The 47742-nt window shown below is 74.6% G+C and carries 58 protein-coding genes; 28 read left to right on the top strand and 30 right to left on the bottom strand.

Features of this window, described 5'->3' with window-relative positions; translation table 11 throughout:
• The coding region (locus C5507_RS18180; protein WP_158657642.1) for an aldehyde dehydrogenase family protein at positions 1-191 on the top strand (191 nt) is incomplete at its 5' end.
• Between the two features lie 46 nt (positions 192-237).
• Positions 238-1065, top strand: coding sequence for a hypothetical protein (locus tag C5507_RS18175; protein WP_104529917.1), 828 nt, complete (start codon positions 238-240; stop codon positions 1063-1065).
• 39 nt (positions 1066-1104) lie between these two features.
• Here the strand turns inward: C5507_RS18175 and pdxY are convergent, their stop codons facing one another.
• The 3 genes from pdxY to C5507_RS18160 all read right to left on the bottom strand — a co-directional run bounded on the left by pdxY (position 1105) and on the right by C5507_RS18160 (position 4482).
• Entirely contained in the window at positions 1105-1956 is an 852-nt protein-coding gene (gene pdxY, locus C5507_RS18170) for a pyridoxal kinase PdxY (protein WP_104529916.1), read from the bottom strand.
• 64 nt (positions 1957-2020) lie between these two features.
• Positions 2021-2848, bottom strand: a complete 828-nt coding sequence (locus tag C5507_RS18165) for an IclR family transcriptional regulator domain-containing protein (RefSeq protein ID WP_104529915.1) — start codon at positions 2846-2848, stop codon at positions 2021-2023.
• A gap of 143 nt (positions 2849-2991) precedes the next feature.
• Positions 2992-4482, bottom strand: coding sequence for an amidohydrolase family protein (locus tag C5507_RS18160; RefSeq protein WP_104529914.1), 1491 nt, complete (start codon positions 4480-4482; stop codon positions 2992-2994).
• 230 nt (positions 4483-4712) lie between these two features.
• Here C5507_RS18160 and C5507_RS18155 point away from each other — a divergent pair, with 230 nt between their 5' ends.
• From C5507_RS18155 to C5507_RS18130, 6 genes are all read left to right on the top strand, one after another.
• The gene (locus tag C5507_RS18155) at positions 4713-5915 is read left to right on the top strand and encodes a CaiB/BaiF CoA transferase family protein (RefSeq protein ID WP_104529913.1); all 1203 of its coding nucleotides are present in this window, start codon (positions 4713-4715) and stop codon (positions 5913-5915) included.
• Complete coding sequence (locus C5507_RS18150) at positions 5912-6772, top strand: citryl-CoA lyase (RefSeq protein ID WP_104529912.1); 861 nt, start codon at positions 5912-5914, stop codon at positions 6770-6772. Before C5507_RS18155 ends, C5507_RS18150 begins: the two co-directional genes overlap by 4 nt.
• On the top strand, positions 6765-7628 hold the full coding sequence (locus C5507_RS18145; RefSeq protein WP_104529911.1) for a DODA-type extradiol aromatic ring-opening family dioxygenase: 864 nt from the start codon (positions 6765-6767) through the stop codon (positions 7626-7628). Before C5507_RS18150 ends, C5507_RS18145 begins: the two co-directional genes overlap by 8 nt.
• On the top strand, positions 7625-7990 hold the full coding sequence (locus C5507_RS18140) for a hypothetical protein (RefSeq protein ID WP_104529910.1): 366 nt from the start codon (positions 7625-7627) through the stop codon (positions 7988-7990). Before C5507_RS18145 ends, C5507_RS18140 begins: the two co-directional genes overlap by 4 nt.
• 1 nt (position 7991) lies before the next feature.
• Positions 7992-8963: a quinone oxidoreductase family protein gene (locus C5507_RS18135; protein ID WP_104529909.1), complete on the top strand. Its 972-nt coding sequence runs from the start codon at positions 7992-7994 to the stop codon at positions 8961-8963.
• A 149-nt stretch (positions 8964-9112) separates the two neighbouring features.
• Positions 9113-9964: a formate/nitrite transporter family protein gene (locus tag C5507_RS18130; protein WP_104529908.1), complete on the top strand. Its 852-nt coding sequence runs from the start codon at positions 9113-9115 to the stop codon at positions 9962-9964.
• A 135-nt stretch (positions 9965-10099) separates the two neighbouring features.
• On the opposite strand, the gene C5507_RS22465 is transcribed toward C5507_RS18130, so the two are convergent.
• Positions 10100-10399 carry an STAS domain-containing protein gene (locus C5507_RS22465; protein ID WP_158657641.1) on the bottom strand — a complete coding sequence of 100 codons (300 nt, stop codon included), beginning with the start codon at positions 10397-10399 and terminating at the stop codon, positions 10100-10102.
• Positions 10400-10704: 305 nt separating this feature from the next.
• Between C5507_RS22465 and C5507_RS23205 the strand changes: the two genes are divergently transcribed.
• Genes C5507_RS23205 through C5507_RS18110 form a run of 3 tightly spaced genes read left to right on the top strand, consistent with a single transcriptional unit; the run spans position 10705 to position 14305 of the window.
• Positions 10705-13155, top strand: coding sequence for a molybdopterin oxidoreductase family protein (locus tag C5507_RS23205; RefSeq protein WP_104529906.1), 2451 nt, complete (start codon positions 10705-10707; stop codon positions 13153-13155).
• Positions 13152-13634, top strand: a complete 483-nt coding sequence (locus tag C5507_RS18115; protein WP_207225715.1) for a hypothetical protein — start codon at positions 13152-13154, stop codon at positions 13632-13634. Before C5507_RS23205 ends, C5507_RS18115 begins: the two co-directional genes overlap by 4 nt.
• Entirely contained in the window at positions 13634-14305 is a 672-nt protein-coding gene (locus C5507_RS18110) for an acetate uptake transporter family protein (RefSeq protein WP_104529905.1), read from the top strand. Before C5507_RS18115 ends, C5507_RS18110 begins: the two co-directional genes overlap by 1 nt.
• A 16-nt stretch (positions 14306-14321) precedes the next feature.
• Here the strand turns inward: C5507_RS18110 and C5507_RS18105 are convergent, their stop codons facing one another.
• From C5507_RS18105 to paaA, 9 genes are all read right to left on the bottom strand, one after another.
• Positions 14322-15449, bottom strand: coding sequence for an AI-2E family transporter (locus C5507_RS18105; protein ID WP_104529904.1), 1128 nt, complete (start codon positions 15447-15449; stop codon positions 14322-14324).
• 115 nt (positions 15450-15564) lie between these two features.
• Entirely contained in the window at positions 15565-17088 is a 1524-nt protein-coding gene (locus C5507_RS18100) for a phosphatase PAP2 family protein (RefSeq protein ID WP_104529903.1), read from the bottom strand.
• On the bottom strand, positions 17085-17591 hold the full coding sequence (locus tag C5507_RS18095; RefSeq protein WP_104529902.1) for a hypothetical protein: 507 nt from the start codon (positions 17589-17591) through the stop codon (positions 17085-17087). Before C5507_RS18095 ends, C5507_RS18100 begins: the two co-directional genes overlap by 4 nt.
• Positions 17588-18598: a YihY/virulence factor BrkB family protein gene (locus tag C5507_RS18090; protein WP_130504202.1), complete on the bottom strand. Its 1011-nt coding sequence runs from the start codon at positions 18596-18598 to the stop codon at positions 17588-17590. The genes C5507_RS18095 and C5507_RS18090 overlap by 4 nt, the downstream gene beginning before the upstream one ends.
• A 160-nt stretch (positions 18599-18758) precedes the next feature.
• A complete protein-coding gene (gene paaE, locus C5507_RS18085; RefSeq protein WP_104529900.1) occupies positions 18759-19838 on the bottom strand; it encodes a 1,2-phenylacetyl-CoA epoxidase subunit PaaE in 1080 nt (359 codons plus the stop codon).
• 7 nt (positions 19839-19845) lie between these two features.
• Positions 19846-20394: a 1,2-phenylacetyl-CoA epoxidase subunit PaaD gene (paaD, locus tag C5507_RS18080; protein ID WP_242611041.1), complete on the bottom strand. Its 549-nt coding sequence runs from the start codon at positions 20392-20394 to the stop codon at positions 19846-19848.
• A complete protein-coding gene (gene paaC, locus C5507_RS18075) occupies positions 20391-21302 on the bottom strand; it encodes a 1,2-phenylacetyl-CoA epoxidase subunit PaaC (RefSeq protein ID WP_104529899.1) in 912 nt (303 codons plus the stop codon). Before paaC ends, paaD begins: the two co-directional genes overlap by 4 nt.
• A gap of 42 nt (positions 21303-21344) precedes the next feature.
• Positions 21345-21713, bottom strand: a complete 369-nt coding sequence (paaB, locus tag C5507_RS18070) for a 1,2-phenylacetyl-CoA epoxidase subunit PaaB (protein ID WP_346193787.1) — start codon at positions 21711-21713, stop codon at positions 21345-21347.
• The gene (paaA, locus tag C5507_RS18065) at positions 21710-22678 is read right to left on the bottom strand and encodes a 1,2-phenylacetyl-CoA epoxidase subunit PaaA (RefSeq protein ID WP_104529898.1); all 969 of its coding nucleotides are present in this window, start codon (positions 22676-22678) and stop codon (positions 21710-21712) included. The genes paaB and paaA overlap by 4 nt, the downstream gene beginning before the upstream one ends.
• 104 nt (positions 22679-22782) lie before the next feature.
• Between paaA and C5507_RS18060 the strand changes: the two genes are divergently transcribed.
• Positions 22783-23412, top strand: a complete 630-nt coding sequence (locus tag C5507_RS18060; RefSeq protein WP_104529897.1) for a TetR/AcrR family transcriptional regulator — start codon at positions 22783-22785, stop codon at positions 23410-23412.
• Positions 23413-23431: 19 nt separating this feature from the next.
• On the opposite strand, the gene C5507_RS22460 is transcribed toward C5507_RS18060, so the two are convergent.
• Positions 23432-23575, bottom strand: coding sequence for a hypothetical protein (locus C5507_RS22460; RefSeq protein WP_158657640.1), 144 nt, complete (start codon positions 23573-23575; stop codon positions 23432-23434).
• 148 nt (positions 23576-23723) lie between these two features.
• Between C5507_RS22460 and C5507_RS18055 the strand changes: the two genes are divergently transcribed.
• From C5507_RS18055 to C5507_RS18040, 4 genes are all read left to right on the top strand, one after another.
• Positions 23724-24197 carry a winged helix-turn-helix transcriptional regulator gene (locus C5507_RS18055; protein ID WP_242611040.1) on the top strand — a complete coding sequence of 158 codons (474 nt, stop codon included), beginning with the start codon at positions 23724-23726 and terminating at the stop codon, positions 24195-24197.
• Between the two features lie 31 nt (positions 24198-24228).
• Positions 24229-24411: a VOC family protein gene (locus C5507_RS18050; RefSeq protein WP_207225714.1), complete on the top strand. Its 183-nt coding sequence runs from the start codon at positions 24229-24231 to the stop codon at positions 24409-24411.
• A gap of 92 nt (positions 24412-24503) precedes the next feature.
• Positions 24504-25820: a S8 family serine peptidase gene (locus tag C5507_RS18045; protein WP_242611039.1), complete on the top strand. Its 1317-nt coding sequence runs from the start codon at positions 24504-24506 to the stop codon at positions 25818-25820.
• Positions 25821-25845: 25 nt separating this feature from the next.
• On the top strand, positions 25846-26079 hold the full coding sequence (locus C5507_RS18040) for a hypothetical protein (protein WP_104529895.1): 234 nt from the start codon (positions 25846-25848) through the stop codon (positions 26077-26079).
• A gap of 18 nt (positions 26080-26097) precedes the next feature.
• On the opposite strand, the gene C5507_RS18035 is transcribed toward C5507_RS18040, so the two are convergent.
• Positions 26098-26556, bottom strand: coding sequence for an STAS domain-containing protein (locus C5507_RS18035; protein WP_104529894.1), 459 nt, complete (start codon positions 26554-26556; stop codon positions 26098-26100).
• Between the two features lie 152 nt (positions 26557-26708).
• Between C5507_RS18035 and C5507_RS18030 the strand changes: the two genes are divergently transcribed.
• From C5507_RS18030 to mug, 4 genes are all read left to right on the top strand, one after another.
• Positions 26709-27776: a phosphotransferase family protein gene (locus C5507_RS18030; RefSeq protein WP_104529893.1), complete on the top strand. Its 1068-nt coding sequence runs from the start codon at positions 26709-26711 to the stop codon at positions 27774-27776.
• Positions 27767-28426: a histidine phosphatase family protein gene (locus C5507_RS18025; RefSeq protein ID WP_104529892.1), complete on the top strand. Its 660-nt coding sequence runs from the start codon at positions 27767-27769 to the stop codon at positions 28424-28426. The genes C5507_RS18030 and C5507_RS18025 overlap by 10 nt, the downstream gene beginning before the upstream one ends.
• A gap of 67 nt (positions 28427-28493) precedes the next feature.
• Complete coding sequence (locus C5507_RS18020) at positions 28494-29213, top strand: GAF and ANTAR domain-containing protein (RefSeq protein ID WP_242611038.1); 720 nt, start codon at positions 28494-28496, stop codon at positions 29211-29213.
• Between the two features lie 29 nt (positions 29214-29242).
• Positions 29243-29818, top strand: a complete 576-nt coding sequence (gene mug, locus C5507_RS18015; RefSeq protein WP_104529890.1) for a G/U mismatch-specific DNA glycosylase — start codon at positions 29243-29245, stop codon at positions 29816-29818.
• Here the strand turns inward: mug and C5507_RS18010 are convergent.
• Positions 29755-30024: a YciI-like protein gene (locus tag C5507_RS18010; RefSeq protein ID WP_104529889.1), complete on the bottom strand. Its 270-nt coding sequence runs from the start codon at positions 30022-30024 to the stop codon at positions 29755-29757. The two genes, mug and C5507_RS18010, sit on opposite strands and share 64 nt — an antisense overlap.
• A gap of 33 nt (positions 30025-30057) precedes the next feature.
• Between C5507_RS18010 and C5507_RS18005 the strand changes: the two genes are divergently transcribed.
• The gene (locus tag C5507_RS18005; RefSeq protein ID WP_104529888.1) at positions 30058-30498 is read left to right on the top strand and encodes a flavodoxin family protein; all 441 of its coding nucleotides are present in this window, start codon (positions 30058-30060) and stop codon (positions 30496-30498) included.
• 179 nt (positions 30499-30677) lie between these two features.
• Here C5507_RS18005 and C5507_RS18000 read toward each other — a convergent pair whose 3' ends face one another.
• A complete protein-coding gene (locus C5507_RS18000) occupies positions 30678-30908 on the bottom strand; it encodes a hypothetical protein (protein ID WP_104529887.1) in 231 nt (76 codons plus the stop codon).
• A 106-nt stretch (positions 30909-31014) separates the two neighbouring features.
• Positions 31015-31218 (bottom strand): cold-shock protein, encoded by a 204-nt coding sequence (locus C5507_RS17995; RefSeq protein ID WP_104529886.1) that lies wholly within the window; start codon positions 31216-31218, stop codon positions 31015-31017.
• Between the two features lie 270 nt (positions 31219-31488).
• On the opposite strand from C5507_RS17995, the gene C5507_RS17990 reads away from it, so the two are divergent.
• The gene (locus C5507_RS17990; RefSeq protein ID WP_104529918.1) at positions 31489-32847 is read left to right on the top strand and encodes an alpha-amylase family glycosyl hydrolase; all 1359 of its coding nucleotides are present in this window, start codon (positions 31489-31491) and stop codon (positions 32845-32847) included.
• Between the two features lie 7 nt (positions 32848-32854).
• Here the strand turns inward: C5507_RS17990 and C5507_RS17985 are convergent, their stop codons facing one another.
• Positions 32855-33049, bottom strand: a complete 195-nt coding sequence (locus C5507_RS17985; protein ID WP_104529885.1) for a hypothetical protein — start codon at positions 33047-33049, stop codon at positions 32855-32857.
• A 53-nt stretch (positions 33050-33102) separates the two neighbouring features.
• Here C5507_RS17985 and C5507_RS17980 point away from each other — a divergent pair, with 53 nt between their 5' ends.
• The 3 genes from C5507_RS17980 (at position 33103) to C5507_RS17970 (ending at position 35838) form a co-directional block, all read left to right on the top strand.
• Positions 33103-33342: a PspC domain-containing protein gene (locus C5507_RS17980; protein ID WP_346193786.1), complete on the top strand. Its 240-nt coding sequence runs from the start codon at positions 33103-33105 to the stop codon at positions 33340-33342.
• Positions 33343-33406: 64 nt separating this feature from the next.
• Positions 33407-34183, top strand: coding sequence for a cyclase family protein (locus C5507_RS17975; RefSeq protein WP_104529883.1), 777 nt, complete (start codon positions 33407-33409; stop codon positions 34181-34183).
• Entirely contained in the window at positions 34180-35838 is a 1659-nt protein-coding gene (locus tag C5507_RS17970; protein WP_104529882.1) for a thiamine pyrophosphate-binding protein, read from the top strand. Before C5507_RS17975 ends, C5507_RS17970 begins: the two co-directional genes overlap by 4 nt.
• A 9-nt stretch (positions 35839-35847) precedes the next feature.
• On the opposite strand, the gene C5507_RS17965 is transcribed toward C5507_RS17970, so the two are convergent.
• The 3 genes from C5507_RS17965 to C5507_RS22455 form a co-directional block, all read right to left on the bottom strand.
• Positions 35848-36210: a DUF1330 domain-containing protein gene (locus tag C5507_RS17965; RefSeq protein ID WP_104529881.1), complete on the bottom strand. Its 363-nt coding sequence runs from the start codon at positions 36208-36210 to the stop codon at positions 35848-35850.
• A 77-nt stretch (positions 36211-36287) separates the two neighbouring features.
• Positions 36288-37052, bottom strand: a complete 765-nt coding sequence (locus tag C5507_RS17960) for an SDR family oxidoreductase (protein ID WP_104529880.1) — start codon at positions 37050-37052, stop codon at positions 36288-36290.
• 79 nt (positions 37053-37131) lie between these two features.
• Positions 37132-37281, bottom strand: a complete 150-nt coding sequence (locus C5507_RS22455; RefSeq protein WP_158657639.1) for a hypothetical protein — start codon at positions 37279-37281, stop codon at positions 37132-37134.
• Positions 37282-37416: 135 nt separating this feature from the next.
• Between C5507_RS22455 and C5507_RS17955 the strand changes: the two genes are divergently transcribed.
• Positions 37417-38289 carry an alpha/beta fold hydrolase gene (locus tag C5507_RS17955; RefSeq protein WP_104529879.1) on the top strand — a complete coding sequence of 291 codons (873 nt, stop codon included), beginning with the start codon at positions 37417-37419 and terminating at the stop codon, positions 38287-38289.
• A gap of 9 nt (positions 38290-38298) precedes the next feature.
• On the opposite strand, the gene C5507_RS17950 is transcribed toward C5507_RS17955, so the two are convergent.
• The 6 genes from C5507_RS17950 to C5507_RS17925 form a co-directional block, all read right to left on the bottom strand.
• Positions 38299-39906 (bottom strand): peptide chain release factor 3, encoded by a 1608-nt coding sequence (locus tag C5507_RS17950; protein WP_104529878.1) that lies wholly within the window; start codon positions 39904-39906, stop codon positions 38299-38301.
• A gap of 168 nt (positions 39907-40074) precedes the next feature.
• Positions 40075-41634, bottom strand: coding sequence for a polyamine aminopropyltransferase (locus C5507_RS17945; protein ID WP_104529877.1), 1560 nt, complete (start codon positions 41632-41634; stop codon positions 40075-40077).
• A gap of 4 nt (positions 41635-41638) precedes the next feature.
• Complete coding sequence (locus C5507_RS17940) at positions 41639-42103, bottom strand: DUF350 domain-containing protein (RefSeq protein ID WP_104529876.1); 465 nt, start codon at positions 42101-42103, stop codon at positions 41639-41641.
• A gap of 43 nt (positions 42104-42146) precedes the next feature.
• Entirely contained in the window at positions 42147-42554 is a 408-nt protein-coding gene (locus C5507_RS17935; protein WP_104529875.1) for a DUF4247 domain-containing protein, read from the bottom strand.
• On the bottom strand, positions 42551-43060 hold the full coding sequence (locus C5507_RS17930) for a DUF2617 family protein (RefSeq protein ID WP_104529874.1): 510 nt from the start codon (positions 43058-43060) through the stop codon (positions 42551-42553). The genes C5507_RS17935 and C5507_RS17930 overlap by 4 nt, the downstream gene beginning before the upstream one ends.
• Positions 43057-43674, bottom strand: coding sequence for a DUF4178 domain-containing protein (locus tag C5507_RS17925; RefSeq protein ID WP_104529873.1), 618 nt, complete (start codon positions 43672-43674; stop codon positions 43057-43059). Before C5507_RS17925 ends, C5507_RS17930 begins: the two co-directional genes overlap by 4 nt.
• Before the next feature lie 202 nt (positions 43675-43876).
• Here C5507_RS17925 and C5507_RS17920 point away from each other — a divergent pair, with 202 nt between their 5' ends.
• Positions 43877-44860, top strand: a complete 984-nt coding sequence (locus C5507_RS17920) for an ATP-binding cassette domain-containing protein (RefSeq protein ID WP_104529872.1) — start codon at positions 43877-43879, stop codon at positions 44858-44860.
• The gene (locus C5507_RS17915) at positions 44857-45693 is read left to right on the top strand and encodes an ABC transporter permease (protein ID WP_104529871.1); all 837 of its coding nucleotides are present in this window, start codon (positions 44857-44859) and stop codon (positions 45691-45693) included. Before C5507_RS17920 ends, C5507_RS17915 begins: the two co-directional genes overlap by 4 nt.
• A gap of 10 nt (positions 45694-45703) precedes the next feature.
• Here the strand turns inward: C5507_RS17915 and C5507_RS17910 are convergent, their stop codons facing one another.
• Complete coding sequence (locus C5507_RS17910) at positions 45704-46912, bottom strand: MFS transporter (protein ID WP_242611037.1); 1209 nt, start codon at positions 46910-46912, stop codon at positions 45704-45706.
• Between the two features lie 414 nt (positions 46913-47326).
• On the bottom strand, positions 47327-47742 hold a 416-nt coding region (locus C5507_RS17905; RefSeq protein WP_170107067.1), incomplete at its 5' end, for a C40 family peptidase.

The raw sequence follows: 47742 nt of genomic DNA, 5'->3' as shown, positions 1-47742 counted from the left end.
GCATGGCGTTCATCAACGGGATGACGGCCAGCTATCCGGACCTGCCCTTCGGCGGCGTCAAGCAGAGCGGCTACGGCCGGGAGCTGACCGAGGTGGGCATGTACGAGTTCATGAACGCCAAGACCGTGTGGATCGGTGGCCCCAGCAGCGACCAGGCCAAGGGCAGCACCGCCGGCGCCGCCGCCGAGTGACCTGCGTTCCTGCGCACGCGGGCGCCGGCGGGGCACAGTGGAAGGCGTGTTCGACGTCGACTGGATGGGGTTGCTGACCCGCGAGGTCCTGCGCGAGCGCGGCGGTGCGCTCGTCGCGGAGAGCTGCGCCTGGGCCGTGGGCATGTCCGACGCGCCGCACCACGAGCGGCGGGCCGGCCGGCTGGTGGCCACCGGTCTGACGGTGGGCGAGCGGGCGGCCCACGGGCGCCCGCTGGCCGGGGAGGAGGACGGCCGGCTGGAGCTGGGCGACGCCCGGCCCGGCAGCTTCCAGGACGCCCTCAACATGGTGGGCGGCGACGGACGGGTGCAGGCCGAGCGGTTCGACGACGAGGTGCTGGTCCCGTTCGTGCGCGAGACCTGCCGGCTGGCCGCCGAGCGCGCGCGGACGACGCGTGCCGCGGCCTGGGTCGAGCTGGCCGACGACCTGGGGGAGGACCCCGCCGATCCGGCCGGCGTCGTGCGGGCCGGGGGCTGGGAGGCCCCGCTGCGCATCGACGCCGAGCACCTCGTGCTGGCGGCGCTCGGCACGGTGCCGCTGATCGAGGTGGAGGCCGAGGGGCTGCCGCTGTCCCTCGTGCGGGCCGCGGAGGCGCTGGCCCGCCAGGCCGCGCCCGCCGAACCGCCGGCGGGTCCGGACCCCTCGCTGATCGGCGCCCGGTTCCTGGCCGAGCAGGCGCTGCGCTCCTCGGCGCTGCCGGTGCCGGTTCCCCCCGAGGCCTCCGACGAGCTGCTCGACGCGTTCGGCGCCGAGGGCCTGGAGGCCGACGAGATCCGCCGCATCCTCGCCGACCTGCCGCTGGCGCCGGGGACGGCGGAGCGGGTGGCCGCGCTCCTGGCCGACGCCGGCTGGTGAGCCTCCGCGGGGTGCGCCGGCGCGCGCCCCGCCGGGGGGTCAGACCTCCTCGACCTCGAACGCCCGCGTGGGGGAGACGAACTCCTGCTGCGCCTCGACCAGCAGGATCTCCCGCGAGCCGGCCGCCTCGGTCCTGGCCAGCAGCCCGAACACCGAGGCCGACGCCCGGGCCAGCGCCTCGGCGGCCGACCGGGTGTCCAGCCAGTGGGCGAGGAAGAGCGCGGCGATCGCGTCGCCGGCGCCGTTGACCGCCACGCCCAGCCGCGGCGTGCGGACCCGGAAGTGCCGGCCGCCCGCCGACGCCAGCAGGTCGACCGCGTCGTCCGGGGTGTCCTCGGCGACCAGCGACGTGGTGAGGACGACCGCCGGGCCCAGCGCCTGCACGGCGGCGACGGCGTCCTTCACCGACGACAGCGACCGGGTGGTGGTGCCGGAGAGCAGGTCGAGCTCGTAGTGGTTCGGGGTGACCAGGTCGGCGGCGGGTACCGCCACCTCGCGCATGAACTCCTCGATGCCCGGTCGCACGAACACCCCTCGGCCGACGTCACCGATCACCGGGTCGCAGCAGTACACGGCCTGCGGACTGACCGCGCGCACCCGCGTGACCGCGCCCACCACCGCGTGACCGATGTCGGCCGAGCCGAGGTAACCCGAGAGCACCGCGTCGCACCGGCCGAGCACCCCGCGGTCGGCGACGCCCTGCACCAGCTCGTCGATCGACTGGCCGTCGTAGACGCGACCGGTCCACTCGCCGTAGCCGGTGTGGTTGGAGAACTGGACGGTGTGCACGGGCCACACCTCGATGCCGAGGCGCTGCAGCGGGAACACCGCCGAGCTGTTGCCCACGTGGCCGTAGGTGACGTGCGACTGTATCGAGAGGACAGCTGTCACGCCGGAAACCCTGGCACACGGCCGGCGGCCGGCCCACCGCGAGCCCGGCAGGGTGCGGCCGCGGTCAGCCGGCGGCGGACCCCTCGGTGCGCACCGGCACCTCGAGGTAGGGGCGGGACTGCCACTGCGACCACTCGGCGCTGATGTCGCCGGCGGTGCGCAGCAGCTGCGGGAGGTGGTCGCGCAGCAGCTGCTCGGTGCTCGTCTCCGCGGCGTGCACGGTCACGTTCATGGCCGCACGGACGGCGCCGGCGCCGTCCCGGACGGGCACGGCCACCGACCGCACGCCGGGGGCCAGCTCCTCGTCCGCGAGCGCCCAGCCACGTGCCCGCACCTCGGTCAGCTCGTCGCAGAGCTGGGCCGGCGTGCGGCGGATCGGCTCGGGCAGCCCGGAACGGGTCCGCTCGGCCAGCGTCGCGGCCAGGTTCTCCGGATCGAGCGCGGCGAGCAGGACCTTGCCCTGCGAGGTCTGCACCGCCGGGAAGCGGGTGCCGACGTCCACCCGCAGGGCGATCAGCTTGGGCACGGCCACCCGCGCGACGTAGACGATGTCGGAGCCGTCCAGCTGCGCCATCGACGACGACTCACCGGTGCGCGCGACGAGCGCGGCCATGTGCGGCCGGGCGATGTCCCACAGGCCCAGGGAGCCGACGTAGGCCATGCCGAGCCCGAGCACCTTGGGGGTGAGCGAGAAGGCGCCGTCGGCGGACCGCACGTAGCCCAGCTCCTCGAGGGTCAGCAGGAGACGGCGGGCGGTGGGCCGGGCGAGGCCGGCCGCCGTCGCCACCTCGGTGAGCGACATGGCCCGGTGCCCGGCGTCGAAGCAGGCCAGCACGTCCAGGCCCCGGGCGAGGGCCTCGACGAAGTCGGGTCCGGTGCCGCGCCCCGCCATGTGGGTCCCTTCGGTCGGTGGTGAGGTCCGGACGCCGGCCGGCGATCCCGCACGCTCGGCGATGCCGGAAGTGTGCGAGACCGCCGGCTCCGTCGCCCGGGGTGGTGCCCCGGAGGAGGGAGGCCGGGCGGCCCCCCCGCAGGTCAGCGCTCGTTCCGCAGGTGCTCCTCGAAGACCTGCTCGCGGGCGGCGTGCGTGCCCTCCGACTTGTAGTCGGTGTACTGGTACGGGTTGTCCAGGACCTCGGCGTCGGGCAGGTCGGGGTACATCCCCGCGGCCCACGCCTCCTCGCCCAGCTCGCTGCGCAGGTGCTGCACGGTGTCCTCGATCTCGCGCCGCACGCCGGCGAGGTCGCTGCCGACCAGCGCATGGGCGTGCTTCACGACGCGGCCGTCGACGATCACGGTGTGCACGTCGCCCCGCTGGGCCTGGAAGGCCACGTGGCCGTAGGGGTTGAGCAGCGGGAAGGACACCGGGGAGGCGTCGTTCCTGATCAGCACGACGTCGGCCTTCTTGCCCGGCTCCAGGCTGCCCAGGTCGTCGCGGCCCAGCGCCGCCGCACCGCCTCGGGTGGCCCAGCGGACGACGTCCTCCGAGCGCAGCGCCAGGTGGGTGACGGTGTCGCCCTTGAGGTGGGCCTCGAAGTGCTCGCGGGAGCGGTCGGCGCCGAGGGTGGTGCGCATGGCGGAGAACAGGTCGCCGCTCCACCACACGCTGGTGTCCATCGACAGCGACACCGGGATGCCGTGCGAGCGGACCTGCCAGGTGGGTGGGTAGCCCTGGCCGGCGCTCTGCTCCGACTCCGTCGACACCGAGATGGAGCCGCCCGTGGCGGCGATGCGGTGGTAGGAGTCGGGGCTCAGGCTGGCCGCGTGCACGTACACCGTCTCCGGCGTCATGAAGCCGTGCTCGTGCATGAGCCGGATGCCGTCGTCGTTCGTCGCGCCCCAGACGCCGGCGTGCGTGGTCACCGGGAGCCCGAGCTCGCGGGCCACCTCGAAGGCCGCCTTCTCCGGGAAGGCGGGGTCGCCGGTGACGTCGAAGGCCAGCTGCAGGCCGAGGGAGCCGTCCGCGGCGTCGCGGTGGCGCTCGAGGAACGAGCGGACGGCCGGGTCGGCGGTCCACTCCCAGGGAGCGGCCTGGATGTTGCCGTACGCCAGGACGAATCGGCCGGGCACCGAGCGGAGTGCGGAGACGGCGGCCTCGGCATGGTCGACGGACTGCAGGCCGTGCGACCAGTCGACGGTGGTGGTGACGCCGGACTCGATCGCCTCCAGGGCGGAGAGCCGGTTGCCCGCGGCGACGTCCTGGGGACGGAACTTCCGGCCGTGCTCGAGGTAGTACCAGACGAAGTACTGGGTCAGGGTCCAGTCGGCGCCGTAGCCGCGCATCGCCGTCTGCCACATGTGCCGGTGGGTGTCGATCATGCCGGGCATGACGATGCCGCCGCGGGCGTCGATCTCCTGGGTGCCCTCGGGCACCTCCAGGGCCGGCCCGACGGCCGCGATCCGGTCGTCGACCACCAGCACGTCGGCGTCGGTCAGCACCGTCCCCGCGTCGTCCATGGTCAGCACCGTCCCGCCGCGCAGGACCACCGGGCGACCGGCCACCGGGGTGGGCTCGGAGTGGGTCATTCGTCTGCTCCTCGTCGTCGTCGTCACGTGCGCGGACCGTCGTCCGTAGAGCGGACGATGGAAGCGACGCAGGTCACCTTCCTTCGCCGGCCGCGTCGTGTCAACCGGACCGTGCGCGTCCGTGTCCACGCAGTGAGCAGCGGTTGACAGCCCCGCCGGCGCACAAGAGACTCGCTCGCAGATCGGCGGACGGCTGTCCGCGACGCGAGACGAGGAGTGGCCGACCACCCATGAGCGATCCCGGAGCACTGCCGCCGTCGTCGGGGAGCCCGCGCCCCGGTCCGCTGTCGGGGCTGCTGGTGGCCGACTTCTCCCGGATCCTGGCCGGTCCGTACGCCACGATGCTGCTGGCCGACCTCGGGGCCGAGGTGGTCAAGGTCGAGGGGCCCGGGGGGGACGACACCCGGACGTGGCAGCCGCCCGTGCGCGAGGGCGTCTCCACCTACTACCTGGGCGTGAACCGCAACAAGCGCTCGGTGGCCCTCGACCTCAAGGACGGCGACGACCTCGCCGCCGCGCAGGAGCTCGCCCGGCGGGCCGACGTGGTCGTGGAGAACTTCAAGCCCGGCGGGCTGGCCCGCTTCGGCCTCGACTACGACAGCGTGGCCGCCACGAACCCCGCCGTCGTCTACGCGTCGATCAGCGGTTTCGGCAGCGGCCCGGGGGGTCGCTCGCTGCCCGGGTACGACCTGATCGTCCAGGCGATCTCCGGGCTGATGAGCGTGACCGGCGATCCCGACGGCGAGCCCTACCGGGCCGGGGTGGCCGTCTTCGACGTCATGGCCGGGCTGCACGCCACGATCGGCGTCCTCTCCGCGCTGAACCTCCGGCACGAGACCGGCAGGGGGCAGCACGTCGAGGTCAACCTGCTCTCCTCCGCGCTCTCGGGCCTGGTCAACCAGACCAGCGCCTACGTGGCCGGCGGGGTGGTGCCCTTCCGCATGGGCAACAGCCACCCGAGCCTCTTCCCCTACGAGCCGCTGCCGTGCTCGGACGGCGACCTGATCGTCACCGCCGGCAACGACGGCCAGTTCCGCAAGCTCTGCGAGGTGCTGGGGCTGCCCGAGCTGGTCGAGGACCCGCGGTTCCGCCGCAACGAGGACCGCACCGCCAACCGGGACGCCCTGCGCCCGCTGCTCGTGGAGCGGTTGGCGACCCGCACCAAGATGGAGTGGTTCCGCGACATCATCGGCGCCGGCGTGCCCTGCGGACCGATCAACACCATCGACCAGGGCGTGGCCTTCGCCGAGGAGATCGGGCTGGACCCGGTGGTGACGGTGGGGGAGGGCGGCACCGCCGTCCCGTCGGTGCGCAACCCGATCCGGTTCTCCGACACCGCCGCCGCCTACCGCCTGCCGCCGCCGGCCCTCGACCAGCACGGCGAGGAGATCCGCCGGTGGCTGGCGAAGCCCGCGGGGGAGGAGCAGCTGTGACCGACGACCGGCCGGTCTACCCGACGGCGCTGGGCGCCTCCAGCCTGGAGAAGATCACGCTGCTGGGCTCGGACCTGGCGCAGGACGTCATGGGGTCGGTCGGCTTCGGCGAGCTGGCGTTCTGGCTGGCCACCCAGCGCCGTCCGAGCCCCGGGGAGACCCGGGTGTTCGAGGCGGTGCTGGCCGCGCTGGCCGACCACGGCTTCACGCCCACCGCCATCGTCACCCGGCTGACCTACCTGTCGGCGCCGGACTCCGTCCAGGGCGCCCTGGCCGCCGGTCTCCTCGGCGGCGGTTCCCGCTTCCTCGGGGTGACCGAGGACTCCGGCCGCTTCCTGCACGGCGTGCTCGCCGGGGTGGAGGGCCCGCTGCCCACCGACGACGAGGGCTGGGACGCCCTCGCCCTGGAGACGGTGACCGCCCAGCGCGCGGCCGGCCGCTTCGTGCCCGGCCTCGGCCACCACGTGCACAAGCAGGGCGACCCGCGGACCCCGCGGCTGTTCCAGATCGCCACCGAGGAGGGTCTGCACGGCCCGCACCTCTCGCTGTTCGCCGCGATCGGCCGAGTGCACCCCCAGGTGCTGGGCAAGCAGCTCCCGCTCAACGGCGCCGGGGTCTGCGGCGCGGCGCTGGCCGACCTCGGCCTGCCCCTGGAGCTGCTGCGCGGTTTCGCGTTGCTGGCCCGCACCGCCGGGCTCATCGGCCAGCTCGCCGAGGAGCTGCGGCACCCGGTGGCCAACGACGTCTTCCTGTCGGTGGACCTGAACAACCGGCCGGTCCCGCCGGACCCGTACACCCCCGAGCCCCTGCCGGGCAGCCGCCCGGCCCCCGACACCGCTGGAGGTCGTCATGGCTGAACTGGTCGCGGTGGTCGCGTCCACCCACCACCCGTTCTTCTACAAGGCGAAGACGTCCACGGGCGCCGACCGCCCGCCGTTCGCCGACGAGTGGGTCGCGAAGCAGGCGGCCTTCGCCGAGACGCTGAACCGGACCGAGCCCGACGTGCTGGTGATGGTCGGCAGTGACCACTTCCACCAGCTGTGGCTGGACAACATGCCCCAGTTCCTCGTCGGCAAGGCGCCCTTCTTCGACGCCAACTGGTACAACGAGGAGCGCGAGTTCGGGCTGCCGCGGATGACGCTGCGCGGCGAGGAGGACCTGGCCGCGCACCTGCTGCGCGACGGGCTGGACCGGGACTTCGACCTGGCCTTCAGCAACGAGCTGCGGATCGACCACAGCATCACCTGCCCGATCATCGCGCTGCGGCCCGAGGCCGACCTGCCGATCGTGCCGGTCTACACGAACATCTTCGCCCCGCCGCTGCCGCAGCCGAAGCGCTTCGTGCAGCTGGGCAGGGCGCTGCGCGAGATGGTCGAGTCCTGGGAGAGCGACAAGCGGGTGGCGATCATCGGCACCGGCCACCTGTCGCTCGAGCTGGGCGGGCCCCGCCAGTTCGGCGAGCACGGGCCCGACCCGGAGTTCGACCGCAAGGCCGTGGAGTGGATCGCCTCCGGCGACATCGAGGGCTGCCTGCGCGAGGTCAGCCTCGAGAGCCTGCACGCGCCGGGCAACGCCACCCACGGCTTCATGGACTTCATGCTGATGATGGGCGTGGCGGGCGAGGGGCAGAAGGCGGCCCACGTCGACACCCTCGACCTGTTCCACACCATGGAGGCCTACTTCACCTGGTACCCGAACGGAGCGCCGGCATGAGCAAGTACCTGCTCGACAAGTTCCTGTTCACCGTCGACCGCGACCCCGACCTGGTCGAGCGCTACCGCGAGGACCCCGCCGGCACGGTGGAGTGGTGGGAGCGGGAGATGGCCAACAAGCTGCTCAACTGCATCGACGCCGAGCGCAGCACCTGGCTGGCCTTCACCGACGAGGAGCGGCGCGCGCTGCGCGAGCACGACCACGTGACGCTGTTCCGGATGGGCGCCCACCCGTTCCTGACGCTCACGCTGTTCATCGCGATGTTCGAGCGCGACCACGGGCCGCTGGAGTACCAGCAGGCCTACGGCCGGGCGATGGCCGAGGCCGGCATCGCCCTCCCGTACCCCGACATCGCGACCTGACGTGCGCGCCGCCGTCCTGACCGAGCCGGGCCGGTCCCCGGCGTACACCGCCCACCCCGACCCGGCGCCTCCGGCGGGCCAGAGCCTGGTGCGGGTCACCGCCGCGCCGATCGTCCCGCTGGACCTGCTGTGCGCCAGCGGCACCTCCTACTTCGGGCGGCCCGCCGTGCCGTACGTCCCGGGGGTCCAGGGGGTCGGCGTCGTCGAGCGGTCCGACCGCTTCGAGCCGGGCACCCGCGTCTGGTTCGCCACCTCGGCCGGCATGGCACCGGGGGACGGGAGCCTGGGCGAGCTGTGCGCGGTCCCCGACACCGGCGTCGTCCCGTTGACCGCCACCGTCGAGGACTCCGCGATGGCCGCGCTCGGGCTGTCCGCGGTCGCCGCGTGGATGGCGCTGACCTGGCGGGCCGGCCTGCGGGCCGGTGAGCACGTGCTCGTGCTCGGTGCCGGCGGCGCGGTCGGCCAGTCGGCGATCGGTGCCGCCCGGCTGCTGGGCGCCGGCCGGGTGGTCGCCGTCTGCCGGTCGGAGGCCGCGCAGGAGCGCGCGCACGCCGCCGGGGCCGACGCCGTCGTGCCGCTGACCGGGGGCGTCGACGAGCTGACGGCCCGCTTCGCCGAGGCGAGCGGCGGCCGGCTCGACGTCGTCGTCGACCCGGTGTTCGGGGCGCCGGCGACGGCCGCCGTCCGGGCGCTGTCGGAGCACGGCCGGCTGGTGAACCTCGGTGGCTCGGCCGGGGACACCGCGGAGTTCTCCTCGGCCCTGGTGCGCAGCCGCTCCATCGGCGTGCTCGGCTACACGAACAACGCCCTCACCCCGCAGCAGCGCAACGAGGCGATCAGCACGGTCGCGGAGCACGCGGCCGCCGGCCGGCTGGCGGTCGCCCACCGGGTGCGGCCCCTGGCCGAGGCGGCGGACGCGTGGGCGGGCGAGGTCGCCGGCGGCACCGGGGAACGCGTGGTCCTCACGCCCTGAGCCGACGCCGCGGGGAGGGAGCCGCACGGGATTCCCACGTCGCGTCGCCATGACGATCTCCGGTTGAGCGAGGGGCGAGCTGGTCACCTATCCAGCGTCCGTTACCGCCGGGCGGTCGAGGTGCCGCCGCCCTGAGCAGGGGAGGCCCCGTGGCCGCACGCGAACCGCAGGAGATGGCCCAGGTCGCGGCCGCGACCGGGGCCAAGAAGGTCGACCGCAGCTGGGACCGGGTGCTGGTCAGCGCCTTCCTGGCCGGGGCCTACATCGGCTTCGGGGCGCTCGTGGCCATCACCATCTCCTCGGGCCTGGACCCCGAGACCTGGGGGACCCTGCCCACCCTGTTCACCGGTGCGGCGTTCACCCTCGGCCTGGTGCTGGTGCTGATCGCCGGCTCCGACCTGGCCACCGGCAACATGCTGCTCGTCCCGCTGGGGGCCATGAAGGGCAAGCTCGGCCTGGGCGACGTCGCCCGCAACCTGTCGCTGGTCCTGCTGGGCAACCTGCTGGGCGCCCTCGTCGTGGCCTACTTCCTCGCCGTCCAGACAGGGGTGGTCGGCGACGCCGACGCGACCGGTACCGCCGCGCTGACGCACGAGCGGCTGGCCGGCATCGCCGAGGGCAAGGCGCTGGGGGAGACACCGTGGCAGACCTTCCTGCGGGCGGTGGGCTGCAACTGGCTGGTCTGCCTGGCGGTGTGGATGTCGCTCTCGGCGTCGACGGTCTCGGGCAAGATCCTCGCGATCTTCTTCCCGATCATGGCGTTCGTCGCGATGGGCTTCGACCACGTGGTGGCCAACATGTTCTTCCTGCCGGCCGCGATCTTCGCCGGCGTCCCGGACATCGGCTGGGGCGACGTCGCCCTCAACTGGCTGCTGGCCGGGGTGGGCAACCTCGTGGGCGCGGTCGTGTTCGTGGCGACGTCGTACTGGTACCTGTTCCTGCGCGACGCGCCCGCCCCGACACCCGCGGAGGCGACGGCGGAGCCCGCCGAGCGCGGCTGACCACGTCGGACTGCGGCAGGAAGAACGCTGCACCGCTGCGCCGAGGCCTGCCGGCGGTGCGAGACCGCCTGCCGTGAGCTGCTCAGCAGCCTCGGCTGACGGCGACGGGTTCCGGTCGACCGGGGGCGGGTCCGGTCAGCCCTGCCAGGGACGCGGCGGGTGCAGCAGCATCAGCCGCCCGCCGTCGGCACGGATGCCGTCGGCGAGCGCGTGGAGGGCCCGCAGGCCGTCGTCGTCGGCCCGCTCCACCCCCTGCAGGTCCACGACGACGCGGTCGTGCCCGCTGCGGCGCAGCACCTCCACCGTGCCCCGGACCATGTCCGCGGCCCGCGTGGTCAGGTGCCCCTGCGCGCTGATCGCCCCCAGGCGGCCGTCGATCGTCTCGGTGAACGAGTCGCGGTCCGGCGTCGACCGGGGGTGGGGGCCTGAGCTCACGGTTCCTCCTCGACGTCGTGGTCCCGTGCTGCCGCACGGCTCCGGCACCGCGGCTCGACGAGCCCCCGTCCGCGGTGCCGGAGCCAGGGTGGCAGCCGGTCCGCGGCACCGGGAGGGCCGCACGGGGAACGTCACGCAGTCGTCGCATCCGCGCCCGGGGCCGGACGGCGCCCGTTCGTCGGCCGGCCGGTCATGTGACGAAAACGTGTCGGAGCGAAAGTGTGCTCCCCGCGGAAGGTTCGGTGAGGACGCAGGGGGGCAGTGCCCCGGCATTCGGACGGACACCGACTCGCCGGAGGACGCACGTGCGCATCGACCGGATCGCGGAACCCTGGGGCACCCGAACGCCGTACGGGCCGGGGGAGCAGTGGCCCACCCGGGTCGACAGCTACCTGGCCGACGGCCTGACCGCCGACGACGTCGACCGCTGGGTGCAGTCGGCGACGATCCTGCACTCCAACGGCGACGGCCTGGACATCGCGGTGAAGGACGACCGGATCGTCGGCGTCCGCGGCCGGGAGGTCGACCGGGTGAACCACGGCCGGCTCGGGCCGAAGGACCTCTACGGCTGGCAGGCCAACAACTCACCGGACCGGCTCACCCGGCCGCTGATCCGGCGGGACGGGGAACTGATCGAGTGCGACTGGGACACCGCGATGGAGGCGGTGGTCGGCCGGGCCAGGGAGCTGCTCGACGAGCAGGGCCCCAGCGCGATCAGCTTCTACACGACCGGGCAGCTGTTCCTGGAGGAGTACTACACCCTCGGCCTCATCGCCCACGGCGGGATCGGCACCAACCACGTCGACGGCAACACCCGGCTGTGCACCGCCACGGCGGCCGCGGCGCTGAAGGAGACCTTCGCCTGCGACGGGCAGCCGGGCTCCTACACCGACATCGACCACTGCGACGTCATCGCGCTCTACGGCCACAACATGGCCGAGACCCAGACCGTCCTGTGGACCCGCGTCCTCGACCGGCTCGCCGGCCCGAACCCGCCGCAGGTCGTCTGCGTGGATCCACGGGAGACGCCGGTGGCCCGCGCGGCCACCGTGCACCTCGCACCGCGCCCCGGCACCAACGTGATGCTGATGAACGCCCTCGTCCACGAGCTGATCGCCCACGGGTGGATCGACCGCGACTACGTCGGGGCGCACAGCGTGGGCTTCGACGAGCTGGAGAAGCAGACCCGGGCCTACACCCCGGAGGTGGCCGCCGAGGTCTGCGACGTCCCCGCCGACCGGATCCGCGAGGCCGCGCGGATCATCGGCTCCGCCGAACGGCTGCTCTCCACCGCCCTGCAGGGCTTCTACCAGTCCCACCAGGCCACGGCCGCCGCCGTCCAGATCAACAACATCCACGTCCTGCGCGGCATGCTCGGCAAGCCCGGCTGCGGGATCCTCCAGATGAACGGTCAGCCGACGGCGCAGAACACCCGGGAGGCCGGGGCCGACGGCGACCTGCCGGCGTTCCGCAACTGGTCGAACGACAGCCACATCGCCGACCTCGCGCAGGTCTGGAACGTCGACCCGATGCAGATCCCGCACTACTCGCCGCCGACCCACATCATGCAGCAGCTGCGGTACGTCGAAGAGGGCTCGATCCGGTTCATGTACGTGACCGCCACCAACCCGGCGGTCTCGCTGCCCGAACTCGCGCGGATCCGGTCCCTCCTGTCCCAGGACCGGCTCTTCCTCGTCGTCCAGGACATCTTCCTGTCCGAGACCGCCCAGCTGGCCGACGTCGTCCTGCCCGCGGCCACGTGGGGGGAGAAGACCGGCACCTTCACCAACGTCGACCGCACGGTGCACCTGTCCGAGAAGGCCGTGGAGCCGCCGGGGGAGGCCCGGTCGGATCTCGACATCCTCATCGACTTCGCGCACCGGCTCGGATTGGAGGACAAGGACGGCGCACCGCTGGTCAAGTGGAGCGATCCGGAGGGTGCGTTCGAGGGCTGGAAGGAGTGCAGCCGCGGCCGGCCCTGCGACTACACCGGCCTCAGCTACGACAAGCTCCGCGGCGGCAGCGGCATCCAGTGGCCCTGCACCGACGAGCACCCCGACGGCACCGAGCGGATCTACGTGGACGGCCGGTTCTGGGCGCAGCCGGACTACTGCGAGAGCTACGGGCGGGACATGGTCACCGGCGCGCCGGTCGAGGAGACCGAGTACAAGGCGCTGAACCCGACCGGCCGGGCCGTGCTCAAGGCGGCGGAGTACGTGCCGCCGCACGAGCTGCCCGACCAGGACTTCCCCTTCCAGCTGATCACCGGTCGCACGCTCTACCACTTCCACACCCGGACCAAGACCGCCCGAGCGCCGCAGCTGCACAGGGCAGCGCCGGAGGTCTGGGTGGAGATGTCGGCGAGCGACGCCGCAGACCGCGGGTTCGTCGAGGGTGACCTGCTGGAGGTCACGACACCGCGCGGCCGGGTGCGCGCGAAGGTGCGGATCAGCGGCATCCGCCCCGGCGTGCTCTTCCTGCCGTTCCACTACGGGTACTGGGACACCGCCCACGGCTCCGCGCCGGAGGGCGACGACGTCCGGGCGGCCAACGAGCTGACCCTCACCGACTGGGACCCGGTGTCCAAGCAGCCCATCTTCAAGACCGCGGCGGCGCAGGTGCAGCGGATCGCCACGTCCACCGGCCCCGCCCCCGCTCCCACGACCACGGGGTCCGCCCCGGTGAGCGGGCAGGTCCCGCCGACGACGGGTGGAGACGACGCCCTCGCGCACGAGCACGTGGGAGGACACGCGTGAAACTGGACATGGCCATCGAGGAGCTGCACCGCTCGGAGAACCACCTGGTCACCGTGCTGACGTCCATGTCGGACAAGCACAAGACCGACCACGAGGTCTTCCACGTCTGCCGCGACATGGCGGGCTGGTCGCGCACGCACGTCGCCGAGCTGGCGCGGAGGGGCCGCGACTTCGGCCTCGACCTGGACGCCGAGGCGTCGGAGGACCCCGGGGTCCTGGCCGCCGTGAAGCAGCGGGCGGCCGAGCTGACCGGTCGCCGGGCGACGCCCGGGCTGCTGCTGCTGGCCGACCTCCGCCACCTGTACCGCGAGGCGGCCGGCACCTCCGTGGACTGGGAGCTCCTGGCCCAGGGGGCGCAGGGAGCCAAGGAGCGGGAGCTGCTGGACGTCGCCGAACGGTGCCACCCGCAGACCCTGCGGGTGGCGCGGTGGGCCAACTCCCACCTCAAGGTCACCTCGCCCCAGGTGCTCGCCAGCTGATGGGCGACGGGCCCGACGCCGGCACGCGGATAGTCCTCCGGCCGCTGGCCACCCCCCTCCCGCTCGGCTTCCTGGCCCTGGCCCTGGCGACGACGATGTTCAGCGCGGTGCAGCTGGGCTGGATCCCGCCGGACCAGGGGCGGGTCGCCGGCTACACCGCGCTGTTCGCCACCGTGCCGCTGCAGCTGCTGTCGTCGGTGTTCGGGTTCCTCGGCCGGGACCCGGTCGCGGCCACGGGCATGGGGATCCTCAGCGGGACGTGGGCGGTCGTCGCGCTCACCACGCTGACCAGTCCACCCGGCGCGGTGAGCGCGGGCCTGGGCGTCCTGCTCCTCGTGTCCGGCGTCGCCATGCTGGTGCCGGCCGTCGCGGCGGTGGGCAGCAAGGTCGTCCCGGCCGCGGTGATGGCGCTGGCCGGCACGCGGTTCCTGGTCACCGCCGGGTACCAGTTGACCGGCTCGGCCGGCTGGCGGTCCGCGGCCGGGTGGGTGGGCCTCGCCCTGGCGCTGCTCGCGGTCTACGCCGCGCTGGCCCTCGAGCTCGAGGGTGCGCGCGAGCGCACCGTGCTGCCCCTCGGCCGGCGTGGTGCCGGCCGGGCCGCGATGGCGGGGGAGGGGCCGCTCCGGCCGGCCGACCTGCTCCGGGAAGCGGGGGTCCGGCCGCAGGTGTGAGACCGGCCGCCGTCGCTCATGCGGCGACGGCGGCCGGGCCCGGATCCGGTCGCTGGGCCTCGGCCGGCCGGTGGGTGCGCAGGTACTCGACCACGTGGTGGGTGACGGCCGTCAGCGGCACCGCGACCACGGCCCCGAGGATGCCGCCCAGCAGCGTGCCGGACGTGACGGCGACCAGGGTGACGACGGGGTGCAGGTGCACCGCCCGGCGCATGATCAGCGGCTGGAGCAGGTTGCCCTCGATCTGCTGCACGACCAGGACCACGACGAGGATCGTGACGGCGTCGCCGGCGCCGTTGGTCACCAGCGTGACGAGGACGGCGGCGGCTCCGCTGAGGACCGCGCCGAAGTAGGGCACGAACGCCCCGAAGAACGTGAGCAGGGTCAGCGAGAGCCACAGCGGTACCCCCACCACGAGCAGACCCAGCCCGATGAGCGCGGCGTCGACCGCCGCGACGGCCGCCACGCCCAGCACGTAGGCGCTCAGCGTGGCCCAGGCCCGCTCCCCGGCGCCGTCCACGCGCCCCCGCTGGGTGGCGGGTACGCGCTCCACGACCCAGGCCCACATCGTCGCGCCGTCCTTGAGCAGGAAGAAGACGATGAACAGGACGAGCAGCAGGGCGCTGACCACGGTGACCGCCATGGTCGCGCCCTCCACCGGGCCCGGGACGACCTCGAAGAGCTGGGTGACGATCCGGTCGCGGATGCCCTCCACCCGCTCGGGGTCCAGCCCCAGCGGACCATCGACGAGCCAGGCCCGGATCCGGTCGATGCCGACGGTGATGGCCGGCGCCAGCTCGGTGATCCGGGAGCTGGTCCGCAGCCAGACCAGCGCACCGATCCCGGCGATCACGGCCAGCAGGGCGAGCACCGCCCCCGCGGCGGCGAGGGCCGCCGGTGCGCCGAGCCGGCGCAGCAGCCGGGTGAAGGGGGCCGCGAGCGCGGTGAGCAGCAGCGCGGCCAGCAGCGAGCAGGTGACCAGGGCCAGCTGCACCAGCAGCCCCAGCACCAGCCAGCCCACGGCCACCACCCCGAGGACCGCCGCGCAGCCGATCGCCAGCCGGGCGGCACCGCCCGGTCGGAACGGTCCGGTGCGGGGGAGCCGTCCCGCAGGCGGGACCGTCCCGGCGCTGGGTTCGTCCATGCACAACCTCCGACTCGTGGCTGGCCGGTGCCGTCCACCGCCGGCTCCGGTGGTGCCCGGCGACGGGGGGCGCACACGCCACCGGGCCGCTCCGGCGTCACACGTCAGCGAAATGTCATGGACCGGTGCCGGCCCGGACGTCCGTGGCGCCCGACCCGGAGTCCTCCCGGCGCCGGCCGTCCGGACCGGGGAGGTCGCCCAGGAGCACGCGCCGGCAGGCCAGCAACCACACCGTCCCGAGGACCACCCCGGCGAGGACGTCGGTGGGGTGGTGGGCCGCGACGTAGATGCGCGACAGCCCGACCGCGGGCACCGCGAGCAGCGGCACGGCCAGCACGAGCCACCGCAGGCGGGACCGGCCGAGCCGGAGGACCAGGACGACGAGCGCCCCGTAGAGGACGGTCGCGGCGGCGACGTGGCCGGACGGCCAGGCGGCCGCCACCGGCAGGCCGTCGGTGAGGTCGGCGACGTCGGGCCGTGCCCGCTCCACCACCTGGGCGACCAGGAAGTACAGCAGCACCTCCCCGACCAGGGCCACCGCGACGAACACCGCGGGCCGCCACCGGCGGGTGACCGCCAGCCCGAGCACGGCGAGGCCGATGCCGCCGGCCACCACCGTGCGGGTGCCGCCCAGCGCCCCGGCCAGCTCCGCGACGGTGGTCCAGGTCGCCGTCCGGTGCCCGGCGAACCACCGGACGGCGGCGAGGTCGACCCGCACCAGGGCGGAGCCGCCGAGGACCGCGGTCACCAGGAGACCCGCGGCGGCGAGCCCGGCGCCCAGGGCAGCCGCGACCACCGCCAGCCGGAGCGCCGCGCGGCTCCGGTCGCGCCCCGGTCCCTCGTGCCGGGGAGCCAGGTGCGGGGCCTCGGCGGGGCCGATCCCCAGCGGATCGTGGGCGCCGTCCGCGGGCAGGGGTGCCGACCGGGTGTCGTGCTGCCAGCCACGGAAGGCCGCCGTCATGGCCGCGAGCCAGGCGGCGCCGAGGGCGTACCCGGCGACGACGTCGGTCACGAAGTGGACGCCCAGCGCCAGCCGGGTGAAGCCGACCGCCAGCACCAGCAGGGCTGCGCCGGCGACCAGCCACGGCTGCCAGCGGCGCCGGACGGCGGGCATCGCCAGGAGGACCAGGACGCCCCAGGTGACCAGCGACGTCATGGCGTGACCGCTGGGGAAGCTGGCGTTGCTGGGCGTGTCGACGACGGGGTCGGCCACGAGCGGGCGGGCGCGGTCGGCGAGCACCTTGGTGAGCGGCACGAGCACCGCCAGGCCGGCGCCCGTCACCGCCACGAACCACGCCAGGCGGCGTTGCCCTCGGATCGCCAGGAAGGCGGTGGTCAGCGTGAGCACCCAGACCGCCGTGCCCGTGCCCCCGGCGTCGGTGACCAGCCGGAGCGCGGAGACCACGGTGGGGGAGCCGGCCACCCGCGCGTTCAGCTCGGCCGCGACGTCCCCGTCGAGCCGGGCCAGCGGGCCCCAGCGGCCCTGGACCAGCAACCACAGCAGGAGGAAGGGCAGCGCGCCGGCGAGGACGGCCGTGAGCCCCAGCACGGCCCGGACCCCGAAGCGCCGGGCGTTGCTGCCCGCGTCGCCGCGGGGGGCCGGAGCGGCGCCTGCCCCCGTGGCCCCGTGCGCGGTCATCGGTCCGCGGGAGCCGACGTCTCGACGCGCCCGGCGGTGACGTAGGGCCTTCCGTCGAACCGCTCGAGCTGCTCGTCGTCCAGGTCGGTCCCGGTCTCCTCCTCGACCGCGGCCAGGTCGAAGGACAGGCGCACCGTGCCGGTGACGGCCACCGTGGAATCGGCCCGCACCTCCGAGGCGTCGGGTGCGACGACGAGCAGCGGCTCGATGGTGGTGTCGTCCGTGCCGGCGAGGGAGAAGGCGGCGGGGCCGAGCACCCGGTTCACGTCAGCGGACAGGACCACCGTCTGCCCGTCGTAGGACCGCACCTCGCCGGCGAAGCGCGTGGTGTAGGGGCCGTCGTAGGCAGCGGTGCCGGCGTCCGGCCGGTCCCCGGCGACCGGCGTGCCGGCCCCCGGAGCCGCGGTGCCGTCCTCGGTGCACCCGCTGAGCGCGGCCACCGACGCCAGGACGAGACCGGCGGTGGCCGGCCGGCAGCGCAGGGAAGTGTGCGAGCGGGTCATGCTGGTTCCTCTCGACGGGGTCGGTCCCCCGGGGACCGGCTGCTCGGGACGGACGGCAGGGGGCCGGCGGGCGGCGGGCCCCCCAGGCCGCCCGTGCGCCACCGGGTCCGGACAGCGGCCATCTCCAGCTCGGCGGAGACGGCGACGCCGAAGAAGAGGGCGGTGGCCGACAGCTGCGCCCACAGCAGCAGGGCGATCACCCCGGTCACGGGGCCGTACACCGACCCGAAGCCGGTGGAGAGGTGGAGGAAGCCCGCCAGCAGCAGGGTGAGGCCCGTCCACGCACCGACGGCCAGGAGGCTGCCGGCCAGCAGGACCGGCCACCCCGGCTGCTGCCGCGCGGGTGCGCTCCGCAGCACGGCCATGAGCGAGGCCACGACCAGGACGAGCCCTGCGGGGCCGGTCCAGGCGGCGACGAGGTCGTCGTCCACCGCGTACACGCTCTCCACGGCCTCGGCGAAGGCGTCGCGGGTGAGGATCAGCAGGGAGCCGACCATGAGGGGGACGCCGGCCACCAGCGAGAGCGTCAGCGCGCGGCGGTACTTCTCCACCGAGGGGCGGTCGCGCTGGATGCCGTAGAGGCGGTTGGCGCCCCGCTCGACCTGCGCCATGGCCGTGGTGAGGGCGACCAGCGCGGACACCGCGGCCAGCAGCAGGGCGGCCGTGGCCAGCGTCGTGTCCCCCGACGGCAGGGTGCGGCGGAGCAGGTCGTCGGAGGCGCCGGGCGTCAGTTGCAGCACGGTCCGGTTGAGCACCAGCCGGACCGACGCCGCATCCCAGGCCCCGGCCAGCCCGACGGCGGCGATCACCAGGGGGAGCGCGGCGAGCGCCAGCTGGAACGCCAGCGCGCGGGCGTGCGAGAAGCCGTCGCCGTAGCGGAACCGCGACGCCAGCTCGCGGCCGGCCGCGCGTGCGCCGTCGGACCGCACGCCGGCCCACGCCTCCCGGGCGGTGACCGGGCCACCGGTCGCCTCCGAGACCTCCGGGACCCGGGCGACGGAGCTCATCGCGGGCGCTCCGGGGACCCCGGGGCCGCAGGACCGCGACGCGACATGCGGCCTCCTCGGATCGGTGCGGGCGCTGGACCCGGGAGGCATGCCCCGTGGGCCGGCGAGGATGCGGCTCGTCACGGGAACGACATGCAGGGGGCGACGGCCCGCCGGGAACTCAGGCGTCGAAGTCGACCGTGACGCGGTCCGTCAGGGGCAGCGACTGGCAGGTCAGCACGTAGCCGGCGGCCACCTCGCCGGGCTCCAGCGCGTAGTTCCGGCGCATCTCCACCTGCCCGTCGGTGACTCGTGCGCGGCAGGTGCCGCAGACGCCGCCCTTGCAGGCGAAGGGCAGGTCCGACCGGACCTGCTGGGCGGAGTCGAGCACGGGCACGCCCCGCGGCAGGGCGAGCGTCGTCGTGCGGCCGTCCAGCACGACGGTGACCTGGCTGCTCGGCCCCTCGACCGTCTCGTCGTCGCCCCGGACCGGCTCGGGCGGGACGTCGTCGACGTAGAACAGCTCCTGGTGCACCCGGTCGGCCGGTACGCCCAGCTCGGCGAGCAGCGCCCGCGCGTCGGTCACCATCCCGTGCGGACCGCACAGCCACCAGTGGTCCACGCCCTCGACGTCGACCAGTGCGCCGAGCAGGGCACCCAGCCGGTCGGCGTCCAGCCGGCCGCTGGTGAGCTCGGCGTCGCGCGGCTCCCGGGAGAGCACGTGCACCAGCTGGAGGCGGGGACCGTGGCGGTCCTTCAGGTCGGCCAGCTCGTCGGCGAACATGACCGTGCTGGTGCGCCGGTTGCCGTAGAAGACGGTCACCGTCGACTCGCCGTCGCCCAGCACGGTGGCGGCGAGCGAGAGGGCCGGGGTGATGCCGGACCCGGCGACCACGAACACGTGGTCGGCCGGGCCGTCGAGGTCGGTGGTGAACGTGCCCGACGGCGGCAGGACGTCGATCTCGTCGCCCGGCCGGACCTCGTGCACCAGCCAGGAGGAGAAGAACCCGCCCGGCACCTCGCGCACGCCGACCCGCGGCGGGGCACCGGCGGGAGCGCAGATCGAGTAGGAGCGGCGCTCGTCGCGGTCGCCGTCCACCCGGCGCAGGGTGAGCGCCTGGCCGGGGCGGAACCGGTAGTCCTCGGCCAGCTCCGGCGGCACCGCGAAGGTCACCGCGACGGCGTCGTCGGTGAGCCGCTGCACGTCGGCCACGGCCAGGCGGTGGAATCGTGGGCGCCTCCGGTGCGGGGTTCCCGTCATCGCCGCCTCAGAGCTCCTTGAGGTGCTCGAAGGGCTCGCGGCACGCCCGGCAGCGGCGCAGCGCGGTGCAGGCCGTGGCGCCGAACTCGCTGGTCTGCTCGGTCTCGGCACTCCCGCACAGCGGGCAGGCGGCGGTGCGTCGCGTCGGTCCGAGGTCCAGCGGGACGGGCCCGTCGGGACGGACCGGTGCCGGCCCCGGTGGGGCGATGCCGGCCGCGGCGAGCGCGCGGCGCCCGGCCTCGGTGATCCAGTCGGTGGACCACGGAGGCGCCAGCACGGTGCGCACCTCGACGTCGGGGAAACCGGCGGAGTGCAGGGCGTGCAGCAGGTCGGCCCGCATGACCCCCAGCGCCGGGCAGCCGGTGTAGGTCGGGGTGATCTCGACGACCACGGTGCCGCCGGCGCCGGTGCGGACGTCGCGCAGCACCCCCAGGTCGGCGAGCGTGAGCATCGGCAGCTCCGGGTCGACGACGGCGCCGGCGACCGCCCGGGGGTCGACCGTCCGGGTGGGCGGCTCCGCGCGGCCGCGCCGGATCGCCCGGGCGACCCGGCTCACCACGTCGCCGCCGGGTGCTGCCGCGCCAGCCCCTGCAGCCGGGACAGCAGGTCGACCAGCTCCGGGCCGTGCCGGCCGTGCCGGCCCGCGGGGGCCTCGTCGGCCGGCCAGGGAGGAACCCGCAGCGTGGCGCGCCGGAGCACGGTGGTGAGGACGTCGGTGACCTCCGCGCGGGTGCCGGACGGGTCGACGGCCACGCCGGCAGCGGCCAGCCGGCGCTCGACGTCGGTGGGGGAGAAGACGTCGGCCAGCAGCGGCCACACGTCGTCGACCCCGGCCTGCGCGCGGCGGGAGGACTCCGCGGTGCCGTCGCCCAGCCGGAGCACCCAGCGGGCGGCGTAGTCGCGGTGGTAGGTGAGCTCGTGCGCGCCCTTGGCGGCGAGTGCGGCCAGCACCGGGTCGCGGCTCGCGCGCAGCCGGGTGAGGACCGCGAGCCGGAGCGTGGTCGCCACGAGCAGGCGGACCATGGTGCGGCCGAAGTCCCCGTTCGGCGCCGCCACCAGCGCGGTGCAGCGGAACTCGTCGGGGTCGCGGAAGCAGGCCAGCGCGTCCTCGTCGGGGATCGTCGGCCCGGCGAGCTCCCGCGACCGGCCCAGGACCCCGGCGGCGCCGGCCCGGGCCAGCAGCAGCCGGGCCTGGCCGAGGAGGTCCAGCGCGATGTTGGCCAGGGCCACCTCCTCCTCGAGCTCGGGGGCGGCGGTGATCCACTCGGTGAGGCGCTGGGCGAGCACGAGCGCGTCGTCGCCGAGCATGAGGCAGTAGGCGCCCAGGTCCGCGGGGTCGACGCCGTCGGGCACGGTGGTGTCGACGCCGGCGAGCGGGTCGTCGAACCCGGTGCCGAACGCCCACTGCCCCTCGCCGCCGTGGGCGAGGTCCAGTGCGTCGTACACCGTCTCCTCGTGCGCCATGCCTCTCCTCTTCGGGGTGCCTCTGCCGGGACGCCCGGCGCCTCACATGTGGGGGACGCCGTCGGGGATCTCGTAGAAGGTCGGGTGCCGGTAGACCTTGTCCCCGCTGGGCGCGAACATCGGGTCCTTCTCGTCGGGGCTGGAGGCGGTGATGTCGGCCGCCTTCACGACCCAGATGCTCACGCCCTCGTTGCGCCGGGTGTAGACGTCGCGGGCGGCGTGCACCGCCATCTCGTCGTCCGCCGCGTGCAGCGAGCCGACGTGCACGTGGTTGAGCCCGCGCTTGCCGCGGACGAAGACCTCGTACAGCGGCCAGTCCCGCCGGCCCCGTCCAGAGGCCCGCCCCGAGCTCGCGAGGGGTGGGGGGGACGGGGTGCTTCTGCCGCCCTCGGCCGTCAGGTCCGCGGTCACGAGTTCTTCTCCGCGTAGGCCGTCGCCGCCTCGGTCACCCAGGCGTTGTCGTCGCGGGCGGCCCGGCGCCGGGCGATCCGCTCGGCGTTGCAGGGACCCTGCCCGCTGATCACCCGCTTCAGCTCCTCCCAGTCGATCGGGCCGAACCGGTAGCGGCCGGTCGCCGGGTCGAGGGAGAGGTCGGGGTCGGGGAGAGTGACGCCGAGGAACTCCGCCTGCGGCACGGTCATGTCGACGAACCGCTGCCGCAGCTCGTCGTTGCTGTGCCGCTTGATGCCCCACGCCATGGACCGGGCGGAGTTGGGGCTGTCGGTGTCGGGCGGACCGAACATCATCAGCGAGGGCCACCACCACCGGTCGACGGCGTCCTGGACCATGGCCCGCTGCTCGCCGGTGCCGTGCATCATCGTCATCAGCAGCTCGTAGCCCTGCCGCTGGTGGAAGGACTCCTCCTTGCAGACCCGGATCATGGCCCGGGCGTACGGGCCGTAGGAGGAGCGGCACAGCGGCACCTGGTTGCAGATCGCCGCGCCGTCCACCAGCCAGCCGATGACCCCGACGTCGGCGTACGTCAGCGTCGGGTAGTTGAAGATCGAGCTGTACTTCTGGCGGCCCTCGATCAGCTTGTCGGTCAGATCGGCGCGGTCGGCGCCGAGCGTCTCCGCGGCGGAGTAGAGGTACATGCCGTGGCCGGCCTCGTCCTGGACCTTGGCCAGCAGGATCGCCTTGCGGCGGAGGCTGGGTGCGGCCAGCAGCCAGTCGCCCTCCGGCTGCATGCCGATGATCTCCGAGTGCGCGTGCTGGGCGATCTGCCGGATCAGCGTCCGGCGGTACCCCTCGGGCATCCAGTCGCGCGGCTCGATGCGGTGCTGGGCGGCGATCGTCGCGTCGAACTGCTCCTGCAGCTGCCGCTCGACGGCGTCCGCCGGGGAGACGGCGGGGGCAGCCGGCGCGGTGGCGGTCATCGCACCTCCTCAGGCCATTCCTTACCGATCGGTCAGGAATAGTGTGACGCACGGCACGCCGGGTCACAAGGACCGGGCGCCGAGGGGCGGGGGAGGGTGGCCGCATGACCGGTGCTGCAGGACGCGCGGGTGCCGCCGCCCCCGCGGGGAGGCGGGGGCGGCCGGGCCACTCGCTGGAGTCGCTGCTGGCCGTCGCCGTGGAGCTGTTCATCGAGCGCGGGTACGAGGCCGCGAGCATGGAGGAGCTGGCGGGACGCCTCGGCGTGACGAAGGCCGCGATCTACCACCACGTGCCGGGCAAGGGGGAGTTGCTGCGCCTGGCCCTGGAGCGGGCGATGGACGCGCTGTTCGCCGTCACCGCTGAGGCGGGTGCCACCGCGGGGCCCGCGATCGACCGGCTGGAGCACGTCGTCCGGGGATCGGTGCTCGTGCTCGCGGCCGAGCTGCCCGCGGTCACCCTGCTCCTGCGGGTGCGGGGCAACACCGACGTCGAGCGGGCCGCGCTCCAGCGTCGGCGGGACTTCGACCGCCTGGTCACCGGCCTGGTGCGCGCGGCGGTCGCGGAGGGGGACGTACGGCCCGACGTCGACCCGCAGGTGGTGGCGCGGCTGCTGTTCGGCGCGGTGAACTCGCTGACGGAGTGGTACCGCCCGGGAGGGGTGCTCTCCGCGGAGGCGGTCGCCGACGCGGTCGTCGCGACCGCGTTCGGCGGGCTGCGGACCCGGCGGCCGTGAGCGGCCGCCGGGTGCGGGATCAGCGGCGAGCGGTGAGGACGGCGATCTCGTGCGCGGACTCGACCGTGGGGGCGAAGGCCTGGGCGCGGGCGAGGGCGCGCTCCTCGCGCAGGTGCGCGCGCAGGGCGGAACGGCGGCTGAGGGCGGCGCGGATGCGGGTCATGGCTGATCCTTCGGGTGCAGCGGATGGAAGCGCCGCAGGGGGCCGGGCGGGCCGGCCGGAGACCGTCCGCCTCCTGAGTTCGCAACTCGAACCATGCTCCTCCGTGCACGGTTCGTCAAGCGAACCCAGCATGGTTACGATCACAGGCGTGAGCGACGCCTCCTACGACCGTTCCCGCTGCTCCGTCGCCGGCACGCTGGCCGTCGTCGGGGAGAAGTGGAGCCTGCTCGTGCTCCGGGAGGCCTTCCTCGGCGTGCGGCGGTTCGCCGACCTCCAGCAGGCCCTCGGCGCTCCGAAGGCGGTGCTGACCGACCGGCTGGCCACGCTCGTGCAGGAGGGGATCCTGCGCAAGGAGCCGTACCAGGCCGACGGCGCACGCCAGCGGCACGAGTACCGGCTGACCGACAAGGGCCGCGACCTGTACCCCACCCTGGTCGCGCTGATGCAGTGGGGCGACCGGCACCTCGCCGACGGCCCGCCCCCGCTCGCCCTCGAGCACGCGGATTGCGGGGCGCCGGTGCGCGTCTCCCTGGTGTGCGACGGAGGGCACGAGGTGACCGGCCCGCACGACGTGCGGCCCCGCGCCTCGGCGACCACCGGTCGGACCGCCGCGGTGCGATGAGTTCCACCCGGCCCGGGCCACGTCGGCGCTGATGGCCCTCTCGGCCGGCAGCCGCGAGGAGGTCGACCAGCTCGTGACGACGGCCATCGGATCGGGTGGCACGCCCTGGATGCCGGCCCAGGACCACGGCTCCCTGTACGGCTCCAGCTTCGCCGACCCCGACGGCACCGTCTGGGAGGTCATGTGGATGGACCCCTCGGCCGCCCAGGGCTGAGGCTCCCGGTGCGCGCGCGGTTGTCGTAGGCGACCACCAGACTCGGGGGGCGGCCGGGCGACCGGCCGGCACCACGTCACCGAGGGGGAACAGTGATCGGACCGAGCGGACCCGGGGTCCCGGGCATCGTGCGGCACGGGGCGGTGGGGCCGCTGCCCCGCACGACCGGCCGGCAGATCGTCGTCCTCGCCGACACCGGCGAGGACACCCCGGTCGACTGGGCCAGGGTGGGCCTGCACTCGGTCGCCGACTCGCGGGACTTCGCCGACGGCGACGTCCCGCCCGAGGCGATGCAGGACGCCGAGGCGACGGTGTTCAGCGCCCTCGGCATCGCCGTCGTGACGGCGGAGCCGGGGCAGCTGGGCCTGCTCCAGACGGCGGAGGCGGCCGGGCGGCCGGTGCTGTCGGTCTCCCCGGAGCTGGTGCACCACGTGCTCCCCGGGGCGCCGCCGGAGGCCGGTGGCTACACCGCCGGCTACCGCGACGGGGTCGCGGACCTCGCCGCCCGCCTCCTGGCGCCGCCGGCCCCGCGGGCACCGGCGGCAGCAGCGCGCTTCGAGGACACCGCGCAGGCCACCTGGGGCGTCCAGGCGGTGCGGGCCGACGCCTCGGCGCGCACCGGGCGCGGCATCCGGGTGGCCGTCCTCGACACCGGCTTCGACGCAGCCCACCCCGACTTCGCCGGTCGCACGATCGCCGCGCGGTCGTTCGTCGCGGGGGAGGACGCCCAGGACGGGCACGGGCACGGCACCCACTGCATCGGCACCGCCTGCGGCCCCCGGACGCCGTCGACCGGGCCGCGCTACGGCGTCGCGCACGAGGCCGAGATCTACGCCGGCAAGGTCCTCGGCACCGACGGCAGCGGCACCGACGCCGGGATTCTCGCCGGCATCAACTGGGCGGTGACCAGCCGCTGCCCGGTCATCTCCATGTCCCTGGGGGCGGACGTGGCGCAGGCGCACCCGCCCTACTCCGCGGCCGGCCGCCGGGCGCTGCAGCAGGGCTCGTTGATCATCGCGGCGGCGGGCAACAACGCCGACCGGCGGTCGGGGAACCCGGGGTTCGTCGGCGCCCCGGCCAACAGCGTGGAGATCATGGCCGTCGGCGCGCTGGACCAGGCGCTGGAGATGGCGTACTTCTCCGCGCGCAGCCTGCCCGCCCGCGGCGGGCAGGTGGACGTCGCGGCCCCGGGCTGGGAGGTCTACTCGGCGTGGCCCATGCCCACCCGGTACAACACGATCAGCGGCACCAGCATGGCCACCCCGCACGTCGCGGGTCTGGCGGCGCTGTGGGCCGAGGCCACCGGCCGCCGGGGCCTGGAGCTGTGGGCGACGCTCCTGCAGGAGAGCGAGCGGCTCCTGCAGCCTTCCGTCGACGCGGGCAGCGGCCTCGCCGTCGCTCCGCAGTGAGGCATCGCCGCGTAACCTGCGCGGCATGACCCACGTCAGCGTCACCGTCGACGACGGGCACCTGGCCGCCCTGGACGGCGTCGTCCAGGGGTTGCGTGCACGGGGCATGCAGGTGGACCAGGTGCTCGACGGCCTCGGCATCATCACCGGATCCGTCCCGCCCGGCGCTGCCGGCGCGCTCACCGCGGTCGACGGCGTCGTGTCGGTCGACGAGCAGCTCGCCGTCCAGCTGCCGCCGCCGGAGGCGCCGGTCCAGTAGCGCCCCCCGGCGCACCGCTCAGCGCGAGCGCGGCGCCGGGCCCGGGACCGCCCGGCCGCGCTGGCCCGCCCGCAGCAGGCCGGTCGGGGGGAGCGGCCGGTGCTCGTCGACGGCGGCGGGCCCCGCGGGGAGCAGCACCAGCAGGCCGTCGAGCCCGACCAGGACCACCAGCCGGTGCAGGCACGGGCTGGGGCGTTCGAGGACCATCTGGCAGCCGTGCCGCCGGGCCAGGTGGTGCCCCGTGACGAGGGTCCGCAGGCCGGCCGCATCGCAGAAGGTCACCCGCTCGGTGTCGAGGACCCACCGGGACCGCTCGCTGCGGGTCAGCGACCACAGGCCGTCGAGCACGTAGGGGGCGTGCTCGCGGTCGAGTTCGCCGGCGACCACCACGGTGGCGGTGCCGACGTCCACCGAGACCTGGAACGGGACCCAGCCCGCGTCGTGGTCCAGGTCCGGCGGGTTCGCAGGTGCTGCCATGGCCGGCCTCCCGTCGTCACCCGGGCTCGAGGCGCAGCACCCGGCTCCCTCGCGTCGTCCCGCGAGGTGGGCCGGGCTCTCGACCGCGTGGCCGACGCTATACCCGACGGGGCTCGGCCAGCGGTCCCGGCGTCGTGGTGGGATGAGCGGCGATGAGCGAGAACGCGACCCGAGTCCGCGATGTCCGTCCCGAGGACGCTTTCGACGTCGAGGCGGTGCACGCGTGGCTGGCGCCGCGCGTCCCCGCGCTCGACGGGCGCCCCTCGCCGCAGGTGCGGCAGTTCTCGGGAGGCGCCAGCAACCTCACCTACCTGCTGGACTACGGCGACCTCGACCTCGTGCTCCGGCGTCCGCCGCACGGCCACAAGGCCGCCTCGGCGCACGACATGGGCCGCGAGGTGCGGGTGCAGCAGCGGCTGCGCCTGCACCTGGACGTCGTCGCCGAGATCCACGGGTTCTGCGAGGACCCCTCGGTGATCGGCAGCGAGTTCTACGTCATGGAGCGGCTGCGCGGCACGATCCTGGGCCGGAAGCTGCCCGAGGGCGTGGAGCTCCCGCCCGAGCAGGCCCGGGTCCTCGGCGCGACCGCCTACGACACCCTGGCGGACCTGCACTCGATCGACGTCGACCAGGCCGGGCTGGCCGATCTGGGGCGCGGTCCCGGCTACGTCCGCCGCCAGGTGGAGGGCTGGTCCCGGCGTTTCCGGGACGCGCTGACCGATGACGTGCCGCCGGCCGGGGAGCTCATGGCCTGGCTGGCCGAGCACCAGCCGCAGGAGGTCCGGGCCAGCCTGCTGCACGGCGACTGGAAGCTCGACAACCTGGTGCTGGACCTCTCCGGCACCCCCCGGATCACCGGCGTCCTGGACTGGGAGATGGCCACCGTCGGCGACCCGCTGATGGACCTCGGCGCCTCGCTGGCCTACTGGGTCACCGCCGACGACGACGAGGAGTTCGGGCTGGTCTCCGACCAGCCGAGCATCCTGCCCGGCATGCCCACCCGCGAGGAGCTGGTCGAGCGCTACCTGGCGCGGACCGGCCTGCGGACGGGGAACTGGACGTTCTACGAGGTGTTCGGCCTGTTCCGGCTGGCCGTGATCATCCAGCAGATCTGGGCGCGCTACCGGTCCGGGCACACCACCAACCCGCGCTTCGCGAACTTCGGCTTCGCCGCGGCCGTCCTGCTCGAGCGCGCCGAGCGGCTGGCCGGATGCCGCTGATCTGCCTGGTCCGCCACGGGCAGGCCTCCTTCGGCGCCGACGACTACGACGTCCTCAGCGACCTGGGGCGGGAGCAGGCCCGGAGCGTGGGGGAGGAGCTTCGGCGGCGCGGGCTGCGGGATCCGCTCGTCGTCTCTGGCAGGCTGCGCCGGCAGCGGGACACCGCCGCGCTGCTGACGGAGGCCGCCGGCTTCGGGCCGGTCGCCGGTCCGGACGCCCGGCTGGACGAGTACGACCACCTGGACCTCCTCGAGCGCTTTCCGGCCGACGCCGGGGACGAGGCGGCGGGCGGATCCGGGTCACGCCAGGTGCAGCGACTGCTCGACGGCGCGCTGCGGTCGTGGATCACGGCCGGGAACGCCGACGGCTGGCCCGCATTCTCCGCCGGGGCGCTCGCCGCGGTGCGCGACCTCGCGGCCGGCCTCGGGTCCGGGCGGGATGCGGTGGCGGTCAGCTCCGGCGGCGTCATCGCCGCGGTCGTGGCCGGGCTGCTCGGCGCCCCGGCCGACGGCGTGGTGGCACTCAACCGGGCCGCGGTCAACGTCGGCGTCACCTCGCTGGCGGCCGGCGGCTCGGGGTTGTCGCTGCTGGCCTTCAACGACCACGCGCACGTCACCGGCGACCGTCGCCACCTGCTCACCTACCGCTGACCTGGATTCCGGCGCCCGGTCGTCCGCGCGGGCAGACGCGGGACCGTTGCCTGGCTAGGCTCCACGCGTGGCACAGGAACTCACCGACGGTCGGCCTCTGGGCGAGACGATGAGCCGGGTCGCCCGCCAGTTGCAGGAGGAGCACGGCGACGTCGAGGGGACTCTCGATGCCATCGCGACCTGCGCGGTGGGCGCCGTGCCGCACGCCGACGAGTGCAGCGTCAGCTACGTGGTAGGCCGTTCGAGGGTCGAGCCGCGGGCGTCGACCAGCGACCAGGCGCGTGCGGCCGACGAGCTGCAGGGCCGGATCGGGCAGGGTCCCTGCATGGATGCGGTGTGGGAGGAGCAGGTCGTCCGGGTCGACGACGTCGCCGGCGACGAGCGCTGGCCCGATTTCGCCCGGGAGGCCCCGCTCCTAGGGGTGGCCAGCATGATGTGCTTCCAGCTCTTCGTGGAGGGCGACCAGCTCGGTGCCCTCAACCTGTACGCCCGCACGCCGAACGCCTTCGACGGGGAGTCCGAGGAGATCGGTCAGCTGTTCGCCGCGCACGCCGCCGTGGCGCTGGCCGGTGCGGAGCACGAGTCCCACCTGCGCGACGGCATGGCGCACCGGGACCTGATCGGGCAGGCCAAGGGGATCCTGATGGAGCGGCACAGGCTCACGGCGGACCAGGCGTTCGGCGTGCTCGCCCGGGTCTCCCAGGAGCTGAACCGGAAGCTCTTCGAGGTGGCGCGCGAGCTCACCGACACCGGCGCGGTGCCGGGCGGGAACGGCCGCCCGCGCTGAGCCGGCCGCCCCTGCGGGAGGATGGCCGGGTGCCGGACAAGCCGCTGCCCGACGTCGTCGCGCCGGGGCTCGACGTGCTGTTCTGCGGCATCAACCCGTCGCTGATGTCGGCCGAGCGGGGGCACCACTTCGCCCGGCCGGGCAACCGGTTCTGGCCCGCGCTGCACCGCGCGGGGCTGACGCCGCGGCAGCTGGCCCCCGAGGAGGACCGCGAGCTGCTCCGCTACGGGCTGGGCGTCACCAACCTGGTCGACCGGCCGACCCGCACCGCGGCGGAGCTGTCCGCCGACGAGCTGCGAGCCGGCGCCGAGGCACTCACCGCGCTGGTGACCACGTACCGGCCGCGGGTCCTCGCCGTCCTGGGCATCACGGCCTGGCGCGAGGCGTTCGGCCGGCCGAAGGCCGTCGCCGGACCGCAGCCCGAGCGGATCGGTGGCGCGCAGACGTGGGCGCTGCCGAACCCGAGCGGGCTCAACGCGCACGCCCAGCTGCCCGACCTGGCCCGCGCGTACGCCGACTGCGCGCGGGCAGCTGGCCGGGCTCAGCCGACGACGACGTTCCAGTCGCGGATCGTCCAGCCGGTCACCAGACCGGAGCGGACGTAGGGGTCCGCCGCGACGAACCGCTCGACGACCTCCCGCGGGGCGCTCCACACCAGCAGGGCGCGGTCGAACGGATCGGGCAGCGCGCCGGCCAGCAGGAGCTCGCCCCGCTCGTGGGCGGCCCGGGCCAGGCCCAGGTGTTCCTCGCGGAGCGCCGCCCGGCGCTCCAGGTAGTCCTCGGTCAGCGCGTACTCGAGCACCAGGTGCATGCCTCACCCGTCCACGGCGGCGACAATGCCCGCGTGCCCCGTCTGCTGGTCGTCCACCACACGCCCTCGCCCGCTCTCCAGACGGTGCTGGAAGCGGTGCAGGAGGGCGCGGCGATGGTCGACGACGTCGAGCTGTGCCTGCGGCCGGCGCTCTCGGCCGGTGCGGCGGACCTGCTGGCCGCCGACGGCGTGCTCCTGGGCACGCCGGCCAACATCGGCTACATGTCCGGGGCGCTCAAGCACTTCTTCGACACGGTCTACTACCCCTGCCTCGACGCGACGGGTGGGCTGCCGTACGGCGTCTACGTGCACGGCAACGACGACACGGCGGGCGCGCTGCGGAGCATCGAGCAGATCGCCGGTGCGCTGCGCTGGAAGCGGGTCGCGGCGCCGCTGAGCCTGACCGGGGCACCGTCGCCGGCGGACCTGGACGGGGTTCGCGAGCTGGCCGCCACGGTCGCCGTCGGGCTCTGAGCGGCTGCTCGGCGCCGCCGTCCCCGTCGAGGGGGTCGACCGGGGCCGGGGCGGACGGTTGGTTCCCCGGCAGGACGCCGTCGCCGACCGCTGCAGTGGCGACGGCGACGTCCGGCCGGGGACGCTGCAGAGCGAGGTGGCGGACACCCGCGACGCAGCGGCTCAAGGGGAGTGCGAGGTCACCAGCGCAGCGGGTGCGTGGAGCGGGAGTGCGCGGTGCGGCAGGCCCGGCAGTTGCCCCACGAGACGATGCTCAGCGGGGTGGTCGGGGAACCGCACTCGGGGCACTCGACCGACAGGTCGGCGGTGGCGCGGGCCTCGCTGAGTTCGCGGGACCGCTCCTCGTGGATGGCCTCGTCGCCCCGGCAGGGGCAACCCAGATGGGCTTCCGCGCAACGTCCCACGTGCATGGCGATGGGGTCCCCTCGTGTCGGAGTCGACGCTACGCCTGATCCGGGGCCGGAGAGGCGAAAGGGGCCACGGCGCGCTGCGCCGTGGCCCCTTCGTGCTACCCGATCAGATCGGGCGGACGTTCTCCGCCTGCGGGCCCTTCTGGCCCTGCGTGACGTCGAACTCCACCTGCTGGCCCTCGTCGAGCGAACGGTAGCCGTCACTCGCGATGGCGGAGTAGTGGCAGAAGACGTCGGCGCCGCCGCCGTCCTGGGCGATGAACCCGAAGCCCTTCTCCGCGTTGAACCACTTCACAGTGCCCTGAGCCATGTCGTTCTCATTCCGTGCTGGGAGGTGTCCGCACAGGTACGTACCGGGTGCGGGGCCGCCGCACCGACCGGCAGGACCGAGAGGAACGTCAGGCAGAGACGACTGCGGACGTTCAAGAACGAAAGCAGAGGCGCAACAGCGACCGAGGAAGACTGTACCCCGACCTGGCGATCTTGACCAGGGCCCCCCGTGCCGGGGTGTGTCGCGGCGGTCGCCGGCACCCGGCCCCGCCGCTGCGGAGGGGCCGTGGGGTGGGGCAGCATCGCCGCCATGACCACCTCGCGCACCGACGGACCGGAGTGGGTCCGGGACGCCCTCTGGTGGCACGTGTACCCGCTGGGGTTCGTCGGTGCGGAGCAGCGGAGCGGGCCGGGGCAGCCGGTGCGCCACCGCCTCGGCCACCTGGCCGGCTGGCTGGACCACGCCGTGCGGCTCGGTGCCTCGGGCCTGGCGCTGGGGCCCGTGTTCGCGTCCACGACGCACGGCTACGACACCGTCGACCACCTGCGCATCGACCCGCGGCTCGGGGACGACGGCGACTTCGACGCACTCGTGGCCGGCTGCCGCGAGCGCGGGCTCCGGCTGCTGCTCGACGGCGTCTTCAACCACGTCGGCCGGGAGTACCCGGCGTTCCGGGCGGTCCTGGAGCAGGGCCCGGCGGCGCCCACCGCGCCGTGGTTCCGGCTGCGGTGGCCCGGCGGCCCGGACGCGTGGCGGCGCGGGACCGAGCCCGACCACGACGACTTCGAGGGGCACTCCCAGCTGGTGGCCCTGGACCACGCCTCGCCCGCGATCGTCGACCACGTGACGGAGGTGATGTGCCACTGGCTCGACCGCGGTGCCGACGGGTGGCGGCTGGACGCCGCGTACGCCGTCCCGACCGCCTTCTGGGCGCGGGTGGCCGACCGGGTGCGCGCCCGGCACCCCGGCGCGTACCTGATGGGCGAGGTCATCCACGGCGACTACGCCCGGTTGGTCGCCGACGGGCACCTGGACGCCGTCACCCAGTACGAGCTGTGGAAGGCGATCTGGAGCTCGCTGAACGACGCCAACTTCTTCGAGCTCGACGCCGCGCTCGGCCGACACGCCGGACACCTGGCGCACTTCACGCCGTACACCTTCGTCGGCAACCACGACGTCACCCGGATCGCCAGCCGGCTGCGCGACGAGCGGCACCTCGCGCACGCCCTCGTCGTCCTGCTCACCACCGGCGGCACACCCGCGGTGTACGCGGGGGACGAGCACGCGTTCCGCGGGATCAAGGAGGACCGGGCCGGGGGCGACGACGCCGTCCGGCCGCCGTTCCCGGCCGGGCCGGAGGAGCTCTCGGAGCTCGGGCTGCCCACCTACCGACTGCACCAGGAGCTCATCGGGCTCCGCCGCCGGCACCGGTGGCTGCACACCGCGCGCACCGCGACCCTGCACCTGGCCAACGAGCAGCTGGTGTACGAGGCCGTGGCCGGCGACGGGCGGCTCGTCGTCGCGCTGTCGCTGTCCGACCGGCCCGTGGAGCTGCCGTCGGCGCGGGCCGGTGAGGTGCTGGCCGGGGCGGCCGACGTCCTCGCCCCCGGGACCGACGGGGCCCGCGTCCGGCTGGCCGCGCACGGGTGGGCGGTCCTCGCCGGCTGACCGGCGTTCAGCGGTTGCTCGCCAGCTCCTTTCCCGCCTTCGCCACGTACAGGACCGACAGGGCGAGGAACAGCGCCCCGATCGCGGCCCGCACCTGGTCGTCGGTGGCCGAGGTCCGCCGGGCGACCGGCCCGGCCACGGTGTCCGCCACCTTCGCGCGCCAGCCCGTCAGGCCGGCCTTGCCGAACGACACTGCATCCATCCTGCGGCCCTACCCGCCCGCGCGGGGACCAGTCCGGATTTCGCCGGATCGTCATGGGCGGGCAGGCCTGCCAGGGATTCCCACCACGGTGGGCGGGTAGGGCCCTGACCATGACATCGACGCTGGTCAGACCACGGTCCGGAAAGATGATCGCCGGGGTGTGCGCCGCCCTGGCCGACCGGTTCGGGCTCTCCCGGGGGCTCGTGCGGCTGGGTTTCGTGATCTTCGGCCTGGTGGGTGTCGGCGAGCTGGTCTACATCGGTCTCTGGCTGATCATCCCCAAGGCGGGCTGAGCCGGGGGGAACGGCGGATCGTGCTTGACTGTCCGCCGTTCCGCCCGCCCCCGAAGGGACCGCGATGTCGATCCTGTCCAGCTTCGCCGAGGCCCTCGCCACGTCCCGGATCGAGGTCGTCGACCTCACCGCGCCGCTGTCGTCGGAGACGCCGGTCATCCAGCTGCCGGAGCAGTTCGCGCAGACGGCGACGTTCCAGCTGGAGGAGGTCAGCCGCTACGACGACCGGGGCCCGGCCTGGTACTGGAACAACTTTCGGACCGGCGAGCACACCGGCACCCACTTCGACGCGCCCAACCACTGGGTCACCGGCCGCGACGGCGAGGACGTCGCCTCGGTGCCGGCGCGCCGGCTGATCGCCCCGGCCGCGGTGCTCGACTTCTCCGAGCACGCGGCCACGGACCCCGACTTCCTGCTGGAGGTCGACCACATCCGCCAGTGGGAGGCCACCCACGGCCTGCTGCCCGAGGGCGGCTGGCTGCTCTTCCGCACCGGCTGGGACGCCCGCTCGGACTCCCAGCAGGAGTTCCTGAACGCCGACGACACCGGCCCGCACACACCAGGGCTGTCGGTGGAGTGCGCGCGGTGGCTGGCCGAGGAGTCGCAGGTGTTGGGGCTGGGCGTGGAGACGGTCGGCACCGACGCCGGTGCGGCGCACTCGTTCGACCCGCCGTTCCCGTGCCACGCCTCGCTGATGGGGAGTGGCAAGTACGGCCTGACCCAGCTGCAGAACCTGGCGCAGCTACCGCCGACGGGTGCCCTGCTCGTCGCGGCGCCGCTGCCGATCGTCGGCGGCTCGGGCTCGCCGACCCGGGTGCTGGCGCTGGTCGAGCGGGGATGACGGCGGCGCCCGGGGACGCTCCGGCGCGCACCGTCGCCACGGCGGTCGGCGAGGTGCTCGTCCGGAGCGGGATCGACACGGTGTTCGGCGTCGTGGGGTCCGGCAACTTCGTGGCGACCAACGCGATGGTCGCGGCCGGCGCGCGGTACGTGGCCGCCCGGCACGAGGGCGGGGCGGCCACGATGGCCGACGCCTATGCGCGCACCAGCGGCCGGGTGGCCGCGGTGAGCCTGCACCAGGGCTGCGGGCTGACCAACGCGCTCACCGGCATCACCGAGGCGGCCAAGAGCCGCACGCCGCTGGTCGTGCTCACCGCGGAGGCGACGTCGCGCCGGTCGAACTTCTTCGTCGACCAGCCGGCGCTGGCCGCCGCCGTGGGCGCGGTGTCGATGCGGGTCGGCTCGGCGGCCGGGGCGCAGGCGCAGGCGGCCGCGGCGGTCGCGACGGCCCGGGACCAGCGGCGGGTCGTCGTCCTCAACCTGCCGCTGGACGTGCAGCAGCTCCTCGTGCCGGACACCGCACCCGCGGCGCCCCCGCCGGCCGCCCCCACCCCCCGGGCCGACGTCGGACCGCTGGCCGAGGCCCTGCGCCGGGCCCGCCGCCCGGTGTTCGTGGCCGGCCGCGGGGCCCGCGGTGCCGGTGCCCGCGCAGCCCTGGAGGACCTCGCCGACCGCTGCGGCGCGCTGCTGGCGACCTCCGCCGTGGCCCGGGGGCTGTTCCGGGGCAGCGCCTGGGACCTCGACGTCTCCGGGGGGTTCGCCACGCCGCTGGCCGCGGAGCTGATCTCGGGCGCGGACCTGGTCGTGGGCTGGGGCTGCCAGCTCAACATGTGGACCATGCGACACGGCCGGCTCATCGCCGACGACGCCGTCGTCATCCAGGTGGACCTCGAGGCCGACGCGATCGGTGCTCAGCGCGACGTCGACCTCGGCGTGGTCGGGGACGTGGCCGAGGTGGCCGCCGGTGCAGCGGTGCTCCTGGGAGGCCCGGCGCCCGTGGGCTACCGGACGCCGGAGGTGCACCGCGCGATCGCCGAGCGCGGCCGCTGGCGGGACGAGCCCTTCGCCGACGCCGGAGGAGCGGGGCTGATCGACCCGCGCACGCTCACCATCGCCCTCGACGACCTGCTCCCGGCCGAGCGGGTGGTGGCGGTCGACTCGGGCAACTTCATGGGCCACCCGAGCGTGTTCCTCGAGGTGCCCGACGAGTCCGGGTTCTGCTTCACCCAGGCCTTCCAGTCCGTGGGGCTGGGCCTGGCCACGGGTATCGGGGCGGCGCTGGCCCGCCCCGACCGGCTGCCCGTGGCGGCGCTCGGTGACGGCGGCGCGCTGATGGGTGCGGCGGAGCTGGAGACCGTCGTCCGGCTCGGGCTGCCCATGGTGGTCGTGGTCTACGACGACGCCGCGTACGGCGCCGAGGTGCACCACTTCGGGCCGGACGGGCACCCGCTGGACACCGTCCGCTTCCCCGAGGTCGACTTCGCCGCCATCGGCCGCGGCCACGGATTCGAGGCAGTGACCGTGCGCGGGCCGACCGACCTCGCAGGGGTCGCGTCGTGGCTGGCCGGCCCCCGGACGGCGCCCCTGCTGGTCGACGCGAAGGTCACCCGCGGCGAGCCGTCCTGGTGGCTCGAGGAGGCCTTCCGCGGCCACTGAGCGGGGCGGCTACCAGGCGGTGGTCGCCTGCAGGACCGCCTCGGTGAGCGCGCGGGTGCGCAGCTCCGTCACCTGCTGGTACTCCGGGTCGGCCACCATCGCGCTGAACGCCGCACGAGACGGGTAGCGGACCAGCAGGACGGCGTCCCAGTCCTGCCCGGACTCGGCGACCAGCGACGTCGACCCGTTGCCGGCGTAGAGCACCTCGCCGCCGTAGCGGGGCAGGAAGGTGGAGCTCAGCGCCTCGGCGTACTGCGCGTACAGCTCGCGTCCGCCCTCGGCGTAGCGCAGCAGGTTGAGCATGACCACGGGGCCACCCGGGTCCTCCTGCAGGTAGCGCTTCAGGTCCGCACCACGGGGATCGATCGCCATGCCCGCAAGTTAGCCGACGGCCCGGTGCCCTCCTCCGCGAAGCACGCCCATGGCGCGGACGCGGCCGGGTCGTCGGCTCACGGCCAGCCCTGCTCGTGCAGGGGCGTCACCGTGGCCTGGCCGAGGACCAGGTGCCCGGGGGCCGCGATGATCCATGCGACGAGGTCGGCGACCTGACCGGCCGGCAGCGCCTCGTCGTCGGGCTTCTCGACCGCACCGGGGTCGGCCGTGTGACGGCCTGCCGGATCCCACACCCCCCAGGACGTCGCCATCGCGCCGGGATAGAGGACTGACGCTCGCACACCGTGCGGTCTGCCCTCGGCTGCCAGCGACTGGGTGAAGCCGGTCAGCGCGAACTTCGACGCGCAGTAGGCCGCAGCCTCGCCCCAACCCCGGAGCCCGGCCACCGACGACACGTTGACGATCGTGCCGCCCCTCGCCGCGCGCATGTGCGGGAACACTGCCTTGCTCAACACGAAAGGGGCTCGCAGGTTCACCGCGAGGACGCGGTCCCAGTCCCGCACCTCCATCTGCTCGACAGTGCCGGGGACGTCGGTGGCGGCCGCGTTGACCAGCACGTCGACCCGTCCCCAGGCGTCGACGACCTCATCGACGGCGGCGTGCGCCTCTGCCGCGTCGGTGAGGTCCACGGGTCGGGCCCGCGCTGTGCCTCCGCCCCGCTCGATCTCCCGCTGCACCTCGGAGAGGTCGCCGGCGTCGCGCGCGAGGAGCGCGATCCGGAGCCCGTCCCGTGCCAACCGGAGCGCCACCGCTCGGCCGAGCCCGCTGCTGGCGCCGGTGACGACCGCCACCCGCTCGGTGTCCGGGCCGGGAGTGGCCATCGGGTCCTCCGATCCGTTTCGTGCCCGCGAGCCGGGCCGTCGTCCCGCCGGACCCGCGGTGGAGAGGGAGTCCGGTCGATCAGTGCGTCGGGGGCGGATCGAGCAGCCGGTCGAGGACCGCTCCGGTGCTCTGCGCCTGCACGTACTCGTCCACCACCTCGAGGGCGAGCTCTCGCACCGACCTCCCGCCGATCCCGGCGACCACCCCGCGCCGGATCACGCCGGCCATCGATCGCCTCCGGTGCCGGTCATCCGCGCTTCCTACCCGCCACGGCCGCGGGGACACGCGAGGTGGTGTCGGGTGGCGGTCCTCGCGCCCCCGGGCCGCCGGGTGAGACCCACGCCTCCGGGTAGGGGAAGCCGCATGCAGGCGGGAGCGACGTCCCAGGAGAGCAGCATCCGGCTGGCCGACGGTCGGATGCTGGCCTACGCGGAGTACGGGGACCCGGACGGGGCACCGGTACTCGGCTGCCACGGTTCGCCGAGCTCGCGGCTGGAGCGCCACGTCGAGGACGCGGAGGACTACCGGCGCTGGGGAGTGCGCCTGCTCGTCCCCGACCGACCGGGGTTCGGGCGGTCGGACCCGCAGCCCGGTCGCCGGGTCATGGACTGGCCCGACGACGTCCGGCAGCTGCTGGACTCCCTCGGGATCGGGCGGTTCGCCGCCCTCAGCCTGTCCGGCGGGGCGGCCTACGCGCTGGCCTGCGCGCACGTCTTCGGCGAGCGGGTGCACGCGGTCGGCATCCTCGGCGGGGCGCCGCCACCCGACGTCCCGTGGCCCTGGCCGCGGTGGGTGCCCGAGCGGGTCCGGGCGGCGGCGCACCGGCCCGCGCAGCTGGCGTCGGTGCTGCGGCCGGTGTTCGCGCCGATCGCGTTGCGCCCGGCGATGATCCCGCGCTACCTGCAGGTCCGGCTGAACGCGGCCGACCGCCGGGTGATCGGCCGTCCCGCCGTCCGGCGGATCCTGGCCGACACCTTCGCCGAGGGGCTGCGGAACGGTCCGGCCGCGCTGGCCGAGGACCGGGCCCTGCTGTTCCGGCCGTGGGGCTTCCCGCTGTCGGCGATCGGGCAGCGGGTGCACATCTGGCACGGGACGCAGGACTGGCAGGTGCCCGTCGTCCTGGGGCAGGTGCTCAGCACGATGCTCCCCGACAGCGCGGGGCACTGGCTGGCCGGTGAGGGGCACTTCCTCGTGTTCGACCACGCCGAGGAGATCTACCGGACGCTGCTGGCCTGAGCCGCCGCCTCAGAGCTGCGCGGCGACCAGGGGCTCGAGGGTGATGGTCGAGTGCCGCTGCTGGAGCATGCGCAACGCCCACTTGTCGGTGAACAGCGCCAGCAGCTCGCCGTTGGACCGCTGGACCACCTCGGTGCCCCCGGAGGCCGACACCAGCGGCACCGACTCCGCGTCGGTCCGCATGGCCAGGCTGTAGGGCAGCCGGTCCAGGTGCACCGCGGCGTTGAACTCGTGCTCCATGCGGTGCGTCGCCACCTCGAACTGCATCGGCCCCACCACGGCCAGCACCGGTGAGCCGTCGCCCCGGCGGTCGGAGCGCAGCACCTGCACCACACCCTCGGAGTCCAGCTGCTCGATGCCCTTGCGGAACTGCTTGTGCTTCGCGGTGTCCTTGCTCCGGACGACGGCGAAGTGTTCCGGGGCGAACGTGGTGACCGGGGGATAGGTGACCGGCTTCTCGCTGTAGAGGCTGTCGCCCACGCCCAGCGCGTTGGCGTTCACCAGGCCCACGACGTCGCCGGGGTAGGCCAGGTCGACGACCTCGCGGTCCCGGCCGAACACCTGCTGGGCGTACTTGGTGGCGAACGGCCGCCTGGTCCTCCCGTGGGTGACCACCATCCCGCGCTCGAACACCCCCGAGCAGATCCGGATGTAGGCCAGCCGGTCCCGGTGCGCGGCGTCCATGCCGGACTGCACCTTGAAGACGAACGCGCTGAACGGCGCGGCGAGGCCGCGGACGGCGCCCTCGGCGTCGGGGCGGCCGGCCGGGGCCGGAGCCAGGTCGACCAGGGTGTCCAGCAGCGCGCCGACGCCGAAGTTGGAGACCGCCGAGGCGAACAGCACCGGCGTGCTGACCCCGCCCAGGAATGACTCCTGGTCGTGGTCGGCGCCGGTCTCGGTGAGCAGCTCGGCCTCCTCCTGGGCCTGCAGCCAGACGTCGCCCTCCCGGGCGGTGGCCTCCTCGGCGCTCAGCAGCTCCTCGGGGGCGATCGTGGCGCCGCCGGCGGTCCGGGTGAAGCGGCGGAAGTCGCCGGAGCGCCGGTCGAGCACGCCGCGGAAGTCACCGGCGATGCCCACCGGCCAGGTCAGCGGGGTGGGGGTGAGCCCGGTGCGTTCGGTGATCTCGTCCATGAGCTCCAGGGCGTCCTTGCCCGGGCGGTCCCACTTGTTGATGACGGTCACGATCGGGATGCCCCGGTGCTTGCAGACGGCGAAGAGCTTCATCGTCTGCGCCTCGAGGCCCTTGGCGGCGTCGACGAGCATCACCGCGGCGTCGACCGCGGTCAGCACGCGGTAGGTGTCCTCGGAGAAGTCGGCGTGGCCGGGGGTGTCCAGCAGGTTGATGACGGCGTCGCGGTAGCCGAACTGCAGCGCGGCCGACGTGATGGAGATGCCGCGGTCGCGCTCCATGTCCATCCAGTCCGACACCGTGCCGCGGCGGCCCGCTTTGCCGTGCACCGCGCCGGCCTGCCCGATGACGCGGGCGTGCAGGGCCAGGGCCTCGGTGAGGGTGGACTTGCCGGCGTCCGGGTGGCTGATCACGGCGAAGGTGCGGCGGCGCGCGGCCTCCGCGACCGCGGAGCGGGCGGCCTCGCCGGGGGAGCTGGCGGCGGTCACGGGGGTTCTCCTCGGTGCGGGGGCGCGCGACGCCGGAGGGCATCGGGCTGCGCGCCACGGTGTGCGGGGGACACCGCGTCCGCAGGCGTCGGCCGGCACGGACCGGTGCGCCGGGGATGGGCGGGCGCAGTGCCCGTCGGTGTCCGGTATCGGAGAACGCTACAGGCGTCAGCCGACGTACCCGGCGCGCATGTCCTCCACGATCAGCGGCCGGTCCAGCGTGGACGGGCTCAGCCGCTGCCGCGGCCGGTCGGTGGGGAAGACGGCGGCGGCGTCGAGGACGGCCTCGTCGAGGAAGCGCGTGGGCGGGGTGGACGGGGACAGCCCGAGTCCCGGCGGGCTGCTCCCCGCCTGCGCCAGGGCGAAGCCCCAGTCCCCGAAGCTCGGCACGTGCACGTGGTAGGGCACCGGCGCCAGCCCCGCGGCCTCCATGGTGGAGACCGTGCGCCAGAAGGCGGTGGGGGTCGAGTACGGGCTGCCTGCCTGCACGCTGACCAGGCCGTCGGGGGCGAGCGCCGCGGCGACCAGGCCGTAGAACTCCTCCGAGTACAGCCGGCCCAGCACCGGGGTGTCCGGGTCGGGCATGTCGACGACGACCGCGTCGAAGCCCGCGGCGGCCGGCGAACGCAGCCAGCGGAAGGCGTCGTCCTGGACGACCTGCACGCGGGGGTCGTCCAGGGCGCCGGCGTTCAGCGCGGCCAGCCGGGTGCGCGCGAGCTGCACCACGGCAGGGTCGAGCTCTACCTGCACCACCTCGGCCACCGACGGGTGGCGGAGCACGTCGCGGGCGGCCAGCCCGTCCCCACCGCCGAGGATCAGCACCCGGGCGGGGTCCCGGGCGAGCGCGGGGTACACCAGCGACTCGGTGTAGCGGTGCTCGTCGCGGCTGGAGAACTGCAGGTCGCCGTCGAGGTAGAGCCGCAGGTCGCCGGCGCGCTCGGTCAGCACGATCTCCTGGTAGGCCGATCGGTCGGCGGACACCACCGGGTCGTCGTACAGGCGCTGGCGGGCCGTCGTCTCGATGTCCTGCGCGCGCCACAGCAGGACGGCCAGCACGGCGGCCGCCAGCAGCAGCGCGGCGGTGGCCGCCCGCCGGGCGCGAGGGCTGAGCTGGGAGCGCAGCAGGAGCGCGGCGACCACGGCGGCGGCCAGCAGGTTCACGACGCCGGTCAGCGCCGCGCCGCGCACCTGCCCGGCCAGGGGCAGGAGCACGAACGGCCAGAGCAACCCGCCCAGCAGCGCCCCGGCGTAGTCGGCGGCGTTGAGGTCGGCGAGCAGCTTGCCGGAGCCCTCGGCGTCGATGCCCGCGCGCCCGGTCTGCAGCAGCGTCATCAGCAGGGGCACCTCGGCGCCCACCAGCACGCCGATGACGGCGGTCGCGACGAGCAGCACCACGGTGCTGGTGCCGTAGAAGGAGAACGAGACGTAGAGGGTGACCGCGCTCAGCCCGCCGACGACGCCCAGCAGGATCTCCACCGCGACGAACGTGCTGGCCGGCCGGTGCAGGAACGGCTTGACCAGCAGGGCACCGGCACCGAGCGCGGCGACGAAACCCGCGACGATCAGCGAGGTCTGGGTGATGCCACCGCCGACCAGGCTGGCCGACAGGGTGAGCAGGACCAGCTCGTAGACCAGCCCGCAGGCGGCGCAGACCGCGACCGCGGCCAGCAGCAGCGGCCGGGAGCGGACGCCTGAGGCCACCGGCGCCTGCGTGGCGGTCGCAGCCATCGGCTCAGGACAGGGCGGCGGCGTTCACCGCGCCGATGGCCACCAGGCTGATGCCCACGGCCCAGGCCGAGCCGCGCATCCGCGGCTCGTTCACCAGGGCGCGCAGGTCGGCCGGGATGGCGGCGTCCAGCACCCGCAGGGCCAGTGCCTGGAGCAGCACGCCGACCAGGCCGTACACCGCCGTGTCGACGAGTCCCTGGGCCAGGCTGTCGCCGCTGGTCATGATCGCCGTGACGACGATGATCGCCAGCGCCAGGTGGTTGGCGCCCAGCAGGATCGCGGCGTTCGGGTTGTGGTCGAGGTAGACCTGGGTGCGCAGGTTGCCCGGCGTCAGCAGGTCCAGCGCCAGGAAGCCGAGGGCCAGCACGCCCACGCCGATGACGAAGAACAGCAGCGTCGCCACGACACCCTGGCCCAGGGCGTCGCCGTCGACGGTGCCGAACTCCAGCGCCTGCCATGTCGTGCTCACGTCGGGGTTCCTCCTGGGATCGGGTGGGGGCTGCGGGGCTGGATCACTTGCCGTCTCCGGGGCCGCCGCCCCCGCCGCTCCCGACGGGGGAACCCGGCCGGAAGCCCGGGCCCAGGAAGGCGAAGAAGCCGCTCCGGTAGCGGCCGTCGAGGTCCTCGACCCGCACGGTGCTGCCGGCGGCCGCCGCGCTGACGATCACGATGTCGTCGGAGTAGCGGAGGTACTCGTTCCCGCCGTCGGCCTGCCGCTCGGCCGGCGGGACGGCCTCGGCGATGGCCGCGGTGGTGGTGCCGACCGGGTCCGAGGAGGAGTAGACGGAGGTGTCGCCGTCGGAGTCGGTGAGCCGGTAGGTGTCCTCGAGGAAGCCGCGGACGTCCCCACCGCTGCCGCACCCGGTCAGCAGGACGACGGCGGTCAGCGCCAGGGCGGCCAGCCGGCGTGGTGCGCTCACGGGTTCCACCTGCTGCGGGTCGTGACGACGTCGCCGGCGTCGCCGTCGGGGTAGAGGTGCCAGGTCTCCCACGTCCAGCCGCCTCCGGGGAGCGGCTCGGCGGTGAGGGCGGTCAGCGCGCCGGTCGAGCCGGGGAAGGCGCCGAGCAGCCAGCCGGGCTCGCCGGCCGCGCGGGCGCGGAGCCGGTCGGCCGTGGCGTCCAGCTCGGCGCGGCCGACGCGGGCGACGGTCGAGGAGAGCTCGTAGCCGCCGGTGCGGTGGTGGCGGGGGAGGGGCTCCCCGCCGGCGCCGACGGCGTCGCAGGAGACCTCCTCGGTGAGCCGCCGCCCGCCGGCGAGGGCGGTGACCACGTGGGAGGCGCCGAGCACGCCCAGCGCGATCTCGCCGCCGGCGCCGTCGGCCAGCCTCAGCTCCGCCAGGGGGCGCGGGGCAGGCCGGTCGAGGACCAGGCCCAGGGCCGCGGCGACGACGTCGCGCGGCTCCACGTCCAGGAGGTGCAGGCTCACGGCGTCTCGGCGGTGCGGTGGTAGACGGTGAGCTCCCCGCGGCTGACGCTGCGCCCGGTGGAGACCTCCCACGACTGCGTGGGCGCCCACCGCTCGAAGGCGAGCTGACCGGTCTTGTCGGCGGTCGCGTAGTCGGCGTACTCCATCGTGCCGCTGGGCGGCGTCCCGGTGGTGCCCTCGGCGGTGTAGGTGGCACGGCCGCGCTCGATCTGCCGGTGCACGCGGTCGTCGAGGACGACGTCGCCGTCCGGCGTCAGGCCGGTGCCCTCACGCCGCATCCACAGGGTCATCTCCAGGTCGCCCTCGTCGTCCTCGACGGTGAGCCAGCGGCGGCCGGTGGACCCGTCGAGCAGGTGCTCGCGCCAGGTCATGCCGCCCTCCTCCAGCACGATGGTGCCGCGGACGACGTGGTCGATGCCGGCGTAGGTGATCACGTCGCCCACGCCGATCCTGTGCGGGTCGTAGACGTCGGGCTCGTCGGCCAGCGGGTCGACCCGGCGGCGCGGACCGGCGGCCTTCGCCAGGTTGCGCCGGCGCAGCACGAGGATCACGGCGACGAGGACCGCGAGCGCGACCAGCACCGCGATCAGCAGGCCCAGCAGCAGATCGGACATCGAACGGATCTCCCAGCGGACGGGGGACGGGCCGTCTCCGAACCTAGCGTGGCCGGGCCGGGCCGGGTCGGGCGCGGTGCACGGCACCGTGTCCGGCGGACGCAGCGGACGGGAGGAAAGTCGTTCGCCATCGATGAGTTCGTCGGCGACAGTTCGTCTGACAGAGGGAAGGACGACGACTCCCGCTCCGGGTGAGGTACCCATGACGCTGCACGCACCGCTGGCCATCGAGGCGACCGGCCTGGTCAAGACCTACGGGGAGACCACCGCGGTGGCCGGCATCGACCTCGCGGTCCCCGCCGGGGTCGTCTACGGCGTGCTCGGCCCGAACGGCGCCGGGAAGACGACCACCATCCGGATGCTGGCCACCCTGATCCGACCCGACTCGGGCAGCGCCCGGGTGCTGGGCCACGACGTGGTCACCGAGGCCGACGCCGTCCGGGAGCAGGTGAGCCTCACCGGCCAGCTCGCCTCGGTCGACGAGGAGCTGACCGGCCGGGAGAACCTCGTGCTGCTCGGCCGGCTGCTCGGCCTGCGCCGGGTCGCGGCTCGGGAGCGGGCCGACGAGCTCCTGGAGGCTTTCGGGATCTCCGCCGCGGCCGGGAAGCTGGTCAAGCACTACTCCGGGGGCATGCGGCGCCGGCTCGACATCGCGGCCAGCATCGTGGTCACCCCGCGGCTGATGTTCCTGGACGAGCCGACCACGGGCCTGGACCCGCGGTCGCGCAACCACGTCTGGGAGATCGCCCGCGCGCTGGTGGCCGAGGGGACGACGATCCTGCTCTGCACCCAGTACCTGGAGGAGGCCGACCAGCTGGCCGACGGCATCGCCGTCATCGACCGGGGCAGGGTCATCGCCGAGGGCACCCCGGGGCAGCTCAAGGCGTCGGTCGGCACCGGCGCGCTGCACGTGCGGCTGCTCGACCCGGACCGGCGACCGGAGGCCGCGGCGCTCCTGGAGCGCGCCGTGGGCAGTGCCGTCCTGGAGCCGGATCCCGCTGCGCTGTCCGCGCAGTGCACCGACTCGGCGCGGGCCGCCCTCGGCGTGGCCGAGCTGGCGCGCGCCGGGATCGGCATCGCCGACTTCTCCCTCGACCAGCCGAGCCTGGACGAGGTCTTCCTGGCCCTGACCGGTCACGCCGCCGAGGAGCCGCCCACCGCCACCCTCGAGGAGCAGACGTCATGAGCGCAGCCACCTCCGGCACGGACGCCGCCGACACCGCCGCCGTCCGCCGGGCGATCGCCTCGACCGCGCGCCCGCCGCGGCCCGGCCCCCTCTCGGCTGCCCTGACCTTCGGCTGGCGCGGGATGCTCAAGGTCAAGCACGTCCCTGAGCAGCTGCTCGACGTCACGGTGACCCCGGTGATGTTCCTGCTGATGTTCACGTACCTGTTCGGCGGCGCGATCGCGGGCTCCACCAGCGCCTACCTGGACTACACGCTGCCCGGCTTGCTGGTCATGTCGGTGCTCTTCACCACCGTCTACGCCGGGATCTCGCTCAACACCGACCTGACCAAGGGCGTCGTCGACCGGTTCCGGTCCCTGCCCATCTGGCGGCCGGCCCCGCTCCTGGGCTCGCTGCTGGGGGACAGCGTCAGGTACGCCATCGCCGGCACGGTGGTCATCGTGGTGGGTGTCGTGCTCGGGTACCGCCCCGACGCCGGGGTGGCCGGGGCGCTCGCCGCGCTGGCCATGGTGGTCGTCTTCTCGTTCGGGCTCTCGTGGGTCTTCTGCGTGCTGGGCCTGCTGCTGCGCAGCCCGAACGCGGTCATGAACGCCGGCTTCATGGGCATCTTCCCGCTGACGTTCCTGTCCAACGTGTTCGTCGACCCGGCCACCCTGCCCGGGCCGCTGCAGGCGTTCGTCGAGGTCAACCCGATCTCGATCCTGGCCACGGCCTGCCGCTCGTTGATGGACGGCACCCCGGACGCCGTCGCGATCCTGGTGTCGCTCGCGGTGGCCGCCGGGCTGGCCGCGGTGTTCCTGCCGCTGACCACGCGCCTGTACCGCAGCCGCTGACCGGCGGTGGTCAGCCGCCGGCCGCCGGACGGGCCGCCCCACGCCCCATGGCGAGGGCGGCGACCAGCCCGGCGGCCAGCACGGCGGTGCTCACCCCGAACGCCACCTGGAAGGACGCCACGTCGGTGAGCCAGCCGGCGACCAGCGGGCCGGCGATCGCCCCCAGGTCCGCCGACATCTGGAACACCGCGACGATGCGCCCGCCGCGGGCCGCGCTCAGGTCGCCGACCAGGGCCGCCGGCGCGCTGGCGAGCAAGGAGGCGGCCAGCCCGAAGACGGCCATCGAGACGAGGAACGCCCACAGCGCGGGCGGGAGGACCAGGACCGCCATGGCGGCGGTGGCCAGCGCGGCGCCCAGGACCAGCGACGGCCGCCGTCCCCAGCCGTCGACGAGCCGTCCCGACCGCAGCAGGCCCAGGGCCTGGGCAACCGACCCGGCGAGCAGGCCGGCGCCCGCCCACGCGACCGTGCGGCCCAGCTCCTCGGTCACGTACAGCGGCACCAGGGAGTTGCGGACGCCGAACAGCACCCAGCCGACGCCGAAGTTGGCCACCAGCGCGGCGATGTAGGCCCGCGACCGCAGGGCCGTGGCCAGGCCGACCGGTCCGGCGCTGAGATCCGGGCCGGCGACGTCGGAGGCCTCGGGGGCGCCCGGCTCGGGCTCGGCCGTGCGCAGCATCAGCATGCCGACGCTGCCGGCCACCAGCAGGAAGCCGGCGTAGAGGAAGAACGGCAGGCGCGGTGAGAGCTCGGCCAGCAGCCCGCCGGCCGCCGGGCCCGCGATGCCGCCGAGGATGAAGCCGCCCTGCCAGGTGGCGGCCGCCCGGCCGCGGTGCGACGGCGGGGCCACCCGCAGCAGCAGGGACAGCGCGGCCACGGTGAACATGGCGCTGCCGATGCCCCCGGCCGCGCGCAGACCGAGGAACAGCGGGAAGGACCCCGCCAGCCCGGCCAGCCCGGTCGTGACCGCCACGATGACCAGCCCGGAGGCCAGGACCAGCCGCTCGCCGAACCGCTCGACGAGCGTGCCGCCGCTGAACGCCGACACGAAGCGGAAGAACGCGAAGGCGCTGACCGCCAGCCCGACGGCCGTGGTGCCGACCCCGAAGGAGCGGGCGAACAGCGGGATCGCCGGGGCGACGACGCCGAAGCCGAGCGCGACGACGAACGCGATGACGGCGAGCACCTTGACCTCGCGGGGGAGGTCCCCCCGTGACACGACCCGCACGGAACGCGATGGTTTCATGCCGCACCTGGTCGCCGTCGGGAAGGGGCGACTCTCCGCTCGGCCATCACCGCAGCCGGGGTGCAGCCGGGAGACCCGACGTACAGCCGCGCCGTGGCGCGGCTGTACGTCCGGCGGTGCGGCTCAGGCTGCCGCCGTCGCGGCCGTCAGCCGGCGATGCCTCTTGCCGGCTTCCGCGCCGCGGTCCGCTCCTCGCTCGTTCCTCGCTGCGATGCTCCCGCAGGCTGTCAGCCGGCGATGCCTCTTGCCGGCTTCCGCGCCGCGGTCCGCTCCTCGCTCGTTCCTCGCTGCGATGCTCCCGCGGCTGTCAGCCGGCGATGCCTCTTGCCGGCTTCCGCGCCGCGGTCCGCTCCTCGCTCGTTCCTCGCTGCGATGCTCCCGCGGCTGTCAGCCGGCGATGCGGCGGGCACTGGCGAAGCTGCCCATCGAGTCGATCGGGGCGACCTTGACCGGCACGCCCGAGGTGGAGGCGTGCACCATCTGCCCGTTGCCCACGTACATGCCGACGTGGCTCACCGGGTCGTAGAAGAACAGCAGGTCGCCGGGCTGCAGGGCCGAGCGCGACACCGGGGTGCCCATCTGGGACTGCATGCGGCTGGAGTGCGGCAGGTCGATCCCGGCCGCGGCGTACGCGAACTGGGTCAGGCCGGAGCAGTCGAACGCGTCCGGTCCGGCGGCGGCCCAGACGTAGGGGTCACCCACCTGGGCCAGCGCCGTCTCCACCGCCTTGGCCGCGGCCGCGGCCGCGCTGCCGCCGGCGACGGGTGCCGGCGCCGCCACGGCGGGCGCGGCAGCCGGGGCGG

This window comes from Blastococcus saxobsidens (assembly GCF_002938435.1).
In the GTDB taxonomy this organism is placed as follows: Bacteria; Actinomycetota; Actinomycetes; order Mycobacteriales; family Geodermatophilaceae; genus Blastococcus; species Blastococcus saxobsidens.
The sequence above is the reverse complement of the archived record's forward strand: the minus strand, read 5'-3'. Positions and strand labels throughout refer to the sequence as shown.

Bases quoted from the DNA above. Each gene is read 5' to 3' on its own strand.
- C5507_RS18140 (WP_104529910.1), top strand. From the start codon at position 7,625: ATGAGCAAGTACCTGCTCGACAAGTTCCTGTTCACCGTCGACCGCGAC.
- C5507_RS18050 (WP_207225714.1), top strand. From the start codon at position 24,229: ATGGCCCTCTCGGCCGGCAGCCGCGAGGAGGTCGACCAGCTCGTGACG.
- paaE (WP_104529900.1), bottom strand. From the start codon at position 19,838: ATGACGGGAACCCCGCACCGGAGGCGCCCACGATTCCACCGCCTGGCC.
- C5507_RS18060 (WP_104529897.1), top strand. From the start codon at position 22,783: ATGACCGGTGCTGCAGGACGCGCGGGTGCCGCCGCCCCCGCGGGGAGG.
- C5507_RS17970 (WP_104529882.1), top strand. From the start codon at position 34,180: ATGACGGCGGCGCCCGGGGACGCTCCGGCGCGCACCGTCGCCACGGCG.
- C5507_RS17985 (WP_104529885.1), bottom strand. From the start codon at position 33,049: ATGGATGCAGTGTCGTTCGGCAAGGCCGGCCTGACGGGCTGGCGCGCG.
- C5507_RS17915 (WP_104529871.1), top strand. From the start codon at position 44,857: ATGAGCGCAGCCACCTCCGGCACGGACGCCGCCGACACCGCCGCCGTC.
- C5507_RS18025 (WP_104529892.1), top strand. From the start codon at position 27,767: ATGCCGCTGATCTGCCTGGTCCGCCACGGGCAGGCCTCCTTCGGCGCC.
- C5507_RS18105 (WP_104529904.1), bottom strand. From the start codon at position 15,449: ATGGACGAACCCAGCGCCGGGACGGTCCCGCCTGCGGGACGGCTCCCC.
- C5507_RS18090 (WP_130504202.1), bottom strand. From the start codon at position 18,598: ATGAGCTCCGTCGCCCGGGTCCCGGAGGTCTCGGAGGCGACCGGTGGC.
- C5507_RS18010 (WP_104529889.1), bottom strand. From the start codon at position 30,024: ATGCACCTGGTGCTCGAGTACGCGCTGACCGAGGACTACCTGGAGCGC.
- C5507_RS17945 (WP_104529877.1), bottom strand. From the start codon at position 41,634: ATGGCTGCGACCGCCACGCAGGCGCCGGTGGCCTCAGGCGTCCGCTCC.
- C5507_RS18160 (WP_104529914.1), bottom strand. From the start codon at position 4,482: ATGACCCACTCCGAGCCCACCCCGGTGGCCGGTCGCCCGGTGGTCCTG.
- C5507_RS17990 (WP_104529918.1), top strand. From the start codon at position 31,489: ATGACCACCTCGCGCACCGACGGACCGGAGTGGGTCCGGGACGCCCTC.
- C5507_RS22455 (WP_158657639.1), bottom strand. From the start codon at position 37,281: ATGGCCGGCGTGATCCGGCGCGGGGTGGTCGCCGGGATCGGCGGGAGG.
- C5507_RS17960 (WP_104529880.1), bottom strand. From the start codon at position 37,052: ATGGCCACTCCCGGCCCGGACACCGAGCGGGTGGCGGTCGTCACCGGC.
- C5507_RS17975 (WP_104529883.1), top strand. From the start codon at position 33,407: ATGTCGATCCTGTCCAGCTTCGCCGAGGCCCTCGCCACGTCCCGGATC.
- paaA (WP_104529898.1), bottom strand. From the start codon at position 22,678: ATGACCGCCACCGCGCCGGCTGCCCCCGCCGTCTCCCCGGCGGACGCC.
- C5507_RS18155 (WP_104529913.1), top strand. From the start codon at position 4,713: ATGAGCGATCCCGGAGCACTGCCGCCGTCGTCGGGGAGCCCGCGCCCC.
- C5507_RS18030 (WP_104529893.1), top strand. From the start codon at position 26,709: ATGAGCGAGAACGCGACCCGAGTCCGCGATGTCCGTCCCGAGGACGCT.
- C5507_RS18145 (WP_104529911.1), top strand. From the start codon at position 6,765: ATGGCTGAACTGGTCGCGGTGGTCGCGTCCACCCACCACCCGTTCTTC.
- C5507_RS18000 (WP_104529887.1), bottom strand. From the start codon at position 30,908: ATGCACGTGGGACGTTGCGCGGAAGCCCATCTGGGTTGCCCCTGCCGG.
- C5507_RS18095 (WP_104529902.1), bottom strand. From the start codon at position 17,591: ATGACCCGCTCGCACACTTCCCTGCGCTGCCGGCCGGCCACCGCCGGT.
- C5507_RS17995 (WP_104529886.1), bottom strand. From the start codon at position 31,218: ATGGCTCAGGGCACTGTGAAGTGGTTCAACGCGGAGAAGGGCTTCGGG.
- C5507_RS17965 (WP_104529881.1), bottom strand. From the start codon at position 36,210: ATGGCGATCGATCCCCGTGGTGCGGACCTGAAGCGCTACCTGCAGGAG.
- C5507_RS17920 (WP_104529872.1), top strand. From the start codon at position 43,877: ATGACGCTGCACGCACCGCTGGCCATCGAGGCGACCGGCCTGGTCAAG.
- C5507_RS17955 (WP_104529879.1), top strand. From the start codon at position 37,417: ATGCAGGCGGGAGCGACGTCCCAGGAGAGCAGCATCCGGCTGGCCGAC.
- C5507_RS18165 (WP_104529915.1), bottom strand. From the start codon at position 2,848: ATGGCGGGGCGCGGCACCGGACCCGACTTCGTCGAGGCCCTCGCCCGG.
- C5507_RS18110 (WP_104529905.1), top strand. From the start codon at position 13,634: ATGGGCGACGGGCCCGACGCCGGCACGCGGATAGTCCTCCGGCCGCTG.
- C5507_RS18035 (WP_104529894.1), bottom strand. From the start codon at position 26,556: ATGGCAGCACCTGCGAACCCGCCGGACCTGGACCACGACGCGGGCTGG.
- paaC (WP_104529899.1), bottom strand. From the start codon at position 21,302: ATGGCGCACGAGGAGACGGTGTACGACGCACTGGACCTCGCCCACGGC.
- C5507_RS22460 (WP_158657640.1), bottom strand. From the start codon at position 23,575: ATGACCCGCATCCGCGCCGCCCTCAGCCGCCGTTCCGCCCTGCGCGCG.
- C5507_RS18100 (WP_104529903.1), bottom strand. From the start codon at position 17,088: ATGACCGCGCACGGGGCCACGGGGGCAGGCGCCGCTCCGGCCCCCCGC.
- C5507_RS17980 (WP_346193786.1), top strand. From the start codon at position 33,103: ATGGGCGGGCAGGCCTGCCAGGGATTCCCACCACGGTGGGCGGGTAGG.
- C5507_RS18040 (WP_104529895.1), top strand. From the start codon at position 25,846: ATGACCCACGTCAGCGTCACCGTCGACGACGGGCACCTGGCCGCCCTG.
- C5507_RS17925 (WP_104529873.1), bottom strand. From the start codon at position 43,674: ATGTCCGATCTGCTGCTGGGCCTGCTGATCGCGGTGCTGGTCGCGCTC.